We start from the raw sequence: 50,187 nt of genomic DNA on the forward strand, positions 1-50,187 counted from the left end.
GACCACGTCGTCGTCGGCCGCACCCGGCTGACCCGGCTGCTCGGCCTCACCGCCGCCGACCGCGGGCCCGCCACCACCCTCGTGGTCACCGACGGCGCGGACGGCTGGGAGCTGTCGGGGCCGTCGGGCCACGCCGTCGGGCCCGCGCTGGCCGTCGACGTCGTCGACGACACCGGCGCCGGGGACTGCTTCGTCGGCACCCACCTCGCCGGTCTCGCCGCGGGCCTGCCGCCCGTCCACGCCGCCACCCGGGCCGGCGTCGCGGCCAGCCTGTCCTGCACCCGGGAGGGCGCTCGCGCTGCGCCGTCCCCCGACCAGGTCACCGCAGCCCTGGACCAGCTGGCGCCCACCCCCTGACGCACCACCCGTCCTGCCCCGCCCCGCCCACCCATCCCGAGGAGAACCCGTGAAGCGTCGCCCACTCGCCCTCGCGGCAGGCGCCTGCCTGCTCGCCCTCACCGCGTGCGACAGCGGCTCGGCCGCCGACTCCGCGGCGCCCAGCAGCCAGTCGGCGTCCTCGTTGCCGGCGTCCAGCGTGCAGCCCACCGGCTGCGAGCAGGCGGCCGCCGACCCGTTCAAGATCGGGCTGGTCACCATCAACCTGCAGGCGCTCTTCTTCAACCAGATCAACTCCGCTGCCCAGGCGATGGCCGACCAGTACGGCGTCGACCTGCAGATCATCAGTGGCAACGACGACTCGGTCACCCAGGCCAACGCGATCGACACCCTGGTCGCCGGCGGGGTCGACGCGATCATCGTCGACGCCATCGACACCGAGGGCATCAAGCCCTCCGTGCAGGCGGCCGACGCGGCAGGCATCCCGGTGGTCGCCGTCGACGCCGTCGTCGACGACCCGAGCGTCGACGCCCAGGTCGGCACCGCCAACTCCGAGGGCGGGGCGCAGATCGGCCAGGCGCTGCTGGAGCAGTCCGGCGGCGAGGGCGAGGTCGGCATCGTCGGCGCGCTGAACTCCACCATCCAGCTCGAGCGCCAGCAGGGCTTCACCGACGCGGTCACCGCCGGCGGGATGACCGTGGGCACCGTCGTCGACGGGAAGAACGTGCAGGAGACGGCGCAGTCGGCCGCGGAGAACCTGCTGACCGGCAACCCGGACCTGCGCTACGTCTACGCCACGGGTGAGCCCGCCCTCATCGGTGTCGCCGCAGCCGTCCGCGGCCAGGGTGCTCAGGACCGCGTCGACGTGGTCGGCTGGGACCTCTCCGACCCCGCCGTGCAGGGTCTGCGGGACGGCTGGATCACCGGTGTCGTGCAGCAGCAGACCTTCGAGTTCGGCTACCACGCGATGGCGTCGGCCATCGACCTGGCCTGCGGCAACCCGGTCGAGCGCGACCAGCCCGTGCCCACCGAGATCGTCACCCCCGACAACGTCGACGACTACACCTTCTACTTGGAGGGCTGACCCATGACCCCCACGGGACCGACCGCCGCCGGCGAACTGCTCGTCGAGCTGTCCGGGATCACGAAGTCCTACGGGCCGGTGAAGTCGCTGCGCGGCGTCGACCTGACCCTGCGCCGCGGCGAGGTCCTCGGTCTCGTGGGGGACAACGGGGCCGGCAAGTCCACGCTCATGAAGGTGCTCGCCGGCGCCGTGCAGCACGACGGCGGCGAGATCCGGGTGAGCGGTGAGCCGGTCCGGTTCGCCACGCCGGCCGACGCGCAGGCCAAGAAGATCGGCATCGTCTACCAGGACCTCGCGCTGTGCGACACCCTCGACGTCGCCAGCAACCTGTTCCTGGGCCGCGAGCCCAAGCGCGGGCCGTTCATCGACCGGAAGGCCATGCACGAGCAGGCCGCCCGGATCCTGGCCGACCTGCACGTGAAGGTCACCAGCACCCACCAGGAGATCGGCACGCTGTCCGGTGGTCAGCGGCAGACGGTCGCCATTGCCCGCGCGGTCTCCTTCGCCCCCGACGTGCTCATCCTCGACGAGCCCACCGCCGCGCTGGCGGTCGCCGAGGTGGAGTCGGTGCTGAAGCTGATCGGCGACGTCGCCGCCCAGGGCGTCGGCGTCATCCTCATCACCCACCGCCTGCAGGACCTGTTCCGGGTCTGCGACCGGATCACCGTGATGTACGAGGGCCAGAGCGTCGACGACGCCGCCATCGCCGACCTGGACATCGAGACGCTGGTGGGCCTCATCACCCGTACCCCGACCCCGACCCCGACCCGCACCGAAGGGAGCCGGGCATGAGCACGACCCAGACCCCGCCGGAGGCCCCGGCCGGACCGAGCGCCCAGCGACTGGCCCGGCAGCGCTCGATCTGGGAGCGCACCAACAAGGCCACCCTGGTGATGGCCGGGGTGACCCTGGCGGTGTTCGTCTTCTTCGCCGCGGCCGACAGCGCGTTCCTGACCTTCGCCAACCTGTCCAACCTGGCCACCCAGGTCGGGCCGGTGCTCATCGTCGGCGTGGCGATGACCTTCGTGATCACCGCCGGGCAGATCGACCTGTCCGTGGGCTCCATCGTCGCCTTCGTGGCGGCGATCTCCGCCCAGCTGCTGGTCGCCGGTTGGGACTCCTCACTGGTCATGGTCGCCGCCCTGCTCATGGGCCTGGGCTGGGGTCTGGTCAACGGCTGGTTCACCGCCTACCAGGGCATCCCGGCCTTCATCGTCACGCTGGCCACGCTGTCGGTCGTCCGTGGCCTGGCGCTGTTCCAGACCGGGGGCTTCTCGGTACCGATCGCCTCCACCACCTTCGTCGCGAAGCTGGGGACGGCGCGCTGGCTGGGCTTCTCGGCCACTGCATGGATCGCACTGGCGGTCGTCGTCCTGGGCCTGGTGCTGCTGCACGCCACCCGGTTCGGCCAGTACGTGATCGGCATCGGCGCGGCGGCGGAGTCCGTCCGCCGGGCCGGGGTGAACGTCAAGCTCGTCACGATGGCCGCCCTCGGGTTCTCCGGCCTGGCCGCAGGCCTGGCCGGGCTCCTCATCGCGGCCCGGTTGGGGTCTGGCTCGGCCAACAGCGCGCAGGGCTTCGAGCTCACCGTCATCGCGGCCGTCGTGCTGGGCGGCACCAGCCTGCTCGGCGGCCGCGGCACCATCGTCGGGACCCTGATCGGAGCGCTGCTGACCCAGATCATCGCCAACGGACTCACCCTGCTGTCCGTCAGCCCGTACCTGACGCCGATCATCACGGGCGCCGTGCTGGTCCTGGTGGTGTGGGTCAACCTGCGCGGTCGCGACCTGGCCTGGTTCGTGCAGCGGCTGACGCGGCGCCCATGACCGCCGTCCGCACCGTCACCGGTGACGTCGACTCCGCCGACCTGGGCCTGGTGCTGCCGCACGAGCACCTGGCCAACGACATCTCGGTCGCCTTCCGGCCGTCCCCGGACCCGCGGCTGCGGGACCTGCTGGACGCCCCGGTCTCCGCGGACCTGGCGTGGCTGCTGTCCGACCACCCGTACGAGAACGCCGACAACTGCCGGCTCGACGACGACGTGGCGATGGCCGTGGAACTGCGGCGGTTCGCCGCCGTGGGCGGCGCGACCGTGGTGGACCTGACGCCGCCGGGCATCGGCCGCGCCCCTGGCCGGTTGCGGGCGCTGTCGGAGGCCACCGGGGCGCAGGTGGTGATGGGCTCGGGCTGGTACCTGCAGGCCACCCACCCGCCGCACGTCGCCGTCTCCACCGCCGACCAGCTGGCCGCCGAGCTGGCGGCCGAGTTCACCTCGGGCCACGACGTCCGGCCGGGCGTCATCGGCGAGATCGGGGTCTCCCCCGCCTTCACCCCGGACGAGCGGACGGCGCTGCGCGCGGCCTGCCGGGCGCAGCGGGAGGTCGGCGTCCCGCTCTTCGTGCACCTGCCCGGCTGGCAGCGGCGCGCCCACGAGGTGCTCGACGTCGTCCTGGACTCCGAGGGCGTCGATCCCGGGGCCGTCGTGCTGTGCCACATGGACCCCTCCGGGGCCGACCGCGACTACCAGCTCGCCGTCGCCGACCGAGGCGCGGTGCTGGAGTTCGACATGGTCGGGATGCCCTACGACTACCCCGGCGAGGGCCAGTCGCCCTCACCCACCGAGAGTGCCGACGCCGTCACCGCCCTGGTCGCGGCCGGGCACGGCGACCGGCTGCTGCTCTCGCACGACCTGTTCCTCAAGGCCATGCTCAGCCGCCACGGCGGCAACGGGCTGGCCTACGTCCCCGTCGTCTTCGCCGACCGGCTGCGCCGCAGCGGGCTGGACGACGACGTGGTGACCGCCCTGATGACCGCCAACCCCCGCGCGCTGTTCGAGCGCGCACCGAGAGGACGCTGACGTGGCCCGGATCCTGATCGCCGGCGAGAGCTGGATGACCACCTCGACGCACGTGAAGGGGGTGGACGAGTTCTCCGTGCACTCCTACGTCGAGGGCGTCGGTCCGCTGCGCGACGCGCTGACCTCCCGCGGGCACGAGGTCGTGCACCTGCCCGGCCACCTGGTGCCCACCGGCTTCCCCGACGACGCGGCGGCGCTGTCGGCCTACGACCTGGTGGTGCTGTCGGACATCGGCGCCAACTCCATCCAGCTCTCCCCCGGGGTGTTCGACCGGTTCGTCCCCGGCGCCGACCGGCTGGGCGCGCTGCGCGACTGGGTCGGCGCCGGCGGTGCGCTGCTGATGGTCGGCGGCTACCTGTCCTTCTCCGGCTTCCAGGCCCGGGCGGCGTTCCGCCAGACCGCGATCGCCGAGGTGCTCCCGGTGCAGATGCTGGCCGAGGACGACCGGGTCGAGGCCCCCGCGGGCATCTCGCCGGTGGTCACCGACGCAGGGCACCCCGCCCTCGGCGGTGCCGGCGAGGACTGGCCGCTGCTGCTGGGCTACAACCGGGTGGTCGCCCGCGCGGGTGCCGCCGTCCCCGCGCTGGTGGGCGAGGACCCGCTGGTGGCCCTGGACGAGTACGGCTCGGGCCGGGCCGGGGTGTTCACCTCCGACTGCTCCCCGCACTGGGCGCCGCCGGAGTTCTGCGAGCAGTGGCCGGGCTACGCCGACCTCTGGGACGGACTGGTCCGCTGGCTGACCCGCTCGTGAGCCGGGCGGCGGCGCTGCTCGAGCGGCAGGCGGAGGCGCTGGACGCCGCCTGCGACATCCCGTTCGTGCGGCAGGTGACCGAGGGGACCCTCGCCGACGAGGCGTTGGCCCGCTACCTGCTCGTCGAGGAGGCCTTCGTGCTCACCGCCTCGCGGGTGCTGGGTCGGGTGGTGTGGGAGTCCCCGACGTGGGACGAGCTGCTGCCGCACGCCCGGTCGCTGACCAATCTGGTCACCGACCAGCGGGACTACTTCGCCGGGCTGCGCGGCCGGCACCCGGTCGACCCGGCCGACGTCGACGGCGTGCTGTCCCGCGGTGCGGTGCTGGCCGACGTCGTGCTCGCGCAGGTCGCCGACGGTGGCCGGGCCGCCGCGGTGGTCGGGATGTACGCCGCCGAGACGATGTACGCCCGCTGGTGCACCGCCGCCGCCGCCGTCGACGTCCCCCGGGACCCCGACCTGCAGGCCTGGGTGCAGCTGCACGCCGAGCCGGCCTTCCTGGGTCAGGTCGACGCGCTGCGCGACGACGTCGACCGGATCGGCCCCGAGGTGCCCGACGCGGACCTGGACCGCTGGTACTCCGCGGTGCTCGACGCCGAGGCGCAGTTCCACGCAGTGGCGGTCGGCTAGGCCGTTCCACGTGGAACGGCACGGACCACGGACTCGGCCACGCTGCCGGTCACCGGCAGCCGGGGCAGCAGCAGGGCCTGGACGACGTGGTAGGCGTCGGGCTGGCCGGTCCAGGTGGTGTGCCCCAGCTGGCCCTCGGGGGTCAGCTCGTGGTGCCAGTTGCCGGTGCGCGGGTCGCGGAGCAGCAGCTCCACCTGCGCCGACCAGCGCTCGTGGTCCGCGCCGTACCGCGGGTCGCCGGTCAGCGCCCCCAGGACGGCGGCGGCGCCCAGCGCCTCGGCCATCACCCAGTGCATCCGGGCCGGGACGACGGGGTGGTCGTCCCAGTCCAGGGTGTAGACGAAGCCGGGGTGCCCGTCCGGGGACTCACCGCGCTCGACGGCCACCCGGTACAGCTCCCCCGGGGCGGCGGCGAGGTCGGCCGGCAGGTCGAGGACGGTGCCCAGCTGCGCGACGAGCCGTGCCCACTCGAACTGGTGCCCGACGGTCACGCCGTAGGGCCGGAACGGGTCGGCCGGGGTGTCGCGGTTGTAGTGCGGCTGCGGTGCCCAGCCGGCGTCGAAGTGCTCGGGCAGCCGCCAGTCCCGCGCCCGGGCCTCCCCCACGAACCGCTGCGCGGTGCGCACGCACCGCTGCCGCAGCTGTGCTGCCCGGCCGTCGTCCCCCCGCGCGTCCAGGGCGTCCGCGGCGGCCAGCTGGGCCTCGACGCCGTGCATGTTGGCGTTGGCGCCCCGGTAGTCCGCGCACGTGGTCCAGGCGGCGTCCCACTCCTCCACCGCGGCGCCGGCGTCCTCGTCCCAGAGGTGCTCGTCCCACACCGCCAGGGCCTCGTCCAGCAGCGCGGCGCCCCCGGGCAGCCCGACCCGGGCCAGGGTCGCGCCGGCCAGGACGACGAACGCGTGCACGTAGGCCTGCTTCGGGCCGGCCCGGTGCGCGTCGGGCCACCAGCCGCCGTGCACGTCGTCGCGCAGGAGCCCGGTGAGCGCCACCCGGCCGTGCTCGGCGAGCTCGGCGGCCCCGGGCCTGCCCCACGCCGCGGCGAGGGCGAACACGTGGGTCATGCGTGCGTTGATCCACGTCTCCGGGACCTTCCCCGGGGTGCGCCGACCGTCCTCGTCGAGGTAGCCGAACCCACCGCCCGGGTCCGCCGCGCCGGCCGCGGTGGTGAGCAGCTGGTCCAGCTCCGGGCTCGTCATCCCGCGACCGTAGCCACGCGGAGCCGGAGCCGACATCATGGCCGCGGCAGACCCCCGGAGGAGCAGGAGAGCACCATGCGCAGCGAGCTGTTCGCCCCCGAGTACGCCGAGCAGCAGGCGACCGGGATCCAGAAGCAGGGCGGCAAGATGTGCCGCGTCGGGCTGAACGGCGAGGTGTTCGCCCGGGCCGGGTCGATGGTGGCCTACCAGGGCAACCTGCAGTTCGACGCGATGGGCTCCGGGGGCATCAGCGGGTTCCTCAAGCAGAAGCTCACCGGCGAGGGCGTGCCGCTGATGAAGGTGCGCGGCCAGGGCGACCTGTTCCTCGCCGACGCCGCGCAGGACGTGCACGTCATCGACCTCGACGGCTCCGACGGGCTGACCATCAACGGCGCCAACGTGCTGGCCTTCGACCCCACGCTCTCCTACGACATCCGGCGGGTCTCCGGCGCCGGCATGGGCGGCAACGCCGGCCTGTTCAACTGCGTGTTCACCGGCGTGGGGCGGATCGCGATCACCACCAAGGGCCAGCCGGTCGTGCTGGCGGTCGACCAGCCCACCTACGCCGACCCGCAGGCCGCCGTCGCCTGGTCCTCCTCGCTGCAGACCGGCCTGCAGTCCAACGACTCCTTCGGCCTGGGCACGCTCATCGGCCGCACCACCGGCGAGCGGTTCACCCTGTCCTTCCACGGCCAGGGCTTCGTCGTCGTCCAGGCGTCGGAGGAGCCGCCGGTCAGCGCCGTCGGCGGCCAGGGCTCGGGTCAGCAGTCCGGCGAGGGCGGCTTCGGCGGCGCACTCGGTGCCTTCCTCCGATGAGTTCCCCCGACGCCGGCCGTCCTGCTGGCATGACCGCGAACCTCTGCCCCTACCTGTCCTTCGACGGCACCGCCCGGGAGGCGATGGAGACCTACCAGCGCATCCTCGGCGGCACCCTGACCATCAACACGTTCGGCGAGTTCGGCATGGACGGCCCGGACGCCGAGCGGGTGATGCACGGCCAGCTCGAGACCCCCGACGGCATCCTGCTCATGGGCTCGGACACCGGCCCCGGCATGGGCTTCGAGAAGGCCGCCGGGACGACGGTGTGCATCAGCGGCACCGACACCGAGAAGCTGCGCGGCTGGTGGGCGCAGCTCTCCGAGGGCGCCGAGGTGCAGACGCCGCTGGCCGTGCAGATGTGGGGTGACGAGTACGGCGCGTGCACCGACCGCTTCGGCACCCCCTGGATGTTCAACATCGGCGGCCAGGGGTGAGGCGGGGCAAGATCGCTGCATGACCGAGCCGCAGGAGATCGTCGACCCCCGCACGATGCGGGACGTGCTGGGCCACTTCGCCTCCGGGATCACCGTGGTGACCGCGGTGGAGGAGTCCGGCCCGATCGGGTTCACCTGCCAGTCGTTCAGCTCGCTGTCCCTGGACCCCCCGCTGGTCAGCTTCGCCCCGGCCCGCAGCTCCACCACCTGGCCGCGGCTGCGGGCCATCGGCCGGTTCTGCGTCAACGTGCTGGCCGACGACCAGCACGCGCTGTCCACCCAGTTCTCCCGGTCGGGCACCGACAAGTTCGCCGGGGTGGGCTGGTCGCCCAGCGCCCACGGCTCCCCGGTGCTCGACGGCGTGGTGGCCTGGATCGACTGCGCGCTGCACGCCGAGCACGACGGCGGCGACCACACCATCGTCGTCGGCCGGGTGCTCGACCTCGGCGCCACGGCGGAGCGCACCCCGCTGGTCTTCCACCGCGGCGCCTACGGGCTGCAGGCCGCCGTCGTCCCGCCGCCGGGCACATAGCACCGACCCTCGGGGCCGTCGATCGACGCTGGTCGACCACTCCGCGCCCGGAATGATCGATGACCGTCGATCGACGGCTGGGTCGGAGGTGGGTTGGAGGTGGGGTGGGGTGAGTCAGCCGAGGCGGACGGCGATGAGGGCGACGTCGTCCCGCCGGTCGAGGTCGGTCTCCACCGCGTGCGCGATGAGCTCCTCCGGCCCCGCGCCCACCGGGGCACCGGCCAGCCGCCGCACCAGCGCGGTGATGCCCTCGTCGAGGTCGGCGCCGGGGTGCTCGACCAGCCCGTCGGTGTACCCCACCAGCACCGTGCCGGCCGGCACCTGCACCGCCACGGTCGAGCGCCGGGTGCCGGCGTCCACCCCGACCAGCAGGCCGGCGGCCTCGTCGAGCACGCGGACCCCGCCCTCGGGCAGGCGCAGGAGCAGCGGCGGGTGCCCCGCGCTGGCGACCAGCACCCGCCACGGCCGGCCCTCCCCCGCCGCCGGCTCGGCCCGGACGTAGGTCATCGTCGCCATCGACGCCACGTGCAGCCCCTGCACCAGCCGGTCGACCCGGCTCAGCACGGCGGCGGGGTCGGGGTCGACGGCGTCCCACACGCAGGCGCGCAGCAGCCCGCGCAGGTGGCCCATCGCGGCCGCCGCGGCGACGTCGTGCCCCACCACGTCGCCGATGGCCACGCCCACGGCGCCGTCGGGCAGCAGCAGCAGGTCGTAGAAGTCGCCGCCCACGTCGGCGGCGGTCGAGGCGCTGACGTAGTGCGCCGCCGACGTGACGCCCGGGATGACGGGCAGCTGCGGGAGCAGGGACCGCTGCAGGGTCTCCGCGACCTGGTGCTCGGCCTGGTAGAGCCGCACGTTGTCCAGGGCCAGCGCGGCCCGGCGGGTGAGGTCCTGGACCAGCTCGACGTCGTGGTCGTCGAAGGGGCGGTCCTCGGACTGCCGGATCAGCGCCACGGCGCCGAGCACCCGCCGACGGGCGACCATCGGCACCGCCAGCACCGCGCGCCCGCCCAGGCGGCGGAACGCCTCGCGGGTCGACTCCTGCGCGAACACCTCGTCCAGGCGCTCGTCGGTGACTGCGGCCAGCAGCACCGGCTGCCGGGTCTCCATCGCCCGGCGGCTGGGCGACCCCGGCGTGAGGTGCAGCGCGTGCTCGGAGCTGATCGCGCGCAGCTCGTCGGGCAGGCCGCGGCGGTGCCGGGCGGCGGTCTCCTGCACGGCGCCGTGGTCGTCGACGACGGTGACGAAGACCCAGTCGGCCAGCAGCGGCACGCACAGGTCGGCCAGCCGGTCCAGCAGCTCGGTCATGTCCAGGGTGGCGCTCAGCGAGCTGGTCGTCTCGGCCATCAGGCCCAGCCGCTCCTGGGCGAGCTCGGCGTCCGCCCGGGCCTGCTCGGCGTCGGCGCGGGCCTGCTCGGCGACGGCCTGGGCCCGCTCGGCGTCCCGGCGGGCGGCCCGCTCTGCGGCGAAGGCTGCCTCGCGCTCGTGCTCGACCCGCACCCGCTCGGTGACGTCGGTCTGCACGCCGACGTAGCTGACCAGCTCCCCGGCGCCGTCGAAGACCGGGCTGACCGCCAGCTGGTTCCAGAACGCGGTGCCGTCCTTGCGGTGGTTGAGCAGCGTCACGGTGAACGGTTGCCGCTCGGCCAGCCCCCGGCGGATCGCCTCCACCGCCGCGGGGTCGGTGGTCGGGCCCTGCAGGAACCGGCAGTTGCGCCCCACCGACTCCTCGTAGGAGTAGCCGGTGACCCGGCTGAAGGACGGGTTGACCCAGACCAGCGGGTGGTCCTCCCGCCGCGGGTCGCTGATCGTGAAGGAGATGTCGGTGGCCAGCACCGCGCGCTCCCGCAGCGCCTGCAGCTGGGCCTCGTCGCCGTCCGGATCGACGTCGACCTGCAGGAACACCACGAGCGCCAGCCGGTCGTCGGTCGGCTCGGCGGACAGCGGGAACCCGGTGACCCACAGGGTGCGCCCGCCGGGGGTCAGCCGGACGGCCTCCCCCGCCACCGGGGTGCCCTCGGCGACCAGCGACAGCGGGCTGCTCGAGCTGGCCAGCGGCTGCCCGCCCAGGTCGGTCAGGCCGGCCGCGGTCCCCCACTCGTCGATCGGCACCGGCAGCCGGACGTCGCCGGCGAGCTCCACGGCGGCGGTGTTGGCGTAGACCACGGTGCCGGTGGTCTGGTCGATGACCAGGACGGCGACCGGGACGTCGGCGAGCACCCCGGGCAGCGCCGACCGGGCGCGGTCGCCGGACTGCGACACCACGGCGGTGGCCGCACCCACGGCGCCGGCCTGGTGCTCCCGGCCGCGGCCGGTCTCGGCGCCGGCGGCGGCGTCCGCGACGACGGCTGCGGCCTCGGGGGGGACGCCGGGGCCGGCGGACTCGGGGGCCGGAGGCACGCGGGGATCCTACCGGCGGCGCTCCGGGTCCCCGGGTCCGTCGATCGGGTGAGGGGGCGGCGGACCCTCGTCGGCGTCGGCGTCGGCGTCGGCGTCGGCGTCGGCGTCGGCCTCGGCCTCGACGTCGGCCTCGACGTCGGCCAGGTGCCGGAGCCAGAGGAGCCCGAGGACGGGCAGGGCGAGCGGGATGAACCCGTAGCCCTGCCCGTACACCGACCACACGGTGGAGTCGGGGAAGGCGGCCCGGTCCACCAGCGACAGCGTGCCGACCACCAGCACGCCGACCAGCTCGACGACGCACGCGACGACCGCGGTGCGCCTGCCCCCCCGACCGCCGCGGGCCAGGCCCACCGTGGCCACCAGGTAGACCACCGCGGAGAAGGCCGACAGCAGGTAGGCCAGGGGCGCCTCGTCGAACTGCACGGCCAGCTGGACGGCGGCCCGGGCGCCGGCGGCGAGGGCGAAGGTGCCGTAGACCGCGACCAGCACCCGGCCGGGGCCGCGGGCGGCGCCGCCGGCGCCGGACGGCTCGGCGGCCGGCGCCCCGAGACGGTCAGCCACCGGTGGCCTCCCACAGCTGAAGCAGCCGCCAGACCATGACCGACACGACCAGCCCGGCCACGGCGAGCACGGTCCCCGCCCAGCGGGTGGGCTCGCTGCGCGCCCACAGCACACCGGCGACCGGGACCAGCACCACGCTGATCAGGTAGGCCAGGAACGTGGCGGTCTCCGGCGGCCGCTGCCCCCCGGCCATCGCCACCGCGACCAGCGCCAGCTGCAGCAGCAGCACGACCTCCAGTGCCCCGGCGGCGGCCAGGTGCGCGAGGCCGGTGCGCCGGCGCAGAGCGGTGGACAGACCGCCGAGGGCGGCCAGCACCAGCGCGAGCGCGCTGGCCAGCGCCACGAGCGGGGTGTTCACGCGGCCATCCTCCCAGCGTGTCCGCCACCGGTCGGGTGCGGGGAACCTGTTCCACGTGAACCATGGGGGACGTCCAGCACGAAGGAGGGTCATGAAGACCGGTGACGTCGCGCCCGATTTCGAGCTGCCCGACCAGGACGGCCGCCCCCGCCGGCTGTCGACGATGCTGCAGGACGGCCCCGTGGTGCTGTTCTTCTACCCGCTCGCGTCCTCCGGTGGTTGCACCACCGAGATGTGCACCGTCCGCGACGAGGCCGCCCGGTTCGCCGAGGTGGGCGCCCAGCGCGTGGGCATCAGCCAGGACAGCGTCGAGAAGCAGAAGGCCTTCGCCGAGGGCAACGGCTTCGACTACCCGCTGCTCTCGGACGCCGACGGTGCGGTGTGCTCCGCCTACGGCACGAACCGCGGCTGGAAGGCCGCCCCGGTCAAGCGGCACACGGTCGTCATCGGCACCGACGGCCGGGTCCGCGACGTGATCAAGAGCGAGTTCCGGTTCAGCGCGCACGCCGACAAGGCGCTCTCCGCGCTCAGCCCCTCCTGATGCTCCGGCCGGGCGGTGGCCACTCCCCCGCCCGGCCGGGTCCTACGACAGCCCGAGCTCGGCCCGGATCTCCTCGCCGTGCTCGCCGACGGCGGGCACCCGGCCGACCTCGCCCGGGGTGGCGGAGAACCGCGGGGCGACGGCGGGCTGCACCACGCCGTCCACCTCCACGAAGACCCCGCGCTCGCGGACGTGCTGGTCGGCCGTGGCCTCCCGCAGCGACCAGACCGGCGCGACGCAGGCGTCGGTGCCGGCGAAGACCTGCCACCACTCCGCGCGGGTGCGACGGGCGAAGACCTCGGTGAACCGCGCCCGCAGCGCCGGCCACGCCGCCGGGTCGGTGCGGTCGGGGAGCGTGGGGTCCCCGGTCAGCCCCAGACCGTCCAGCAGTGCGGCGTAGAACTGCTCCTCCAGCGCGCCCACGGCCAGGAACACGCCGTCCGCGCAGGCGTAGACGTCGTAGAACGGGGCGCCGGTGTCGAGCAGGTTGCTCCCGCGCTCGTCGGTCCAGGCACCGGCGTCGAGCATCCCGTGGATCATCGTGGTGAGGACGGCGGTGCCGTCGACGATCGCCGCGTCCACCACCTGGCCCTCCCCGGTGGCGCGGGCGTGCAGCAGGCCGGCCACCACGCCGAGGGCCAGGAACACCCCGCCGCCGCCGAAGTCGCCGAGCAGGTTCAGCGGCGGCGCCGGCCGCTCGCCCGGCCGGCCGGTGGCCCCCAGCGCCCCGGTGAGCGCGATGTAGCCGATGTCGTGCCCGGCGGTGTGGGCCAGCGGACCGGTCTGGCCCCAGCCGGTCATCCGGCCGTACACCAGCGCCGGGTTGGCCGCGTGCGCCTGCTCCGGCCCGAGGCCCAGGCGCTCCATGACGCCGGGGCGGAAGCCCTCCAGCAGCACGTCGGCCCGGCCGACCAGCGCGCGGACGACGGCCAGGTCGCCGTCGTCCTTCAGGTCCAGGGCGATCGAGCGCTTGCCGCGGTCCAGCAGCGACGTCGCGCCCAGCGAGCCGACCAGCCCGCCGGCGCGGGACCGGCGGTCGACCCGGACGACGTCGGCCCCCAGGTCGGCCAGGAGCATCCCGCAGAACGGCCCCGGGCCCAGCCCAGCGAACTCCACGACCCGCACACCCTGCAACGGTCCGGCCACGCTGCCGCCCCTCGTCGTCCGCTCCGTCCCCCGAGCCGCCCTCCGACGACGGGTATCGGAAGCTTTGCACCCCTGTTCCGGGCCGATGCGTGGGGTGGAGCTTCCGATACCCCACGGGTGGCAGGCTCCCGGGGGTGACCTACCTGGTGGTGGCCCTCGGGGGTGCCCTCGGCGCGCTGGCCCGCTGGGGCGTCTCGCTCGGGCTGCCGCACACCCCCGGCAGCTGGCCCTGGGCCACGGTCACCGTCAACCTGACCGGCTGCCTGGCCATCGGGGTGCTGCTCGCCGTCCTGCTGGCCCGGTTCCCCGACCACCCGTGGCTGCGGCCGTTCCTGGCCACCGGGGTGCTGGGTGGCTACACCACGTTCTCCGCCTTCGCCGTCGATGCCGTGCACCTGGTCGACGCCGGTCGTTGGCTGGTGGCGGTGGCGTACGTGCTGGTCAGCACGGTGGGTGGGCTGGCCGCGGTGGTCGCGGGCCTGCTGGTGGGCCGGCGGGCCGCGGGGGCCGCCGAACCCGTGGCCGCCGACCTCGAGGCCGGGGAGGACCGGTCGTGACCGCGCTGTGGGTCGCCCTGGGCGCGCTGGTGGGGGCGCCGCTGCGGCTGGCCGCCGACCGGGCCGCGGTGCGGTGGCGCGGGGCGGGCAGCGTCGTCGGGGTCCTCGTCGTCAACGTCGTCGGCAGCCTGGTGCTGGGGGTGGTGGCCGGGGCCCGCGGCCTGGGCCCGGTGGTCGTCGCGCTGGTCGGCACCGGGTTCTGCGGCGCGCTGACCACCTTCTCCACCTTCGGCTTCGACGTCGTCCGGTTGGTGGAGGAGCGCCGGGTGGCCCGCGCACTGGCCTACCTGGGCGGTTCGCTGCTGCTGGGGCTCGCGACGGCCGCGATCGGGTACGGCGCCGTCCGCTGACCTGCGGGGCGCCCCGGTGCTCAGTAGGGTCGGCCACGGTATGGGTGACAAGCAGAGGTCCGAGAGCCCCGTCGTCGTGGTCGCCAACCGGCTGCCGGTGGACCAGGTCGTCGCCGCCGACGGCTCGGTCAGCTGGACCCGCAGCCCCGGTGGCCTGGTCACCGCGCTCGAGCCCTTCGTGGCCGGTCGCGGCGGCGCCTGGGTGGGGTGGTCGGGCAAGGCCGGCGACGCGCCCGAGCCGTTCGAGTCCGGTGGCATGCACCTGGTCCCGGTCGGGTTGAGCGAGGACGACGTCGACCTCTACTACGAGGGCTTCTCCAACGCCTCGCTCTGGCCGCTCTACCACGACGTCGTCGAGAAGCCGGAGTACCACCGCACCTGGTGGAACGCCTACGTGCAGGTCAACCGGCGGTTCGCCGAGAAGGCCGCCGAGGTCGCCGCCGAGGGCGCGATCGTCTGGGTGCACGACTACCAGCTGCAGCTGGTGCCGGCGATGCTGCGGCAGCTGCGCCCCGACCTGACCATCGGGTTCTTCCTGCACATCCCGTTCCCGCCCTACGAGCTGTTCACCCAGCTGCCCTGGCGCTACGCGATCGTCGAGGGCCTGCTCGGCGCCGACCTGATCGGGTTCCAGATGCCGGCAGGCGCGTCGAACTTCGTCCAGCTGGCCCGCCGGCTGCACGACCTGCCGGCCAAGGGCAGCACCATCTCCTACGACGGGCGCACGATCACCGCCAAGGCGTTCCCGATCTCGATCGACGTCGCCGACTTCGAGTCCCTGGCCCGTCGGCCGGAGGTGGTGGCCCGGGCGCAGGAGATCCGCCAGGAGCTGGGCAACCCCGAGAAGGTCATCCTCGGCGTCGACCGGCTGGACTACACCAAGGGCATCGCCGTCCGGCTGGAGGTGTTCCTGGAGCTGCTGGAGGACGAGCTGGTCGAGGCGCCGTCCACGGTGTTCGTGCAGGTGGCCACGCCCTCCCGCGAGCGGGTCGAGCACTACGTGACCATGCGCGAGACCATCGAGCAGCAGGTCGGGCACATCAACGGCGTGTTCGGCTCCACCAGCGGTCCCGCGGTGCACTACTTCAACCAGTCGATGCCCCGCGAGGAGCTCGCCGCCCTCTACCGGGCCGCCGACGTCATGCTCGTGACGCCGTACCGCGACGGGATGAACCTGGTCGCCAAGGAGTACGTCGCCGCGCGCAGCGACAACGGCGGCACCCTGGTGCTCAGCGAGTTCGCCGGCGCCGCCGCCGAGCTCAAGCAGGCCTACCTGGTCAACCCGCACGACAAGGACGGCGTGAAGAAGCAGCTCCTGCGGGCGCTGCGGGCCGAGCCGGCCGAGTCGGCCAAGGCCATGAAGGCGATGCGCCGCCACCTGGCCAAGCACGACCTGGAGCACTGGGCGGGGTCGTTCTTCGCCGCGCTGCAGGCGGAGGCGCAGTGACCGGCCCGGTCACCACCGCCGTCCGCGAGCTCGCCGGGCGCCGTCCGCTGCTGGTGGCCAGCGACTACGACGGCGTGCTGGCCCGGCTGCGCGACGCCCCCGGCGAGGCGGTGCCCGAGCCGTGGGCCCTGGACCTGCTGCGCCGGCTGGCCGCCGCCGACGGGGTCACCGTCGCCCTGGTCAGCGGCCGCGGCGTCGAGGACCTGCGGACGACGTCCGGGTTCGGCGAGCCGTTCCGCTTCGTCGGCAGCCACGGCGCCGAGACCGACGCCGGCCTGGACCCGGCGGTCGCCGCCGAGCGGGACCTGCTGGTCGAGGCCCTGGGCCCCCTGGTGGAGGCGGTCGAGGGCGCCCGGTTGGAGGTCAAGCCCGCCGCGGTCGCCGTGCACGTGCGCACGGTCGTCGACCGGGCCGCCGCCACCGCGCTGCTGGAGCGCGCCGCCGCGGCCGCCGGTCCGCACCACACCGCCAAGCCCGGCAAGGACGTGCTCGAGCTGGCCGTCACCGACGCGGACAAGGGGACGGCGGTGCGCCGGCTGGCCGAGGAGCTCGGTGCCGACGGCGTGCTCTACCTCGGCGACGACGTGACCGACGAGGACGCCTTCCGGGCCCTGGCCGCCGACGGCACCACGGTCAAGGTGGGCGACGGCGAGACCGCCGCGCAGCTGCGGGTGGCCGACCTGGACGGGGTCCGCGACCTGCTGACGGACCTCGCCGCGGCCCTCGAGGGCTGAGGTCCGGCGGTGGCCGTCGTCGTCGTGGGCTACGTGCCCCACGCGCGCGGCCGGGCCGCCCTGGAGCACGCGCTGCTGGAGGCGCACCGCCGCGACGCGCTGCTGGTGGTGGTCAACACCTCCCGCGGGGACGCCCTGGTCGACGAGGAGTTCCTCCGGGGTGACCAGCTGCGCGCGCTCCACGACGAGCTGGCCACCAGCGGGCTGCGCACCGAGGTCCGCCAGCCCGTCCGGGGGCGCGACGTCGCCGAGGAGCTGGCCGCGGTCTGCGCGGAGACGGAGGCAGAACTGCTGGTCATCGGCCTGAAGAAGCGCTCGGCGGTGGGCAAGCTGCTGATGGGCTCGGCGGCGCAGCGCATCCTGCTCGACGTCGAGTGCCCGGTGCTGGGGGTCAAGGGCCCGCCCCGGGAGGGCTGAGCGGACCGTCGACGTGTCGACCGCCGTCGGGCGGTGACCCACAGGTCGGGACGCGGTTCGGTGACATCGCCCCGGAGCGGCTCAAGGTGTGACGGGCGTGACCGTTGTGACGCCTGTGACCGGCACCCGGCCGGCGTCGTCAGGAGTCCACCGTGCGCTGGTTCACCGACCGATCCGTCTCCGTCAAGATCGGCGCCATCGTCGCCGTCGTCTGCGTGATGGCGGCCGCCCTCAGCGGCGTGGCGCTGTCCCGGCTGTCCTACCTGCGGGCGGAGGCCAACGACCTCTACCACGGGCACATCGTCCAGCTGGTGGCCCTCGGCGAGCTGCAGCGCGCCTACCAGGGTGACCGCGCCCGCTACGCCGGCTACGCGCTGCTCGACGAGGACCAGCGGGCCACGATGACGGCCGAGCTGGCCGAGCGCCGCACCGACCTCGACGCCAAGGTCGAGGACTACGGCCAGTACGCCATCGACCCGTCGGCCTGGGCGCAGTTCCGCTCGGACCTGCAGACCTACTACACGATCGCCGACCAGCAGCTGGTCCCGGCCGCCGACGCGGGCAACGACGCCGGGGTGGCGATCGTGCTGACCGGGTCGCTGCAGGCGGCCGTGGACGCCGTCATGGACGACTTCTCCGCCGAGTCCGACCGCTCCAGCACCGAGGCCGCCACCCAGATCGTCGAGACCGACGCGCAGGCCGGCCGGGCCGTGTGGACGCTGGTGGTCGGGCTGGTGCTCATGGTCGCCCTCGGGTCGGCGCTGGCCTGGGCCGTGGTCCGCGGGATCCGGCGGTCGGTCCGCTCGGTGCAGGCCTCGCTGGAGGCGCTCGAGCGCGGTGACCTCACCGTCGCCCCCACCGTGCACTCCGGGGACGAGCTGGGCCGCATGGCCGGGGCGCTGGCCACCGCGCAGACCAACCTGCGGTCGCTGATGGCCTCGGTGGTGGGGTCCGCCGACGCCGTCGCCGCCTCCAGCGAGGAGCTGTCGGCCTCGGCGGCGCAGATCTCGGCCTCGGCCGAGCAGACCAGCGCCCAGTCCGGGGTCGTGTCCGGCTCCGCCGACGAGGTCTCCCGTTCCGTGGCCACGGTGGCCGCCGGCGCCGAGGAGATGAGCGCGTCGATCCGGGAGATCGCGCAGAACGCCAACGCCGCCGCGCGGGTGGCGGCCGAGGCGGTGACCGAGGCGGAGGAGACCAACCAGACGATCCAGAAGCTGGGGCTGTCGTCGAAGGAGATCGGTGACGTGGTGAAGGTGATCACCTCCATCGCGGAGCAGACGAACCTGCTGGCGCTCAACGCCACGATCGAGGCGGCCCGGGCCGGTGAGGCGGGCAAGGGCTTCGCGGTGGTGGCCAACGAGGTGAAGGAGCTGGCGCAGGAGACCGCCCGGGCGACGGAGGACATCGCGCGGCGGGTGGAGGCGATCCAGGCCGACACCGGGGGTGCGGTGGCCGCGATCGGGCGGATCGGTGAGGTGATCGGCCAGATCAACGACTACCAGCTGACCATCGCCAGCGCGGTCGAGGAGCAGACCGCGACCACCAACGAGATGTCGCGCAGCGTGGCCGAGGCCGCCGGCGGCACCACCGAGATCGCCGCCACCATCACCGGCGTGTCCACCGCCGCGGACTCCACCACCCAGGCGCTGGGGCAGACGCGGGTGGCCGTGGACGAGCTGGCCCGGATGGCGGGGGAGCTGCGCACGACGGTGGGCACCTTCACGTGGTGACCGAGACGGTGGTCGAGGGCGGCCGGCAGGTCCGGCGCAAGCGGGGGCTCGCCTACCGGTCCCTGCGGTTCAAGGCCCTGTTCCTGGGCGGGGTGGTGCTCGCCGCGGTCGGCGGGCTGCTCGCCGCCCTGGTGGTCGGCAACGCAGCCATCGCGGCGTCCTCGACCCGGTTGGAGGCGCTGACGGCGGCCCGGACCGCCGTCCTGGAGCTGGGCAACCGGACCAGCGACCTGCAGGTGGAGGCCTACGAGGCCCTCGTCCGCGCCGACCCGCAGAGCCAGCGCGACCAGGTGGCCGCGCTGTCCGGCCAGGTCGACGACCTGGTGGCGCAGCTGGACGCCCTCCCCGCCGACTCCGCCGCCCGGCCGCTGGTCGAGGGGTTGGCCGGCACCGTCACCGACTACGCGCGCACCGTGGTCGGCTTCGTGGACGACGCCGTCGCCGACCAGGACGCCGCCCGGCCGCGGTGGACCGAGGTGCAGGCCGCCGAGGACACCGCCGGCAAGGCGGTGGCGCAGGTGGCCGACGCGCTCGGCGCCGACCGCGCGACCGCGCAGGCCGCCCTGGACCGCACCCTGCTGGTGACCACCTGGGTCGGCCCGCTCGTCGCGCTGGTCGCCCTCGCCGTCGTCGCCCGCGTCGGCAAGGCCACCTACCTGTCGGTGGTCCGGCCGGTGGGCCGGCTCAAGCGGGGCCTGGAGGCCCTCGCCGACGGCGACCTGACCGCGGACTTCGGTGTCCGCGGCACCGACGAGATCGGCCAGATGGGCCGCACCCTGCTGCGGGCGCAGACCTCGCTGCGGGAGGTCATCGGCTCGGTGGTCACCTCGGCCGCGGCGGTCGCGGCCGCCAGCACCGAGCTGGCGGCGTCGGCCGCACAGATCTCGGCGTCGGCGGAGCAGACGTCGGGGCAGTCCGGCGCGGCGAGCACCGCCGCGCAGGAGGTGTCCCGGTCGGTGGCCACCGTGGCCGCCGGCGCCGAGCAGATGGGCGCCTCGATCCGGGAGATCGCGCAGAACGCCAACGAGGCCGCGCGGGTCGCCGCGGGGGCGGTCAGCGAGGCCGCCGCCACGAACGAGACCATCGCCCGGCTGGGCGCCTCGTCCCAGGAGATCGGCGACGTGGTCAAGCTGATCTCGGCGATCGCCGGCCAGACCAACCTGCTGGCGCTCAACGCCACCATCGAGGCCGCACGGGCCGGCGAGGCGGGCAAGGGGTTCGCCGTCGTCGCCGACGAGGTCAAGCAGCTGGCGCAGGAGACCGCCCGGGCCACCGAGGAGATCACCCGGCGGGTCGAGGCCATCCAGTCCGACACCGGCGGCGCGGTCGAGGCGATCGGCCGGATCGGCACGGTCATCGAGCAGATCAACGACTACCAGCTGACCATCGCCTCGGCCGTGGAGGAGCAGACCGCGACGACCAACGAGATGTCCCGGTCGGTGGCCGGTGCCGCGGCCGGGACCGCGCAGATCACCGGCAACATCGACGGCGTCTCCGGGGCGGCGCGCTCGACGACGCAGGCCCTGGGCCAGAGCCAGGTCGCCGTGGACGAGCTGGCCCGGATGGCCGGCGAGCTGCGGGCGACCGTGGCGACCTTCCGGACCTGACCCCTAGAGCTGGAACGAGCGGCGGGACAGGCCCATCATCCAGCCCTCTACCGTCGTGGTGACCGGGGTCTCGGGGTCGTCGGCGGCGCCGAGGGTGACGAACAGCGGGCTCAGGTGCTCCACCGTCGGGTGGGCCCAGGGCAGCCCCGGGGCGTCGGCGGCGTAGCGGGCCAGGCCCTCGACGTCGCCGGCGGCCAGCAGCTCCGCGGCCCAGGCGTCGAAGTCGCGGGACCAGCCGGGCACGGTGCCCGAGGCGATCGACTCGCGGGTGAGGAAGGGCAGGCCGTGGGTCATGAAGCCCGACCCGATCACCAGCGTGCCCTCGGCGCGCAGCTCCCGGAGGCGCCGGCCGAGGTCCAGCAGCCGGTGCGGGTCGTGGGTGGGCAGGCTCAGCTGGAGCACCGGGACGTCGCCGAGGGGGTACATGACCTTCAGCGGCACCCAGGCGCCGTGGTCCAGGCCGCGGCTGCGGTGCTCGTGCACCGGCTCGCGGTCGGGCATGGTCGCGGCCACCCGGCGGGCCAGGTCGGAGGCGTCGGGGGTCTCGTAGGTCATCTCGTAGTACCGGCGGGCGAAGCCGCCGAAGTCGTAGACCAGCGGCGTGTGCGCGGCCGAGGAGGTGATCGACAGCGGGGCGGACTCCCAGTGCGCGCTGACGATCAGCACGTCCTTGGGCTTGGGCATCGACAGCGCCCAGGTGTGCAGCTCGCGCATCCACGGGCCGTCGTCGAACAGCGGGGGCGCACCGTGGCTGAGGTACAGGCTGGGCAGGGCCCCGTCGCCGTCGCTCCAGGTGCGCTGCTCGCGGGCCGCGGGCAGCGCGTCGACGAGGAAGTCGTCGAAGGCGCCGGCCGGCACCCGGGGGTCGAAGATCGAGGCCATGGCCTGACCGTACGCCTCTATGCTTGAGACTTCAAACAACTGTGCACGTCACGATTTGGGATGACATCCGCACCCGGGACCAAAGTCCCGGGCCGTCGGTGCCGAAGACCCGTCCGGACCCACCGCGGGTCCGGACGGGGGATGTTCCACGTGGAGCGAGCGCGAGTCGTGTCCCGGTGGGTGCGTGCCGTCCTGATGCTCGGCGTCGCCGCCGGGACGGTCGCCGTCCTGGCGCCCGGCACGTCCGCGCCGCTGGGCCGGCCGGCGCTCGTGGAGGCCAGCGACAGCAACCCGCTGCCGCCGACGAACGTGGTCATCACGCCCGGCGACGGCCGGTTCACCCAGGTGCGGTGGACGGCCTCCTCGGAACCGAACGCCAGCGGCTACGTGGTCAAGCTGGGCACCTACCAGACCACCGTCACCGGCACCTCGACGACCGCGCCCATCACCGGGCTGACCAACGGCACCGACTACACCGTCGAGGTCTACACCCGGACCAGCTACAACCTGCTCGGCCTGCAGACCGCCACCGGCACCGTGCCGGCCACGGCCACCAGCTACCCCCGGGACGGCGTCGCCCCGGCCGCGCCGACCGGGGTGGCCGCCGTCCGCGGGGAGCAGCAGGTCACCGTCTCCTGGGCGGCCAACACCGAGCCCGACCTGGCCGGCTACCGGGTGCTCCGCGACGGCACGCCGGTCAGCGGCACGCTCACCGGCCGCACCTTCACCGACACCGGCCTGGTCAACGACACCACCTACCGCTACACCGTCCAGGCGATCGACGTCTCGCGGCAGTGGTCGGCGGCCTCGTCCCCGGCCGTGGCCGCCACGCCCACCGACCTGACCCCGCCCGGGCCCCCGAGGATGCTGCTCGCCGAGCGCGGCGACGGGCAGGTGACGCTGTCGTGGGCCGCGAACCCCGAGCCGGACGTGGCCTCCTACCGGCTGCTGCGCGACGGCGTCGAGGTGGCGACGATCCCCGCCGGCTCCCACGGCTGGACCGACACCGGCCTGGTCAACGACCGGACCTACCGGTACGCCCTCGTCGCCGTCGACACGCACGGCAACCGGTCGACACCGACCGCGCAGATCAACGCGACCCCGACCGACCTGACGCCCCCCGCGGTGCCGACCGGTCTGGCCGCGGCCCGCGGCGAGACGGTGGTGACCCTGAGCTGGTCGGCCAACGCCGAGGCCGACCTGGACTTCTACCGCGTCCTGCGGGACGACGTCCAGGTCGCCGTGGTTCCCCGCGGGACGACGACCTACCTCGACACCGGCCTCACCAACGACCGGACCTACGGCTACCGGCTGGCCGCCGTCGACACGCACGGCAACGCCTCGGCCGTCTCCGACCCGGCGGTCACCGCGACCCCGACCGACCTGACGCCCCCGTCGGTCCCGGCAGGGTTCGCCGCGGCCCGCGGCGACGGCCGGGTCGACCTGTCCTGGACGGCGAACACCGAGGCCGACCTCGCCGGCTACCAGGTCTACCGCGACGGGCTGCTGCTGGCGACCGTCACCGGCACCGGCTACGCCGACACCGCGGTGACCAACGACGTGACCTACCGGTACCGGCTGGCCGCCGTCGACACCCACGGCAACGCCTCCCTCCGCACCGACCCGGTGGACGCCACCCCCACCGACCTGACGCCGCCCACCGCGCCGACCGGGCTGACCGCCGTCCGCGGCGACGGCCAGGTCGCGCTGAGCTGGCCGGCGAACCCCGAGACCGACGTCGCCTCCTACCGGGTGCTGCGCGACGGCACCGAGGTGGCCGTGGTCGGCACCGGGACGTCCTACACCGACACCGGGCTGGTCAACGACCGGACCTACGCCTACCGGCTCGTCGCGGTGGACGCCCATGGCAACCGCTCGGCGGTCTCCGACCCGGCGGTACCCGCCACCCCGACCGACCTCAGCCCCCCGGCCGTGCCCACCGGGCTGGCCGCCACCCGCGGCGACGGCCAGGTGGTGCTGACCTGGACGGCCAACGCCGAGCCCGACCTGGCGACCTACCGCGTGCTGCGCGACGGCGTCGAGGTGGCCACGGTCACCGGCACCACCTACACCGCCACCGGGCTGACCAACGACCAGCAGACGTCGTTCTCCCTGGTCGCGGTGGACACGCACGGGAACCGGTCGGCTGCCTCCGCGCCGGTCGACGCCACCCCGACCGACCTCACCGCCCCCGCTGCGCCCACCGGCGTCGCCGCCGACCGCGGCGACGGCCAGGTGACCATCAGCTGGGCGCCGAGCACCGACCCCGACGTCGTCGGCTACCGGGTGCTGCGCGACGGCGTCGAGGTCGCCACCGTGACCGGGACGTCCTGGACCGACACCGGGCTCATCAACGACACCGCCTACCGGTACACCGTGGTGGCCGTCGACGGGCACGGCAACGCCTCCGGCCCCTCGACCGCCGTGGACGCCACGCCCACCGACCTGACCCCGCCCGCCGCGCCGGTCTCGCCCGCGGCGACCGCCGGCGAGCGCCAGGTGACCGTCACCTGGTCCGCGCCCGCCGACCCCGACGTCGTCGGCTACCGGGTGCTGCGCGACGGCGTCGTCGTCGCCACCACCACCGGGACCTCCGCCACCGTCCCCGGCCTGGCCCCGGGGGCCGCCGTCGACCTGCAGGTCGTCGCCGTCGACGCCCACGGCAACGTCTCGGCCGTCTCGGCGACGGTGCGCGCGACCCCGTACGACACCACCGCGCCGGCCGCGCCCACCGGGCTCACCGGTCGGCCGGGCACCGGGTCGGCCACGCTGACCTGGACCGCCCCCGCCGACGTGGACCCGCTGACCTACCGGGTGTTCCAGGACGGCGTGCAGGTGGCCACCACCGGTGCCACGACCGCCACGGTCACCGGGCTGGTCACCGGCACCTCCTACACGTTCACCGTGCGGGCGGTGGACCCCAGCGGCAACGTCTCGCCCGTCTCGGCGGCGGTCGTCGTCGTCCCGGTGGCCGGCACCGTGCCGGCCCAGGGCTCGGGCGAGACCGGGGCGCTGGCGGTGAGCTCGGACGGCCGGTACGTGGTCACCGGCACCCGCGCCCGGCTGGAGGCCTCGGACACCAACACCGCCTACGAGCTGTACCGGGTCGACCGGGTGGCCGGCACCGCCAGCCGGATCGCGCCGCTGCCGGCCACGGCGACCAGCGCCGACGCGACGAACTCCGCCGCCCCCGCGATCAGCGACGACGGACGCTACGTGGCACTGGCCACCAGCGCCGCGCTCGTGCCCGCCGACACCAACGGCCGCCCCGACGTCTACCGGCTGGACACCTCCACCGGCACCTGGGCGCTGGTCAGCGTCCCGGCGACCGGCCGGGTCAGCGCCTCGGTGCCCGGCACGCAGCTGCAGACGGCGTCCTCGGTGTACGCGACGAGCCCGGCCGTGGTGATCAGCGGTGACGGCGACCTGGTGCTCTTCTACTCCGCGCGCAACGACCTCGGCCCCACCGACGGCAACGGCGTGGTGGACCTCTACGCCAAGCGGCTGTCCACCGGTGCGGTCACCCGGGTGTCGGCCACCGCCACCGGCGGCGAGCTGCCCCGCCAGGTCGCCGGCCCGGCGCTGGCCATCACCCCCGACGGCCGGTACGCCCTCTTCCCGGCCACCGGGTCCAGCGGCCCCGTGGTGCTCTACCGGGCCACCCTCGCCGGCGGTGCCGACCCGGTCGTGGTGAGCACCTTCGGCTCCACCCCCGTCGGGGTCGCCCGCGACACCGGCGACGTCGACCTCTCCGACGACGGGCGGTACGTGGTGTTCTCCACCTCGGCCAAGCCGTCGGCGCCGACCAGCTCGGGGACGACCCAGCTGGCCTACCGCAGGGACACCCTCACCGGCGCCGTGGTGGCCCTCGGCGACGGCCAGACCTCGGCCTGGGAGCACCAGCTCGCCCTGGACCCGACCGGTCGGTACGCCTTCTTCACCACCGCGGCGGCGCTGACCCCGGGGGACACCAACGGGCACACCGACACGTTCCGCCGGGACCTGGTCACCGGGGTGCTCACCCTGGTCACGGCCGACGCCGACGGCCGGCCGGTCACCGGGCCCACCGGCCCGGTCGCGCCGACCGAGTACGGCCGGCCGGTCGCGGTCAGCGGGGACCTGGTCGTGCTCACCACGTCCCAGGCGCTGCTGCCCGCCGACACCAACCGGCTGCGCGACCTCTACGTCAAGGACCTGGCCAGCGGGGTCGTGCAGTCCCCGGTGCCCGGCTGACCGGTCATCGGAGCCAGACCGCTCAGCGCAGCCAGACGGCCTGGTAGGGCGCCAGCTGCACCGCGCCGTCGGCGATCCGTGGGCCGGCGCCGGTGAGGTGGTCGACCACGGTCGCGGGGTCCAGGCCCAGCTCCCGCAGCAGGTCCAGCGGCACGTGCCGGGGCCCGGGGGCGACGTTGTAGGCGCCCAGCACGGTGCCCAGCGGGTGGTGCCGGGCCACCAGCAGGACGGCGGGGTCACGCGGGTCGAGCACCGTGGCCGGCACCGAGGCGTGCAGCTGCGGCAGCGACGTGCGGGCGCGGACCAGCGCGGCGATGCCCTCGGCGATGGCCGGGGAGTCCGGCACCGGCCGGTCGTCGGGCCCCCAGGTCAGCCGGGGGCGGTGGACCCACCGGTTGTCGTCGGCGTGCCCGGGCTCGTCGGCCCACCGCGGGTCGTTCTGCAGGCCCAGCTCGTCGCCGGACCACAGCACCGGGATGCCGCCGAACCCCATGACCACGGCGTGCGCGAGCAGCACCCGGGCGACCGCCTGCGGGTCCCAGGAGCCCAGGCCGGCCAGCGACGCCGCCGTCCCCGAGATCCGCCGGTCGCCGGTGGCCTCGTTCTCCCCGAACACCAGGCCCTGCGCCCAGGACTGCCAGAAGTCCCCCGAGTACCAGTCGGACAGGAACCGCCGGTGCTCGTACCCGCTGATCCCGACCGCGGCGGCGTCGCCGTCGTCGATCGCCCAGCCGATGTCGTCGTGGCAGCGCACGTAGGTGATCCAGGCCGTCGTCGGGGGCGGCACCGCCAGCTGCTGCAGGGCATGGGAGGCCAGCACGGCGTCGCGGCTGGCGAGCATCGACCAGACCTGCACCATGAGGCCGTTGTGGTAGGCGAGGTCGCTGACCTTGCCCCAGTGCTCCCCGGTGCCCAGGTAGGGCATCAGGTCCCGCGGGCCGACGATGGCCTCGGCCTTGAACAGCAGCGCCGGGCACGCGATCCGGGCCACGGTGCGCAGCGCCTGGGTCAGCGCGTGCACCTCGGGCTGGTTCTGGCAGTTCGTGCCCAGCCGCTTCCAGGTGAAGGCGATGGCGTCCAGCCGGAGCACCTCGACACCGCGGTTGGCCAGGTCCAGCACCACCTGGGCGTACTCGCACAGCACGTCGGGGTTCGCGAAGTCGACGTCCCACTGGTAGCTGTTGAACGTCGTCCAGACCCAGCCGGCCAGGTCGTCGTCCCAGGTGAAGTTGCCCGGCGCCAGGTCGGGGAAGACCTCGGGCAGGGTGGCCTCGTAGGCGTCGGGCTGCGTGCGGTCGGGGAAGACGTGGAAGTAGGCGCGCTTGTCCGGGTCGCCGGCCTTGGCCGCCAGCGCCCAGGCGTGGGTGTCGGCGACGTGGTTGAGCACCAGGTCCAGGCACAGGCTCATGCCCCGGCCGCGCAGCTCGCGGGTGAGCGCCTCGAGGTCGTCCATGGTCCCCAGGTCGGCCCGGACGGAGCCGTGGTCGGCCACCGCGTAGCCGCCGTCGTTGGGCGGCGGGCCGGGGGTGAGCAGCGGCATCAGGTGCAGGTACCGGACGCCGAGGGACTCCAGGTAGGGCACCTTCGCCGCGACCGCGGCGAGGTCGCCGGCGAACCGGTCGGCGTAGGCGGCGTAACCGACCACGTCGGGCCGCTGGAACCAGTCCGGTGCCAGCGATCGGCGCAGGTCGAGGGCGTGCAGCTCGTCGGGGCGGGCGGCGAAGGCGCGGGCGGCGGCCAGCAGCAGCCGGTCGGCGACGGCGGCCGGGTCGGGGTGGAGCAGGGTCAGACCGGCCAGCAGGTCGGGCAGCCACCGCTCGACGCGGGCGGCGAAGAGCTCGCGTCGGTGCGCGGGGAGGTCGGCGAGGACGGCGTCGACGGCAGGCACCGGTGCAGCATCCCAGCCCGGCTCAGGACGGGGCGGACCAGCGGCGGGCCGACAGCTCCCCGACCATCGTGGCCAGCTCCGCGCGCAGCCGGGGCAGGTCCTGGACCGCCTCGCCCAGCACCCGCTCGGCGGCGTCGTCGGCCCCGGCCTCGGCCAGCGCCGCGCGCCCGGAGTCGGTCGGCTTGACCTCGACCCGACGCCGGTCGGTGGCCGACCGCTCGCGGACGACGTGGCCCTGCCGCTCCAGGCGCTCCAGCATCCGGCTCATCGTCTGGTCCTCGACCTGCATCGCCTGCGCGAGCTCCCGCTGCGAGCGCGGCTGCGCGGCGAGCAGGTGCAGGACGGCGAAGCTGGCGTGGTTGAGCTCCCACCGGGCCAGGTGGGTGTCCCAGGCGTGCTCGGCCAGCCGTGCCGCGGTGGACAGCAGGCGGCCCGTGGCCCAGCCGGACAGGTCGGACGGCTGCGACACGCAGACACCTCCCCCGTCGAATGGTCAGCAGGCTGAGCATCCCCTACGATTCGCTCAGCAGGCTGACCATTGTGCCCCCCAGGAGAGCGTCGTGCCCGAGAACACCCCCACCCGCCGCCGGCTGCGGTGGCTGCTGCCCGCACTCCTCGTGGTCGGCTGGCTGGCCCTGTCCGGCGTGGCCGGCCCGTACAGCGGCAAGCTGTCGGAGGTCCAGAGCAACGACCAGAGCGAGTTCCTGCCCGGGTCCGCGGAGTCCCAGCGGGTGGCCGAGCTGTCGGCCGGGTTCAGCGACTCCGACTCCTTCCCCGCCTTCCTGCTGGTGGAGTCCGGCAGCCCGCTCACCCAGGACCAGCTCGCCGCCTTCAGCACGTTCGCGCAGTCCGTGCCGGGCATCGAGGTCGCCGACGGCCGCACGGTCGCCGACTTCCTGGTGCCCGGGCCGATCCCGGTGATCCCGAGCGAGGACGGCGAGGCCGCGCTCGCCCTGGTCTCCTTCGACGCCGGCGAGCTGTCCGCGCAGCTGCCCGACGGCGAGAGCCCGATCACCGTGGCCGTGCAGCAGATCCGCGACGCCGAGCCCGACCTGTCCGGCGCCACCGTCTACGTCGCCGGGCCGGCCGCCACGACCGCCGACCTGGTCAGCGCCTTCGGCGGCATCGACGGCACCCTGCTGCTGGTGGCCGGGATCGCCGTGCTGGTCATCCTGCTGGTGGTCTACCGGTCCCCCGTGCTGCCGTTCTTCGTGCTCATCACCGCCGGGTTCGCCCTCACCACCGCGAGCCTGGTGGTCTACCTGCTGGCCGACGCCGGCGTCGTCACCCTCGACGGCCAGGGCCAGGGCATCCTGTCGATCCTGGTGGTGGGTGCGGCCACCGACTACTCGCTGCTGCTGGTCGCCCGCTACCGCGAGGAGCTGCGCCGGCACGACGACCGGTTCGACGCCATGCGCCGGGCCTGGCGGCAGACGCTGGAGCCGGTGCTGGCCAGCGCGTCCACCGTCGTCCTCGGCCTGCTCTGCCTGCTGCTCGCCGACATCGGCCCCACCCGCGGGCTGGGACCGGTGACCGCGGTCGGGATCGTCGCCGCGGTGCTCGCGGCGCTGACCTTCCTCCCCGCGCTGCTGGTCCTCCCCGGCCGGACGTCGCGGGGCGAGCACGGCCGCTGGATCTTCTGGCCCGCGGTGCCGCACGTGGGGTCGCAGGGTCCGGAGTCCACCGGTGTCTGGGCCAAGGTGTCCGGTCTGGTCGGCCGCCGTCCGGTCGCCGTGGGCGTGCTCAGCGCGCTGTTCCTGCTGGTGCTGGCCGCCTTCTCCCCCACGCTGCCGAGCGACGGCGTCTCGCAGAGCGACACGTTCCTGGACCGCGTGGAGTCCGTGGTCGGCGGCGAGGCGCTGGCCCGGCACTTCCCCGCCGGGGCGGGCTCACCCACCCTGGTCGTGGCGCCGCAGGCCGACCTGGCCGCCGTCACCAGCACGGTGGAGGGCGCCGACGGGGTCTCCGCCGTGCAGCCCGCCCTCGACCAGGCCACCGGCCAGCCGAAGGTCGTCGACGGCCTGGTGCAGCTGCAGGTCACCCTCGACGACCCGGCCGACTCCCCCGCCGCCGAGGACGCCGTCGCCGCCCTGCGCACCGACCTGGACGCGGTGTCGCCGGACGTGCTGGTCGGCGGGACGACGGCCCAGGCGCTGGACGTCAAGGACATCTCGACCGCCGACCGCGACCGGATCATCCCGGTGATCCTGCTGGTGGTGTTCGTCGTGCTGGCCGTGCTGCTGCGCTCGCTGGTCGCCCCGCTGCTGCTGCTGGTCTGCAACGTGCTGTCCTTCGCGGCCACGTTGGGTGCCGCGGCGCTGGTCTTCGACCACGTGCTCGACCTGCCCGGCGGCGACCCCACCGTGCCGCTGTACGCCTTCGTGTTCCTGGTCGCGCTGGGGATCGACTACTCGATCTTCCTGATGACGCGGGTGCGGGAGGAGTCGCTGCACCACGGCACCCGGGCGGGCGTGCTGACCGGGCTGTCGGTCACCGGCGGCGTCATCACCAGCGCGGGGATCGTGCTGGCCGCGACCTTCGCGGCGCTGGGCGTGCTGCCTATCCTCTTCCTGCTGCAGATCGCCTTCCTGGTCGCGTTCGGCGTCCTGCTGGACACCTTCGTCGTCCGCTCGCTGCTCGTCCCGGCCGCGGTGCTGCTGATCGGCCGGAAGGTCTGGTGGCCCAGCAAGCTGGCGAAGCCGGAGCCCACCCCCTCCGAGGCCCCCGCCCTCGCGTCCGCGGGTTGATCATGGGGTTGTGCCCGCCGGCGCGCGGACCTGCAGCGCGCCGGCCGGCAACAACCCCATGATCACGACCGGTGGGGCGGGTCAGGCCTGCCAGCGGTACTCGAGCTCGGGGCGGCCCGCGCCGCCGTACCTCGGCTGGCGGCTGACCAGGCCTGCGTCGGCCAGGTGCTCCAGGTAGCGGCGCGCGGTGATCCGGGACGCGCCGATGACCTCGGCGGCCTCCCCGGCGCTGACCCCGTCGCCCGCCCGGACGGCGGCGACCACGGCGTCGAGGGTCTCCCGGCCCATGCCCTTGGGCAGCGGTGCGGGACGGGCCGGGCGGACGTGCTCCAGCGCCCGGTCCACGGCGTCCTGGCCGGTCACGTCGCCCTCGGCGCGCAGCACCGCGCGGTGCTGCGCGTAGACGGTCAGCCGCTCGCGCAGTGCCGCCCCGGTGAAGGGCTTGAGCAGGTAGCCGACCACCCCGTGCGCAGCGGCGGCGCGGACCGTGGCCAGCTCCCGCGCCGACGTCACCGCCAGCACGTCGACGTCCCGGCCGGCCGCCCGCAGCCGGCGCAGCAGCTCCGTGCCGTGCGTGTCGGGCAGGTTCATGTCCAGCAGCACCAGGTCGACCCCGGTCCGCCCCAGTGCCTCCCACGCCGCCCGGCCGGTGCCGGCGACGCCCACGCAGCGGAAACCGGGGGTGCGGTCCACGTGCAGCCGGTGCGCCTCGCCGGCCACCGGCTCGTCCTCGACCACCAGCACGGCCAGCTCGCTCACGGCGCCACCGTCGCGCGCACCGGCAGGGAGACGGCGAACTCCGCGCCCGGCCCGGGCCGCACCGTCACCGTGCCGCCGTTGCGCTTCACCGCCTGCGCGACCAGCGCCAGGCCGAGGCCCTGGCCGGTGCTCTTCGTCGTCCACCCGCGACGGAAGACCTGCTCGGGGTCGTCGACACCGGGGCCGGTGTCCTCCACCCGCAGCTCGAGCCGGCCGTCGGTCTGCCAGAGCGCCAGGTGCACCTCGCGGGGCGGGTCACCGGCCAGCGCCGCGTCGATCGCGTTGTCCAGCAGGTTGCCCACGATCGTCACGAGGTCACCGCCGGGGATGCCCGTCGCGCCGACCGTGGTGGCCGGGTCGATCTCCAGGGTGACCCCGCGTTCGTGCGCCGTGGCCGCCTTGCCCAGCAGCAGCGCGGCCAGCACCGGCTCCTCCACCGCCGCCACCACCCGGTCGGTGAGCCGCTGGGCCACGGCGAGCTCCGCGGTGGCGAACTCGACGGCCTCCTCGGTGCGGCCGAGCTCCACCAGGGACACCGTGGTGTGCAGCCGGTTGGCCGCCTCGTGGGCCTGCGAGCGCAGCGACTCGGCGAAGGCGCGCACGCTGTCCAGCTCGCCGGTGAGGGCCTGCAGGTCGGTGTGGTCGCGCAGGGTGACCACGGCGCCGACCGACCGGCCCTTCGGGGTGGCCGGCATCTGGCTGACCACCAGCACCCGGTCGCCGCTGACGTGCACCTCGTCGACGGCCAGCCGTTGCTGGGAGAGGGTGCCGGCCAGCTCGGGGGACAGCCCCAGCTCGGTGACGTGCCTGCCGGTGACGTCGCCGTCCAGGCCCAGCAGCCGGCGGGCCTCGTCGTTGACCAGCTGCACGCACCGGTCGCCGTCCAGCAGCAGCAGGCCCTCCCGGACGGCGTGCAGCACCGCGTCGTAGTACTCCAGCATGCGGGCCAGCGGCTGCGCGCCCAGGCCGTGGGTCTGCCGGCGCAGCCGGCGGCTGATCAGCCAGCTGCCCAGCGCCCCCACGGCGAGGACGGCGGCCGCGACCCCCAGCACGCCGGGCAGCGCGGCGGCGACGTCGTCCCCGATCGCCGAGACGGTGATGCCCACGCTGACCAGCGCGACCACGTCGGTGCCGCTGCCGGTGGCGAAGATCGGGGCGACCGCGCGCACCGAGGGGCCCAGCGTGCCGGTGTAGGTCTCGGTGAACGTCCCGCCCCGCAGCGCCTGGTCGATGTTGCCCACGAAGGGCTTGCCGATCTGCGCGGGGTCGGGGTGGGTGAAGCGCGTGCGGTCGGGTGCCATCACCGTGATGAAGGACGTCGCGGTGTCGGCGCGGACCTGCTCGACGTAGGGCTGCAGGACGGCGGTCGGGTCGGGCTCCACCACGGCCTGCCGCACCAGCGGGGAGTCCGCGATCGTCTCGGCGATGCTGCGCGCCTGGTTGGCCGCCCGGTCCTCCACCGCCCCGCGGGCGTCGACGACGGCGAACCACCCGAGCGCCACGACGACGACCACCAGCACCAGTGCCTGCAGGCCCAGCAGCTGGCGGGCCAGGCTGCCGCGCTCGCGACGGCTGCGGGCCAGCACGGCGGGGATGCGCACGGGGGAAGTGTGCACGCAATGAACGCAACGGTGACCCGGGTCACGCGCACCGGCACGGTGACGACGTCGCCGCTCCCGGCGGCCCCGCCGACTCCACAGGAGCAGTCATGGCCAGCACCACCGACGCCGCCACCGCGCCGCGGCAGAAGCGCGACAAGACCCACTGGCTCTACATCGCGGTCATCGTCGCCGTCCTCGCCGGCATCGTCGTCGGCCTGGTCTTCCCCGACTTCGGCAAGGAGCTGAAGTGGCTGGGGACGCTGTTCGTCAACCTGATCAAGATGATCATCGCGCCGGTCATCTTCTGCACGATCGTGCTGGGCATCGGGGCGATCCGGAAGGCCGCGCAGGTGGGCCGGATCGGCGGGCTGGCGCTGGGCTACTTCATCGCGATGTCGACCGTGGCGCTGTTCATCGGCCTGCTGGTCGGCAACGTGCTGCACCCGGGTGACGGCCTGCAGCTGACCGACGAGGTGCGCGGCGCCGGCGCCGACCTGGTCAGCCAGTCGGCCGAGGGTGCGCCCGAGGGCACCACCGGCTTCCTGCTCAGCCTCATCCCGACCACCCTGCTGTCCTCGCTGACCAGCGGTTCGGTGCTGCAGGCCCTGCTCGTCGCACTGCTGGTGGGCTTCGCGCTGCAGGCCATGGGCAAGGCGGGCCAGCCGATCCTGACCGGCATCGGCCACCTGCAGAAGCTCGTCTTCCGCATCCTCGCGATGATCATGTGGGTCGCCCCGATCGGTGCCTTCGGCGCCATCGCCGCGGTCGTCGGCGCCACCGGCGTCCAGGCGCTGAAGAGCCTGGGCATCCTGATGCTCGGCTTCTACCTGACCTGCGCCCTCTTCGTCTTCCTCTTCCTCGGCACGATCCTGCGGGTCGTCGTCGGCATCAACGTCTTCTCGTTCCTGAAGTACCTGGGCCGGGAGTACCTGCTGATCGTCTCCTCGTCCTCCTCGGAGACCGCGCTGCCCCGCCTGATCGCCAAGATGGAGCACATCGGCGTCAGCAAGCCGGTCGCCGGGATCGTCGTGCCGACCGGGTACTCCTTCAACCTCGACGGCACCGCGATCTACCTGACGATGGCCTCGCTGTTCATCGCCGAGGCCCTCGGCGACCCGCTGAGCGTCGCCGAGCAGATCGGCCTGCTGGTCTTCATGGTCGTCGCCTCGAAGGGTGCGGCCGGTGTCTCCGGTGCCGGTCTGGCCACCCTGGCCGGCGGCCTGCAGAGCCACCGCCCCGAGCTGCTCGACGGCGTGGGCCTGATCGTCGGCATCGACCGGTTCATGAGCGAGGCCCGCGCGGTCACCAACTTCTCGGGCAACGCGATCGCCACCATGCTCGTCGCGACCTGGACCAAGGAGCTGGACCGGGAGCAGATGCAGGCCGTGCTCGCCGGGCAGCGGCCCTTCGACGAGACCACGATGCTCGACGACGGTCACGCGGCCCCCGCGGTCGAGGACGCCGGCGACCAGCGCCGCGAGCTCGCCGGGGCAGCCACCACCCGCTGACCCCGTCCCCCGGGACGCCGACGCCCGCACCTCCTCGACGAGGTGCGGGCGTCGTGCTGTCCGCGCCCGCCCCCCGCCGCCCCCGCCCCCGCCCGGCGTGGATCAGGTGGGACGACGACCGTGCATCCTCCGCCGTCGACGTCGGTGGCGGAGGATGCACGCTGCTCGTCGGAGCTGATCCACGCCGGTGCGGGGACGTGGAACGGGGCGGTGTCGTCAGAGGACGGTGACGAGGTGACGGTCGGCCTCGGCGAGGGCGCCCGGGATGCGGCGGTCGAGGGTGACCAGGACGCAGTCGTGCCGGGCCGCCAGGCCGACGAGGTGAAGGTCGATCACCTGCCGGTGCCCAGCCAGGCCGATGAGGTCGACCCCGGTGGTGGACAGGCTCGTGTCGTCGGGGAGGAACGTGGCCCGGTCGTCGGCGCGCACACCGCGCAGGATGTCGAGCGCCTGACCGGCTGACACGTCCTGGCCGGTCACGGTCCGGTTCATCAGCAGGCGGACGAGAGCGGTCTCGGCCAGCGGCGTGGTCGCGAACCAGCGGGTACCGGCGAACCAGCTGTGGGCGCGGTCGTGGTGCTGGTGCGCCGGGTTGGTCAGGGCGAGCAGGACGTCCACGTCGGGCAGCGCAGCGCCCTCAGGCATCGTCGGCCAGGGCGGCTTCGACCATCTCATCGGTGATCACGTGACCGGCGACCGGGGGGAGCACCGGGAAACCTGCGGCGGCCTGGATCCTGCGCCCGGACTCCGCGGCCTCGTGGCCCTGCAGTGCCAGGTCGGAGACCGCGCGGCCGATGCTGATGCCCTGCGTCCGGGCGCGGCTGCGCGCCAGCGCCAGGACGCGGTCGTCGATGTCGAGCGTGGTGCGCACGCCACCAGCATCACGCATCACGCCTCACACATCACGACCCGCCGAGCAGGCCCAGCCGCTTGGTGAGGGCGGCGACGCGGTTGCGGGGGCCGACGATGCTGACCGCCCGGCAGGCCAGGTCCTCACCGGCGGTGCCGGCCAGCTCGGCGAGGTACTCGTCGTAGACCCGGTGCGTCTGGGCGGCCCGGGGCATGTCCACGACCAGGACGCCGGGCGACCCCACCGCCTTCGCGCGGACCGCGGCCAGCTCGTGCGCCGACGCGGTCAGCACGCTGCACCCCGCCCAGGGCAGCCCCGGGTGGTGGGCACCGTCGGCGTCCGGCCCGCCGTGGGCGAGCAGGTGGTCGACGGCGGCGCCGGTGGCCGCGGCGGTGCAGGCGACGGCGTTGACCATCTCCCCGGCCGGCACCCCGGCGTCCACGACCACCACCCACTTCAGCCGTGCGCTGCGGGTGGGCTCGGCCGTCACGACCTCGTCGGCGGTGAAGGCGGGTACGTCGTACGTCGTCATGGCCCCACGCTAGGCACATCCACGACGTCAGCGGTCCGATGTCGAACTTCGTTCGGGGACGCCCGGGATGATGGCGCGGTGGACGAACTCGATGCGGCGATCCTGCGCTCCCTCCAGTCCGATGCGCGGCGCAGCAACCGCGACGTCGCGGCCGACGTGGGCGTCGCACCCTCGACCGCGCTGGAGCGGACGCGGGCCCTGCGCGACCGGGGCGTCATCCGCGGCGCCACGCTCGACGTCGACCTGGCCGCGATCGGCCGGCCGGTGCAGGCACTCATCGCGATCCGGGTGAGGCCGCCCTCCCGGCGGGCGATCGAGGCGTTCCGCGACTGGGTGCAGGGCCTGCCCGAGACCATCGGCCTGTTCGTCACCACCGGCACCGAGGACTTCCTGGTGCACGTGGCCGTCGCCGACAACGAGGCGCTCTACGCCTTCGTGATCGACCGGCTGACCCAGCGGCCCGAGGTCGCCGACGTCCGCACCAGCGTGGTCTACGAGCACCTGCGCCGCCCGCCCCGCATCGAGGCGGGCCGCCGGTAGGTCAGCCGCCGAAGGCCTGGTCGAACAGCGCGCGCAGCTCGGGTGAGTCCGGACCGCTGCCGCTGCAGGAGCCGATCGTGCCGTCGTCGGCGGTCAGCAGGTAGGTCCGGCCCTGCTCGAAGGTGATCGGGGCGCCGTCGACCACGCTGCCGTCGCCCTGGGCGACCTCCACGGTGCCGCCCACGTCGCCGGCGAACCGCTGCACCGTCTCCAGCGTGACGACGCCGCCCGAGATGGCGGTGACCCGGCCGGCGAACGCGACGTCGCTGCCGGCCAGCAGCTCGGGGGTCAGCGCGGCACAGCTGGCCGAGACGTCGGGCGGGGCCAGCGCGAGGGTCGTCGTCCCTCCGTCCTGGTCCGTCAGGGCCAGCGCTGCTCCGCCGACCACGACGGCCGCCGCCGCGGCCAGCAGCAGGGCACGAGGACGGCGGGTCGGTGCGGCGGTGCTGGTCACGGTGTCCTCCAGGAGCTGGTCCAGCCGCTCGGGCGCGAGCGGGGGCAGGTCGGGGAGGGGGTCGGCGGCCCGCAGCCGGGCCATCAGGTCGTCGTCGGTCATGCCCTCCCCTTCCCTCGTCCGGTCCTGTCCGGCTCGGGGTCCTGCCTTTCCAGTGCCTCCCGCAGCCGCCCGCGGGCCCGGTGCAGCCGGATGGCCACCGCGTTGGGCGTGATGCCCAGCAACTGGGCGAGCTGGTCGCTGGACAGACCGTCCCAGGCCTGCAGCCGCAGCAGCTCGGCGTCGGCGTCTTTCAGCGTGCGCAGTGCGGCGCGGACACGGGCGGCGTCGTCCAGGGCTCCGGCGACGTCCTCGGTGGGGTCGGGTTCAGGCGCCCCGGGCCCGATCCGGGTGAGGAGCCGGTGCTGCCGCCGGCGGCTGCGCTCGGCGTTGGCCAGGCACAGCCGGGCCACCCCGATCGCCCACGGCAGCGGGTCGGCGGGGACGTCGGCCGCCCGCCGCCACAGCACCAGCAGCACCTCGCCGAGCGCGTCGTCGGCGGTCGCGGCGTCGGTGCGGCGGTGCAGGTACCGGCGCACCGGCTCCACGACGGCCCGCGCCACCGCCTCGAACTCCTCCACGCCCCCCTCTGTCCGGGACACGCGAGGACCTTTCAGTCCGGCTGGCGCAGCAGGTAGCGGCCGAAGTGCGGCACGGTGAAGGCGATCTGCCCGCGCTCGGCGCTGTAGACCAGGCCCTTCTTGATCAGCGAGTCCCGCGCCGGGGACAGCGAGGCCGGTTTGCGGCCCAGCGACACCGCGACGTCCGAGGTGCTCACCGCCGAGCCGGTCGGGCCGCCGAGGTCGGCCATGGCGTGCATGTACTCCCGCTCGGCCGGCGTGGCCCGGTCGTAGCGGGACCCGAAGAACCCGACGGCCAGCTCGGCCTCGGCGGCCGGGGCGGCGACGGCGACGTCGTCGGCGGTGATCGGGCTCGTGGCGGCGAGGTCCCAGGTGACCTTGCCGTAGGCCTGCACGAAGTAGGGGTAGCCGTCGGCGGCGGCGTAGAGCGCGTCCAGCGCCTCGGTCGTGTACTCGACGTCCTCCCGCTCGGCCGGGCCGACCAGTGCCCGGTCGGCGGCGGCCCGGTCCAACCGGTCGATGCGCAGGTACCGGAACAGCCGCTCCGAGTAGGACTTCGACGCCGACAGGACGGCGGGCAGGTGCGGCAGACCCGCGCCGACGACGATCAGCGGGGCGCCCTGCTGGGACAGCTCGTGGCAGGCGGCGCAGATGGCGCTGACGTCGTCGGGCTGCACGTCCTGCATCTCGTCGATGAACAGCGCGATGCCCTTGCCGGTGTCCGCGGCGACCCCCGCGGCGTCGGAGAGCAGCTCGACCAGGTCGATCTCCATGTCGCCGGTGTCGGCCCGACCGGTGGCGGCCGGCGCGTCGATGCCGGGCTGCCACCGGTCGCGCAGCTTGGCGTCGGCCGGCTGGTACTGCGCGAACGCCTTGACCACGCCGAGGACGTCGGCCACCGCCTCGGCGTTGCCGTGCCGTGGCCCCAGCTCGCGCAGCGCCATGTGCAGTGCGCTGGCCACCGGGCGGCGCAGCGACTGGTCGGGGCGGGCCTCGATCTTGCCGGTGCCCCACCCGCGGGCGATCGCCGCCGAGCGCAGGTGGTTGAGCAGCACCGTCTTGCCCACCCCGCGCAGCCCGGTGAGCACCAGCGACCGCTCCGGCCGGCCGTGCGCGATCCGCTCCAGCACCACGTCGAAGGCGCCCAGCTCGGTGTCCCGGCCGGCGAGCTCCGGCGGGCGCTGGCCCGCGCCGGGGGCGTAGGGGTTCCGCACGGGATCCATGTCGGGCACCGTATTCCGCTCTCTAGCCCGGGACGTAGAAGCGCGTAGAACGGGGTAGCGCGTGTCGCGTGCGGGTGCGCTACGACGGCTGGATCCTCGGGACCGGGACGACCTCGGGCACCCGGCTGGTGGTGGGCCACTGGCCCCGCTCCCCGCTCGGCCCGGTCTCCGACGTGATGGTCGAGCGGCCCGACGGTCACCGGCTGCTGCTGGCGCAGACCGCCGAGCTGGCGGACTTCGTCGCCGCCACCTACACCTTCGACGAGGTCCGGGTCGTGCCGGTGGCGGTGGGCCGGGCCGCGGAGCACTGGGTGGTGCACGCCGGGCCGCTCGCACTGCGGGTGACCGCCGGTCGCCGTCCGGCCCTGGGCCGGGTGCTGCGGACCGTTCCGTCACCACTGGCCCGCACCCCGGCCTGGGTCGGGCTGCTCGACCCGATCGCCCGGCTGGCCGGGATGCGCACCCGCGGGAGCGCGGGGAACGGGCGCACCGAGTGGTACGGCGTGCAGGACCTGCACCTGCTGCGAGCGGCCGCGGCCAGCTGGGATGGCGCCGACCTCGGCGGCCTGGCCCCGGTACGGCCACCGGTGCGCTTCGGGTTCGGGTCGGTCCCGCCGACGCCGTCCGTCGTCCGGGTGACGACGACGATCGCCTCGTCTACGGCTGTCTAGCGCTCGACCGAGACCGGCGTAGACCGTCGTCGACGCCACCAGCGCAGGCCGAGGACCGCCAGCACGACCACCGCCGGGCCGATCGTGATGGCCAGGCCCCACTCCCCCAGCCCGCCGGCGACCGAGCCGACCGCCACGTTGAACACCGCCCCCGGCAGCAGGCCGACGAAGGTCGCGGCCAGGTACACCGGCAGCCGGACGCCGGACAGCCCGCCCGCGTAGTTGACCAGGAAGAACGGCAGCACCGGGGTCAGCCGGGCCAGCAGGACGGCGGTGAAACCGCGATCCATCGCCAGCTGGTCGGCCCGCTGCAGCCGCGGCCCGGCCAGCCGGAGCACGGTGTCCCGGCCCAGCGCCCGGCCCAGGCCGAAGCCCATCAGCGCACCGAGCAGCGCGCCGACCACCGTGGCCAGCAGGCCGGGCCAGAAGCCGAGCAGGATGCCGGTGAGCAGCGCCAGCGCGGTCCGCGGGATCGGCGCGAGGACGGCGACGGCGGTGCCGCCGGCGATCGCGGCCCACCCCAGCGCCCCGGCGCCGGCCACCCGGTCGCGCAGCTGGTCGACGGTGGGCAGGTCGGTGGTCATCGCGACGACGGCGCCGGTCACCAGGATCGCCAGCAGCAGGACCGCGCGCACCGCCTCGCCCCTGCTCACCCGCGCCACGCCACGAGTGTCCCGAACGGCCGCGGCGCACCGTCCATCGACGGTGATCGATCACTCCGGGCGCGGAATGGTCGATGAGCGTCGATCGATGGTGAGCCGGAGCTGCCGTGACCTGATCGTGACCCCGCTGGTGTCGGGTGCAGGGACCGGTCGCGGCGTCTACCGGGTGTGCGGACCACGACGGGGAGCAGCGGGTGAGGGACGACGGGTTCACCGACTTCGTCGTCGAGGTCGAGGGGCCGCTGCTGCGGACGGCGTACCTGCTCACCGGCGACCACGGCCACGCCGAGGACCTGGTGCAGACCACGCTGGTCAAGGCGCACCGGCACTGGGCGAGGGTGCAGCGCGCGGACTCCCCATTGGCCTACGTCCGCCGCATCCTCGTCACCTCGCACGTCAGCTGGCGGCGCCGGATGTCGACGTCGGAGCAGGTCATCGAGACCGTCCCCGACCGGGCCGGTGACGACCTGCAGGACCGGTTGGCCACCACCGACCTGGTCCGCGCCGCGCTGCGGGAGCTGTCGCCGAAGGTGCGCGCGGTCGTCGTCCTGCGCTGGTTCGAGGACCTGACCGAGGCCGAGACCGCGCGGGTGCTCGGCTGCTCGACCAGCACGGTCAGCACGCACGCCGCCCGCGGGCTGGCCACCCTGCGGCGGCACCTGGACGCCACGGCCGCCGCCGACCCCGACACCTCGATCTACGTCCGGAGGCCCTCGTGAGCACCGATGTCCGCACCCTGCTGCACGACCTCGCCACCGAGGCCCCCCGCGGCCGCGGCGAGGAGACCGCCGACCTGGTCGTCGACCTGCACCGCGCCCAGGACCGCCGCCGGCTGCGGTGGGCCGGGGTGGCCGCCGCGATCGCGGTCGTCGTGGCCGTCGTCCCCGCGCTGGTGGACCGCTCGGGGTCCGGCGACGCCACGGCGGTCGCGTCCGGCGGGACGGCGGAGGTGGCCAGCCTGTTCGACGCCCCCACCCGCGGATCCCTCGCCGACGACCCCGAGGCCGTGGCCACGGCGCTGGGCGCGAGCTGGGAGACCGGCATCGCGGGCATCGGAGCGGGCCAGATCCTCGACCCGCTGACCGAGAACCGGCACGTGGCCTTCGTGGGCGAGGTCCGCGGCGGCCAGGTGTGGGCGCTGGTCATGGGCCGCACCAGCGGTCAGCTCGCCTACGCCTGGTTCGTGGACACCGAGCCGACCGACGGTCTCGCGCTGCAGCTGGCCGGGGTGCCCACCCGGACCACCGCCGCGGCACCGGTCGGACTGCTCGACGTCGCCGGCGGGTCGGGGTACCTGGTGGTGGTCGCCCGGCCCGGTGACCAGGTCCGCTACAGCCCGGCCGTGACCAGCCTGTTCACCCCGGACACCTCGGGCTTCGAGGACCTGCCGTCCACCGACGGGGTGGTGCAGACCGGGGTCGAGCTCCCGCCGAGCGGCGTCCAGGCGGCCCCCGGCATCAGTGCCGTCGGGGAGGAGGGCGAGGTCCCGGCGCGCTGGGTCGACAGCTTCGACTCCTCGGGTCCCTTCGGGCCGTCGGGCTGGACCCGGGTGGAGAGCTCGGACCTGCCCAGCGACCCCTCCTACGGCCCGCTCATCCAGCGGTGCATGGTCGAGGCCGGCTGGGGTGTGAGCGTGTCGGTCAACGGGTCGCTCAGCTTCGACGGGCTGCTGACCGCGGACTCGGCGGAGTCGTTCCGGGCCGACCTCGACCGCTGCGAGACGTCCACGGGGTACCGGTGAGCGAGCTCGCCTCGGTCGTCGCGGCCCGGCAGCTGGTCGCCGAGGCCCGCGACCGTCCGGTCCCGCTCCCCCGCCGGCGGCGTGCCCGCCGCATCCGGACGGCACTGCTGGCCGCCGGCGCGCTCGGCTCGGCGGGGTGCAGTGCCGGGGACACCGTGTGCCCGGCCGTCGGCCACGGCAGCGTCCTCGTCGTCGAGCTGTCCGCCGACTGGCCGCCCGTCCCCGGCCGCACGGTCGAGCTGGACTGCGACCCGGCCTGCCCGCCTCCGGTCCTGCTGCTCGACGCACCCACCAGCGGCCCGTTCCCCGGCATGCCCGGTACGCCGGCCGTCCCGCCGCCGACGACCCCCCCACCCGCGCCGGCCGACCCGGTGCTCGACCTCGACGACGACGGTCGCGCGCAGCTGGGCCTGCACGGCGAGCGACCGGAGGTGGTCACGGCGCGGGTGCGGCAGGACGGTGCGGTGGTCGCCGAGGTGACCGTGCGACCGGAGTTCGTGCGGGTGGACGGCACCGCGGAGTGCGGCGGCAACACCAAGGCGCGGATCGTCGTGCCCGCGCCCTGAGCCCGCAGCCGGCGCCCGATCCCCGGCAGCCGCCCGTCGATCGACGCTGGTCGATCAGTCGTGCCGCGGACTGGTCGATGAGCGTCGATCGACGATGGCCCGCGACGTCTCCACGGGGACGCGGGGGCCGCCCCGCAGAATGCAGCCGTGGCGGGGGTGCTGACCGGGTTCGTGGTCATCGGCGTGGTGATCGCCGTCGGCTACCTCGCCGCCCGCCGCGGCATCCTGCCCGAGGGCGCCCAGCTGGTGCTGGCCCAGACCTCCTTCCGGGTCGCCACCCCGGCGCTGCTGTTCACCACGCTGACCGCCGCCGACCTCGGCCAGGTCTTCTCCGGCACGCTCTGGATCACCTCGGCCGCCGCCCTCGCCGTCGCCGCGGTGGTCGTGGTCACCGGGGTGGTGCGCCGCTGGGGCACGGGCCCGACGACGATCGCCGCCATCTCCGCCGGCATGGTCAACTCGGCCAACCTGGGCATCCCGATCGCCGTCCACGTGCTCGGCGACGCCACCCTCGTCGCCCCGCTGCTGCTGTTCCAGCTGGTCGTCCTGGTTCCGGCCGCCGTCGTCGCGCTGGACCTGTCCGGGCCCGCCGACGGCACCGCGCGCTGGGTCCGGCTCACCGCACCGTTCCGCAACCCGGTGCTGCTGGCCTCGGTGGCCGGGCTGGTGGTCGGCGCCGCGGGCTGGCGGGTGCCCGACCTGGTGCTCGACCCGCTGGACCTGCTGGCCTCCCTCGCCGTCCCGGCCGTGCTGCTGGCCTACGGCATCTCGCTGCGCGGTGCCCCGGTCCCCGGACGCGGACCCGAGCGCCGGGCGGTGCTGGTGCTGAGCGCGCTCAAGCTGCTCGTCATGCCGGGCCTCGCGTGGGCGCTGGCCGCGGCGGTGGGCATCGGCGGCACCGGGCTGTTCGTCGTCGTCGTCCTCTCGGCGCTGCCGACGGCGCAGAACGTCTACACCTACGCGGTCGCCTACGGCACCGGCCAGCGGCTGGCGCAGCAGACGGTCACCGTCACCACCGCCGGGTCGATCCCGGTGCTGCTGGTGGTCGCAGCGCTGCTCGGGCCCTAGCGGTGCGCGTCCAGCCAGCCGACGACGTCGTCGAGGACCTGCTCCTGCTCGGGCTCGTTGTGCGCCTCGTGGCACAGCCCCGGGTAGACGGTGTGCGTGACGTCGGAGCTCGCCGTCCCGGTGGCGACCAGCTCGCTGGCCGCCGGGGGCACCAGCCGGTCGGCGCCGCCGTGGAGGACCAGCAGCGGCAGGGTGAGCCGGCGCAGCCGGTCGGGCATCGCGGCCACCGCGGTGACCATCTCGGCGCCGGTGCGGGCCCGGACCTTGCCCATCCGGTTCAGCGGGTCGGCGCGGTAGGCGGCCACCACGGCGGGGTCGCGGCTGACCGCCTCGGCGTCCAGCTGGAGGGTGCCCAGGTCGGGCAGCAGCCGGCCCAGCACCGGCGCGACGAGCTGCACCACCCTGTTCGCCGAGGACAGGTCGAGCGCGGCGGCCGACAGCACCCCGCCCCGCACCGGCACCGACGGCGCGCCGGTCAGGTACTGCGCGGCCACCAGCCCACCCATCGAGTGGCCGTAGACGAACAGCGGGATGCCGGGGTGCGCCGCGGCGGCCAGCTGCGCGGTCTCGTCGACCCCCGCGACGGTGCCGGCCAGCGAGCCGATGTTGCCCCGGCTGCCCGGGGAACGGCCGTGGCCCGGGTGGTCCGGGGCCCAGGTGGCGTAGCCGGACCGGGCCAGCCGCTGCGCGACGTGGGCGTACCGGCCGGCGTGCTCGTGCAGCCCGTGCACCAGGACGACCACCCCGACGACGTCGCCCTCCGGCGTCCAGGTCTGCCGGTACTGCCCGGTCGAGAGGTGCCCGTCGGTGTGCGTCGTCACAGCGCGGAGGCTAGCCCGCTGGGTGATCGAACACAGGAGGACCTGGACAACTCACTCCAGGTTGGGCCAGTCGCTGGTGAGATAAGCCTCGATGGCCCGATGTCGGAAGCGATAGGGCTTGCCGCGCTGCACTATTCCGCGAACCGTGTCGAGTCGCTGCGATGTCGGGCCGGCGTCCGTCGTCTTCTCGAATCCGGCCTTCTTGGCAATCCTGGTCAGTGTTCGCTCCTGCGGAGCCAGTTCCGCCATGGCCTGGATGAGCTGCCTCTCCCGCTTGGGGAGACGCCCCAAAATTCTCTCGACGTGCGCGGCTGCCTCGCGATGCGCTGCTCGCCACCCTGCTCGTACCTGCGTTTCGGTGATGAGGTTCTCGGACCCGGCGTTCCACGCCTGTTGCCCGGCGAGTTGAAAGAGGAACGGCTCGCCTCGGCAGAGGTCGACGAGCTCCGCCACTGCCGCCTGGGTCATGTGCACGGAGGCCATGGCTCCTTGCGTGCCAGCGATCTCCCAACCGGGCGCGACGAATTCCTGCAAGGCGAGCACCAGGTCGTCCTGATCAATAGCTTCCAGGATGGTGGTCTTGAACCGGCGAGCGAACGTAGCGCCCTTCCGCGCTCCTGCTCGGTCCTCGAACTCGGGCAAGCCAGTGAGGTAGACGGCGATCGGCAATGACCGCTCCATCGGCACACCCCCGGGGGTGCTCACGATGAACTGGTGTGAGAGCGCGTCTCCGAGTGCGATGAGTAGTTGGGACAGTGCTTTCTCGTCAGTGATGTTCTGGATCTCGTCGATGTGGACCAGGCACACCACACGCTGGTCGACGGCGGCGCGGCCGATCTCGATCAGTAGTTCCGTGAGGACCGTGTGGGGCTCGGGCCCGCTTGTGTCGCGCAGAGTTACTGAGATGCCCGTCGCGGCTATCGCCTGCACCCGACCGAAGAGCTCGGCGATCCGCTTCTCCCGGCGAGATGCCAACCCGGCTGCATGGGCAAGGTCCAGCAGGGCGGTGGCGACGAGCTTGAAGGGGTCCGACCCGGCTGGCACGCGGACCTGCGGCGTGACCCAGTCGCCCTCGCCCTCGGCCTCGGCTGCAATGCGTCGCACCAGAGATGACTTGCCAAGGCCCGGCTCGCCGAGAATGGTCCGTCCGCGGTCGGGCAGACCCGCCATCAACCGTGGCCGCAGGGCGCCTCGCCAGTCCTGGAGTTCAAGTGTGCGACCAGCCCACACCCGTGGCACGACGTCGGAGCCGGGGTGAAAAGGATTGTTCACCGGGGTGCGCACGTTGATAAGTTTATCAGCGGTACGTCAAGCGGGAGCGGCTGACCAACTATGCATTGATCTTGCATCACTGCTAGAGACCGGTAGAGGCGCCGATGCAGCCGGGCGGACCTAGGGTGCTGCCGTGTCCACCGTCGTGAGGTTCGCGCTCCGCGTCGTCGTCCTGGCCGTGATCATCTACGTGGTCACCCGGCTGGTCAGCGGCATCACCGTCGTCGGCAACCCCGAGGGCGCGTTCGGCGTCACCGGGACCTTCCTCTGGGTCGCCCTGCTGTTCGCGGTCGTCAACACGATCATCGGGCCGGTGGTGCGGCTGCTGTCGCTGCCCTTCGTCGTCCTCACGCTCGGGTTGTTCCTCCTGGTGGTCAACGCCGCGCTGCTCGGCATCACCGCGGCGATCAGCGACCGGCTGCAGGTCGACGGCTTCTGGACGGCGGTCGTCGGCGGCTTCCTCATCGCCGTCTTCAGCTGGATCGCCGAGCTGCTGCTGCCGCTGAAGGTCAAGGCCTGACACACCGGCGCCCTCGGATGACGTCTGGGACGTCTGCCCACTAGCGTCGGGGGCATGGCACGGCCCGGGACCGCACACCCACCCACCGCGACCCCGGAGCCGGACACCAGCCGCCCGGCCGACCTGGCCGCGCTGGAGGCCGCCCGCACCGAGAAGGCCCAGCTGCTGGACCTCGCCGGGGAGTCCCTGTCGAACGACGAGGTGCCCGACTTGCCGGCCGGCCTGACCGACGACGACGTCCCCGCCGTCGTGCACTCCTACTTCCGCGGCGAGCCCGCCGCGGAAGTCGTCGGCCACGACCCGAGCTCGCTGGCCCGCCTCGCCCTGGACCACCTGGCGCTGGCCGCCACCCGGCCGCAGGGTGCCGCGCTGGTCGCCGTCGACCGCACGCAGGGCGGCGCCTCCGTGCTGCGCGTCGTCACCGACGACATGCCGTTCCTGGTCGACTCGGTCACCGCCGAGGTGGTGCGGCAGAAGGTGGTCCTGGACCACGTGGTGCACCCGGTGGTCAGCGTCCGCCGCGACGTCACCGGCACGCTGCTGCAGTTCTGCGACGGCAAGGACGCCCCCGACGCCATCGCCGAGTCCTGGATCGCCGTGGTGCTCGCCGGCACCATCGACGACGAGGCCGCCGACGACCTGGTCCGGGGCCTGCGCACCGTGCTCGCCGACGTCCGCGGCGTGCACGAGGACGCCGGCAAGCTGCGTGACCGCGCGCTGGACCTCGCGCACTTCCTGGACGAGGAGCCCTGGGACCCGACCGACCCGGCCGACGCCGCGCTCGGGGACCCGCACGAGGCCGCGGCGCTGCTGCGCTGGATGGCCGAGGGGAACTTCGTGTTCCTGGGCGCCCGCGACGTCGACCTGGTCGACGAGCACGGGGCCCCGGCGATCACCGCCGTCCCCGGCACCGGGCTGGGGGTGCTGCGCAGCGACGCCGACATGAGCACCCCCGTCGTCCCGGTCGGCGCTGCGGCCCGCGACGTGGTGGGCCGGCGGGTGGTGGTCACCAAGGCCGACGTCCGCTCCACCGTGCACCGGCCGGCCTGGCTGGACGTCGTCGCGGTCACCCTGCCCGGTCCGCAGGGCACCCGCGGCCGCCAGCACCGCATCGTCGGCCTCTTCCCCACCGGCGCCTACACCGCCAGCGTCACCGACGTTCCCCTGGTGCGCCGCACCGCCGCGCAGGTGCTGGAGCGCTCGGGCGTCGAGCCGGACAGCCACACCGGCAAGGAGCTGCTCGACGTCCTGGAGACCTACCCCCGCGACGAGCTGCTGCAGGTCGACGTCGACGAGCTGCTCCCGGTCGCGCTGGCCGTGCTGCACCTGCGCGAGCGCCGACAGACCCGGCTGTTCCTGCGCCGCGACCCCTTCGGCCGGTTCTTCTCCGCGCTGGTCTACCTGCCCCGCGACCGGTACACCACCGAGGTCCGGCTGGCGATGCAGCAGATTCTGCTGACCAGCCTGGGCGGGTCCTCCATCGAGTACACCGCCCGCTCCACCGAGTCGGTGCTGGCCCGGCTGCACTTCGTCGTCCGGGTGCAGACCGGCCGCGGCGTCGCCGCGCTGCCCGACGTCGACGTCCCCGAGCTGGAGCGCCAGCTGGCCGCCGCGGCCCGCAGCTGGACCGACGACCTCACCGACGTCCTCGCCGACGAGTACGGGGCGGACGCCGAGCGCCGGCTCGCCCAGGTCGCCGACGCCTTCCCCCCGGCCTACCAGGCCGACTTCCCGGCCTCCACCGCCGTCGCCGACCTCGACCGGCTGGACTCCCTCGAGCCCGGGGAGCTGTCGCTGCGGCTGTGGACCCCCCGCGACGCCGCCCCGGGCGAGCGCCGGCTGACCGTGTTCCGGGTCGGGGAGCGGCTGCTGCTGTCGCAGGTGCTCCCCGTGCTGCAGCACCTGGGGGTCGACGTCGTCGACGAGCGGCCCTACGAGATCGACCGGATCGGCTCCCCGCTGGCGTGGGTCTACGACTTCGGCCTGGCCACGCCGACCAGCGACCTCCCGGCCCTGGACACCCTCCCCCGCCGGTTCACCGACGCGATCTCCGCGGTCTGGCGCGGGGACGCCGAGGACGACGGGCTGGGCGCGCTGGTGCTGGTCGCCGGGCTGACCTGGCAGCAGGTCGCCGTCGTCCGGGCCTACGTGCAGTGGCTGCGGCAGGGCGGGCTGCCCTTCTCCGCGGGCTACGTGGAGTCGGTGCTGGCCGGGCACCCCGACGTCGTCTCCGGCGTCGTGGACCTCTTCGCCGTCCGGTTCGACCCCCGGCAGACCGGTGACCGCGACGCCCAGCAGCAGGAGCTGGTGCAGCGGCTCACCGACCGGATCGGCGCCGTGGACTCCCTGGACGCCGACCGGGTGCTCACCGCGCTGCTGGCCGCGGTCCGCGCCACCCAGCGGACCACCGCCTACACCGCCGGCGCGTTCACCGACGGCACCCCGCTGGCCATCAAGCTCGACCCGCACGCCGTCCCCGACCTGCCCGAGCCGCGCCCGGCCCGGGAGGTGTGGGTGTCCTCGCCGCGGGTGACCGGCGTGCACCTGCGCTTCGGCGCGGTCGCCCGCGGCGGGCTGCGGTGGAGCGACCGGCGCGAGGACCTGCGCACCGAGATCCTCGGCCTGGTCAAGGCGCAGACGGTGAAGAACACCGTCATCGTCCCGACCGGCGCCAAGGGCGGGTTCGTGCTGCTGCGCCCGCCGGCCGACCGCGATGCGTGGCTGGCCGAGGGCAAGGCGTGCTACCGGCTGTTCATCGGCGCCCTGCTGTCGCTGACCGACAACCTGGTCGACGGCCGGGTCGTGCCCGCCGAGGGCGTGGTGCGGCACGACGGCGACGACACCTACCTCGTCGTCGCCGCCGACAAGGGGACGGCGACCTTCTCCGACCTGGCCAACTCCGTCGCGGTCGAGCGCGGTTTCTGGCTGGGCGACGCGTTCGCCTCGGGCGGGTCGGTCGGCTACGACCACAAGGCCATGGGCATCACCGCCCGCGGCGCCTGGGAGTCGGTCACCCGGCACTTCCGCGAGCTCGGCGTCGACACGCAGAGCCAGGAGATCACCGTCGTCGGCGTCGGCGACATGAGCGGCGACGTGTTCGGCAACGGCATGCTGCTGTCCGAGCACCTGCGGCTGGTGGCCGCCTTCGACCACCGGCACGTCTTCGTCGACCCCACCCCCGACGCCGCCACCGGGTTCGCCGAGCGGACGCGGCTGTTCCAGCTGCCCCGCTCCAGCTGGGCCGACTACGACCCGATGCTGATCAGCGCCGGCGGCGGGGTGTGGCCGCGGACGGCCAAGTCGGTGCCGGTCAGCGAGCCGATGCGCGCGGCCCTCGGGCTGGACGAGGGCGTGGACCACCTCACCCCGGCCGAGCTGGTCCGCGCGGTGCTGCTGGCCCCGGTCGACCTGTTGTTCAACGGAGGCATCGGCACCTACGTCAAGGCCACCACCGAGAGCCACCTGGACGTCGGGGACAAGGCCAACGACGCGGTCCGCGTCAACGGCGAGCAGCTGCGCGTGCGGGTGGTCGGCGAGGGCGGCAACCTCGGACTCACCCAGCGCGGCCGGGTCGAGTACGCGCTGGCCGGCGGGCGGGTGAACACCGACGCCATCGACAACTCCGCCGGCGTCGACACCTCCGACCACGAGGTCAACATCAAGATCGCGCTGAACGCGGTGCAGCTGTCGCCCGACGAGCGGGCGGCGCTGCTCGCCTCGATGACCGACGAGGTCGCCGAGCAGGTGCTCACCGACAACTACGCGCAGAACGCCACGCTGGCCGCCGAGGTCACCAGTGCCCGCAGCCTGCTCGACGCGCACACCCGGTTCATGCGGTCCCTGGAGCGCTCGGGCCGGCTGGACCGGGTGGTCGAGGCGCTGCCCGACGGCCGGGCGCTGTCGGAGCGGCGCCGCGACGGGCAGGCGCTGACCTCACCGGAGCTGTCGGTGCTGCTGGCCTACGCCAAGCTCGAGGCCGACGACGCGGTGCTGCACTCCACGCTGCCCGACGACCCGGCGCTGGGCCGGCTGCTCACCGACTACGTGCCCACCGCGCTGCGCGAGTCGTTCCCCGACGCGGTCGAGCGGCACCCCCTGCGCCGGGAGATCATCGCCACCGCGCTGGTCAACCGGGCGGTCAACGTGGCCGGGGTGACCGGGCTGTTCCGCCTCGGCGAGGAGACCGGCGCGCCGCTGGTCGCCGTCGTCCGGGCGCACGCGGTGGCCCGCGCGGTGTTCGACGTCGACCGGCTGTGGGACGCCGCCCGCCCGCTGGACAACCGGGTGCCGGCGGCCGTGCAGGTGCAACTGCGCACCGAGGCCACCCGGCTGGCCGAGCGGGCGACCCGGTGGCTGCTGCGGCAGCCGGAGCTCGCCGCGGAGCCGGCGCCGTCGATCGCGACGCTGACCGCCCGGTTCGCCGGTCCGGTGGCCGCGGTGGTCGCCGGCCAGACCGAGTGGCTGCTCGGAGCCGACGCCGATGCCTACGCCGAGCGGGCCGCCGGGTTCCGGTCGGCCGGGGTGCCGGCCGAGCTCGCCGCGG

The 50,187-nt window shown here is 74.4% G+C and carries 48 protein-coding genes; 29 read left to right on the forward strand and 19 right to left on the reverse strand.

The genetic code is table 11. The features are described from left to right. The 7 genes from NH342_RS04700 to NH342_RS04730 all read left to right on the forward strand — a co-directional run. A partial coding sequence (locus tag NH342_RS04700; protein ID WP_253011918.1) for a carbohydrate kinase family protein occupies positions 1–357 on the forward strand: 357 nt, incomplete at its 5' end. Positions 358–406: 49 nt separating this feature from the next. Next, complete coding sequence (locus tag NH342_RS04705) at positions 407–1,420, forward strand: substrate-binding domain-containing protein (RefSeq protein WP_253011922.1); 1,014 nt, start codon at positions 407–409, stop codon at positions 1,418–1,420. 3 nt (positions 1,421–1,423) lie between these two features. Continuing rightward, entirely contained in the window at positions 1,424–2,212 is a 789-nt protein-coding gene (locus NH342_RS04710) for an ATP-binding cassette domain-containing protein (RefSeq protein ID WP_253011924.1), read from the forward strand. Beyond that, positions 2,209–3,246, forward strand: a complete 1,038-nt coding sequence (locus tag NH342_RS04715) for an ABC transporter permease (RefSeq protein WP_253011927.1) — start codon at positions 2,209–2,211, stop codon at positions 3,244–3,246. The genes NH342_RS04710 and NH342_RS04715 overlap by 4 nt, the downstream gene beginning before the upstream one ends. Continuing rightward, a complete protein-coding gene (locus NH342_RS04720; protein WP_253011929.1) occupies positions 3,243–4,277 on the forward strand; it encodes a phosphotriesterase in 1,035 nt (344 codons plus the stop codon). The genes NH342_RS04715 and NH342_RS04720 overlap by 4 nt, the downstream gene beginning before the upstream one ends. Position 4,278: 1 nt before the next feature. Continuing rightward, on the forward strand, positions 4,279–5,028 hold the full coding sequence (locus tag NH342_RS04725) for a glutamine amidotransferase (protein WP_253011932.1): 750 nt from the start codon (positions 4,279–4,281) through the stop codon (positions 5,026–5,028). Continuing rightward, a complete protein-coding gene (locus tag NH342_RS04730) occupies positions 5,025–5,657 on the forward strand; it encodes a TenA family protein (RefSeq protein WP_253011936.1) in 633 nt (210 codons plus the stop codon). Before NH342_RS04725 ends, NH342_RS04730 begins: the two co-directional genes overlap by 4 nt. On the opposite strand, the gene NH342_RS04735 is transcribed toward NH342_RS04730, so the two are convergent. Next, the gene (locus tag NH342_RS04735) at positions 5,654–6,853 is read right to left on the reverse strand and encodes an AGE family epimerase/isomerase (RefSeq protein WP_253011939.1); all 1,200 of its coding nucleotides are present in this window, start codon (positions 6,851–6,853) and stop codon (positions 5,654–5,656) included. The genes NH342_RS04730 and NH342_RS04735 overlap by 4 nt on opposite strands. A 75-nt stretch (positions 6,854–6,928) precedes the next feature. Here NH342_RS04735 and NH342_RS04740 point away from each other — a divergent pair, with 75 nt between their 5' ends. From NH342_RS04740 to NH342_RS04750, 3 genes are read left to right on the forward strand one after another with little or no spacing between them, the layout of a single operon-like run. Next, positions 6,929–7,669, forward strand: coding sequence for an AIM24 family protein (locus tag NH342_RS04740; protein ID WP_253011942.1), 741 nt, complete (start codon positions 6,929–6,931; stop codon positions 7,667–7,669). Positions 7,670–7,698: 29 nt separating this feature from the next. Next, on the forward strand, positions 7,699–8,106 hold the full coding sequence (locus NH342_RS04745) for a VOC family protein (protein ID WP_253011944.1): 408 nt from the start codon (positions 7,699–7,701) through the stop codon (positions 8,104–8,106). A 19-nt stretch (positions 8,107–8,125) separates the two neighbouring features. Then, positions 8,126–8,638, forward strand: a complete 513-nt coding sequence (locus NH342_RS04750; RefSeq protein WP_253011947.1) for a flavin reductase family protein — start codon at positions 8,126–8,128, stop codon at positions 8,636–8,638. 114 nt (positions 8,639–8,752) lie between these two features. Here the strand turns inward: NH342_RS04750 and NH342_RS04755 are convergent, their stop codons facing one another. The 3 genes from NH342_RS04755 to NH342_RS04765 are packed head-to-tail and all read right to left on the reverse strand — an operon-like array spanning position 8,753 to position 11,957. Further along, positions 8,753–11,038 (reverse strand): SpoIIE family protein phosphatase, encoded by a 2,286-nt coding sequence (locus tag NH342_RS04755; RefSeq protein WP_253011950.1) that lies wholly within the window; start codon positions 11,036–11,038, stop codon positions 8,753–8,755. Positions 11,039–11,047: 9 nt separating this feature from the next. Beyond that, positions 11,048–11,599 carry a hypothetical protein gene (locus NH342_RS04760; RefSeq protein ID WP_253011953.1) on the reverse strand — a complete coding sequence of 184 codons (552 nt, stop codon included), beginning with the start codon at positions 11,597–11,599 and terminating at the stop codon, positions 11,048–11,050. Further along, entirely contained in the window at positions 11,592–11,957 is a 366-nt protein-coding gene (locus tag NH342_RS04765) for a hypothetical protein (RefSeq protein WP_253011956.1), read from the reverse strand. The genes NH342_RS04760 and NH342_RS04765 overlap by 8 nt, the downstream gene beginning before the upstream one ends. A 91-nt stretch (positions 11,958–12,048) precedes the next feature. Between NH342_RS04765 and NH342_RS04770 the strand changes: the two genes are divergently transcribed. Next, positions 12,049–12,498, forward strand: a complete 450-nt coding sequence (locus NH342_RS04770) for a peroxiredoxin (protein WP_253011960.1) — start codon at positions 12,049–12,051, stop codon at positions 12,496–12,498. A gap of 42 nt (positions 12,499–12,540) precedes the next feature. Here NH342_RS04770 and NH342_RS04775 read toward each other — a convergent pair whose 3' ends face one another. Next, a complete protein-coding gene (locus NH342_RS04775; RefSeq protein WP_308200609.1) occupies positions 12,541–13,644 on the reverse strand; it encodes a CaiB/BaiF CoA-transferase family protein in 1,104 nt (367 codons plus the stop codon). A 134-nt stretch (positions 13,645–13,778) separates the two neighbouring features. Here NH342_RS04775 and crcB point away from each other — a divergent pair, with 134 nt between their 5' ends. From crcB to NH342_RS04810, 7 genes are all read left to right on the forward strand, one after another. Then, positions 13,779–14,201: a fluoride efflux transporter CrcB gene (crcB, locus tag NH342_RS04780; protein ID WP_253011966.1), complete on the forward strand. Its 423-nt coding sequence runs from the start codon at positions 13,779–13,781 to the stop codon at positions 14,199–14,201. After that, positions 14,198–14,551, forward strand: a complete 354-nt coding sequence (locus NH342_RS04785; protein ID WP_253011969.1) for a CrcB family protein — start codon at positions 14,198–14,200, stop codon at positions 14,549–14,551. The genes crcB and NH342_RS04785 overlap by 4 nt, the downstream gene beginning before the upstream one ends. A 40-nt stretch (positions 14,552–14,591) precedes the next feature. Next, positions 14,592–15,998, forward strand: coding sequence for a trehalose-6-phosphate synthase (locus NH342_RS04790; protein WP_253011972.1), 1,407 nt, complete (start codon positions 14,592–14,594; stop codon positions 15,996–15,998). Then, a complete protein-coding gene (otsB, locus tag NH342_RS04795) occupies positions 15,995–16,732 on the forward strand; it encodes a trehalose-phosphatase (protein ID WP_253011976.1) in 738 nt (245 codons plus the stop codon). Before NH342_RS04790 ends, otsB begins: the two co-directional genes overlap by 4 nt. 9 nt (positions 16,733–16,741) lie before the next feature. Then, on the forward strand, positions 16,742–17,149 hold the full coding sequence (locus tag NH342_RS04800; RefSeq protein ID WP_253011980.1) for a universal stress protein: 408 nt from the start codon (positions 16,742–16,744) through the stop codon (positions 17,147–17,149). 152 nt (positions 17,150–17,301) lie between these two features. After that, positions 17,302–18,879, forward strand: coding sequence for a methyl-accepting chemotaxis protein (locus tag NH342_RS04805; RefSeq protein ID WP_253011983.1), 1,578 nt, complete (start codon positions 17,302–17,304; stop codon positions 18,877–18,879). Then, positions 18,876–20,486: a methyl-accepting chemotaxis protein gene (locus NH342_RS04810; protein WP_253011986.1), complete on the forward strand. Its 1,611-nt coding sequence runs from the start codon at positions 18,876–18,878 to the stop codon at positions 20,484–20,486. The genes NH342_RS04805 and NH342_RS04810 overlap by 4 nt, the downstream gene beginning before the upstream one ends. A gap of 3 nt (positions 20,487–20,489) precedes the next feature. Here NH342_RS04810 and NH342_RS04815 read toward each other — a convergent pair whose 3' ends face one another. Next, entirely contained in the window at positions 20,490–21,368 is an 879-nt protein-coding gene (locus NH342_RS04815; protein ID WP_253011989.1) for a dioxygenase, read from the reverse strand. 150 nt (positions 21,369–21,518) lie between these two features. Between NH342_RS04815 and NH342_RS04820 the strand changes: the two genes are divergently transcribed. Further along, a complete protein-coding gene (locus NH342_RS04820; protein ID WP_253011992.1) occupies positions 21,519–25,601 on the forward strand; it encodes a fibronectin type III domain-containing protein in 4,083 nt (1,360 codons plus the stop codon). Between the two features lie 22 nt (positions 25,602–25,623). Here the strand turns inward: NH342_RS04820 and NH342_RS04825 are convergent, their stop codons facing one another. Next, positions 25,624–27,489: an alpha-amylase family protein gene (locus tag NH342_RS04825; RefSeq protein ID WP_253011995.1), complete on the reverse strand. Its 1,866-nt coding sequence runs from the start codon at positions 27,487–27,489 to the stop codon at positions 25,624–25,626. A 22-nt stretch (positions 27,490–27,511) separates the two neighbouring features. Next, positions 27,512–27,958, reverse strand: coding sequence for a MarR family winged helix-turn-helix transcriptional regulator (locus tag NH342_RS04830; RefSeq protein WP_253011998.1), 447 nt, complete (start codon positions 27,956–27,958; stop codon positions 27,512–27,514). Positions 27,959–28,049: 91 nt separating this feature from the next. Between NH342_RS04830 and NH342_RS04835 the strand changes: the two genes are divergently transcribed. After that, positions 28,050–30,236 carry an MMPL family transporter gene (locus tag NH342_RS04835; protein WP_253012003.1) on the forward strand — a complete coding sequence of 729 codons (2,187 nt, stop codon included), beginning with the start codon at positions 28,050–28,052 and terminating at the stop codon, positions 30,234–30,236. Positions 30,237–30,317: 81 nt separating this feature from the next. On the opposite strand, the gene NH342_RS04840 is transcribed toward NH342_RS04835, so the two are convergent. Both NH342_RS04840 and NH342_RS04845 read right to left on the reverse strand, forming a co-directional pair. Then, a complete protein-coding gene (locus NH342_RS04840; RefSeq protein ID WP_253012006.1) occupies positions 30,318–30,995 on the reverse strand; it encodes a response regulator in 678 nt (225 codons plus the stop codon). Then, a complete protein-coding gene (locus NH342_RS04845; RefSeq protein ID WP_253012009.1) occupies positions 30,992–32,596 on the reverse strand; it encodes a sensor histidine kinase in 1,605 nt (534 codons plus the stop codon). Before NH342_RS04845 ends, NH342_RS04840 begins: the two co-directional genes overlap by 4 nt. Before the next feature lie 107 nt (positions 32,597–32,703). Here NH342_RS04845 and NH342_RS04850 point away from each other — a divergent pair, with 107 nt between their 5' ends. Continuing rightward, positions 32,704–34,104, forward strand: a complete 1,401-nt coding sequence (locus NH342_RS04850; RefSeq protein WP_253012013.1) for a cation:dicarboxylate symporter family transporter — start codon at positions 32,704–32,706, stop codon at positions 34,102–34,104. Positions 34,105–34,320: 216 nt separating this feature from the next. Here the strand turns inward: NH342_RS04850 and NH342_RS04855 are convergent, their stop codons facing one another. From NH342_RS04855 to NH342_RS04865, 3 genes are read right to left on the reverse strand one after another with little or no spacing between them, the layout of a single operon-like run. Next, on the reverse strand, positions 34,321–34,749 hold the full coding sequence (locus tag NH342_RS04855) for a TA system VapC family ribonuclease toxin (protein ID WP_253012015.1): 429 nt from the start codon (positions 34,747–34,749) through the stop codon (positions 34,321–34,323). Then, positions 34,742–34,975 (reverse strand): hypothetical protein, encoded by a 234-nt coding sequence (locus tag NH342_RS04860; protein WP_253012018.1) that lies wholly within the window; start codon positions 34,973–34,975, stop codon positions 34,742–34,744. Before NH342_RS04860 ends, NH342_RS04855 begins: the two co-directional genes overlap by 8 nt. Before the next feature lie 31 nt (positions 34,976–35,006). Further along, positions 35,007–35,486, reverse strand: coding sequence for a DUF2000 domain-containing protein (locus NH342_RS04865; RefSeq protein ID WP_253012022.1), 480 nt, complete (start codon positions 35,484–35,486; stop codon positions 35,007–35,009). 78 nt (positions 35,487–35,564) lie between these two features. On the opposite strand from NH342_RS04865, the gene NH342_RS24080 reads away from it, so the two are divergent. Then, on the forward strand, positions 35,565–36,026 hold the full coding sequence (locus NH342_RS24080) for an Lrp/AsnC family transcriptional regulator (RefSeq protein WP_253012025.1): 462 nt from the start codon (positions 35,565–35,567) through the stop codon (positions 36,024–36,026). Between the two features lies 1 nt (position 36,027). Here NH342_RS24080 and NH342_RS04875 read toward each other — a convergent pair whose 3' ends face one another. From NH342_RS04875 to NH342_RS04885, 3 genes are read right to left on the reverse strand one after another with little or no spacing between them, the layout of a single operon-like run. Next, positions 36,028–36,582 carry a hypothetical protein gene (locus NH342_RS04875; RefSeq protein WP_253012028.1) on the reverse strand — a complete coding sequence of 185 codons (555 nt, stop codon included), beginning with the start codon at positions 36,580–36,582 and terminating at the stop codon, positions 36,028–36,030. Beyond that, positions 36,579–37,121 carry an RNA polymerase sigma factor gene (locus NH342_RS04880; protein ID WP_253012031.1) on the reverse strand — a complete coding sequence of 181 codons (543 nt, stop codon included), beginning with the start codon at positions 37,119–37,121 and terminating at the stop codon, positions 36,579–36,581. The genes NH342_RS04875 and NH342_RS04880 overlap by 4 nt, the downstream gene beginning before the upstream one ends. Positions 37,122–37,132: 11 nt before the next feature. Then, positions 37,133–38,323 (reverse strand): ATP-binding protein, encoded by a 1,191-nt coding sequence (locus NH342_RS04885; RefSeq protein ID WP_253012034.1) that lies wholly within the window; start codon positions 38,321–38,323, stop codon positions 37,133–37,135. A 68-nt stretch (positions 38,324–38,391) separates the two neighbouring features. Between NH342_RS04885 and NH342_RS04890 the strand changes: the two genes are divergently transcribed. Further along, complete coding sequence (locus NH342_RS04890; RefSeq protein WP_253012037.1) at positions 38,392–38,994, forward strand: hypothetical protein; 603 nt, start codon at positions 38,392–38,394, stop codon at positions 38,992–38,994. On the opposite strand, the gene NH342_RS04895 is transcribed toward NH342_RS04890, so the two are convergent. After that, the gene (locus tag NH342_RS04895) at positions 38,991–39,647 is read right to left on the reverse strand and encodes a TVP38/TMEM64 family protein (protein ID WP_253012040.1); all 657 of its coding nucleotides are present in this window, start codon (positions 39,645–39,647) and stop codon (positions 38,991–38,993) included. The genes NH342_RS04890 and NH342_RS04895 overlap by 4 nt on opposite strands. A 203-nt stretch (positions 39,648–39,850) precedes the next feature. Between NH342_RS04895 and NH342_RS04900 the strand changes: the two genes are divergently transcribed. The 4 genes from NH342_RS04900 (at position 39,851) to NH342_RS04915 (ending at position 43,031) form a co-directional block, all read left to right on the forward strand. Beyond that, positions 39,851–40,375, forward strand: coding sequence for a SigE family RNA polymerase sigma factor (locus tag NH342_RS04900; protein ID WP_253012043.1), 525 nt, complete (start codon positions 39,851–39,853; stop codon positions 40,373–40,375). Beyond that, on the forward strand, positions 40,372–41,397 hold the full coding sequence (locus NH342_RS04905; RefSeq protein ID WP_253012047.1) for a hypothetical protein: 1,026 nt from the start codon (positions 40,372–40,374) through the stop codon (positions 41,395–41,397). Before NH342_RS04900 ends, NH342_RS04905 begins: the two co-directional genes overlap by 4 nt. Continuing rightward, positions 41,394–41,963 (forward strand): hypothetical protein, encoded by a 570-nt coding sequence (locus NH342_RS04910; RefSeq protein WP_253012050.1) that lies wholly within the window; start codon positions 41,394–41,396, stop codon positions 41,961–41,963. Before NH342_RS04905 ends, NH342_RS04910 begins: the two co-directional genes overlap by 4 nt. Positions 41,964–42,110: 147 nt before the next feature. Continuing rightward, positions 42,111–43,031, forward strand: coding sequence for an AEC family transporter (locus NH342_RS04915; protein WP_253012053.1), 921 nt, complete (start codon positions 42,111–42,113; stop codon positions 43,029–43,031). Here NH342_RS04915 and NH342_RS04920 read toward each other — a convergent pair. After that, positions 43,028–43,852, reverse strand: coding sequence for an alpha/beta hydrolase (locus tag NH342_RS04920; protein WP_253012056.1), 825 nt, complete (start codon positions 43,850–43,852; stop codon positions 43,028–43,030). The two genes, NH342_RS04915 and NH342_RS04920, sit on opposite strands and share 4 nt — an antisense overlap. Positions 43,853–43,903: 51 nt before the next feature. Next, positions 43,904–45,136, reverse strand: coding sequence for an ATP-binding protein (locus NH342_RS04925; RefSeq protein ID WP_253012059.1), 1,233 nt, complete (start codon positions 45,134–45,136; stop codon positions 43,904–43,906). Positions 45,137–45,257: 121 nt separating this feature from the next. Between NH342_RS04925 and NH342_RS04930 the strand changes: the two genes are divergently transcribed. Together NH342_RS04930 and NH342_RS04935 are read left to right on the forward strand one after the other, a co-directional pair. Then, entirely contained in the window at positions 45,258–45,644 is a 387-nt protein-coding gene (locus NH342_RS04930; protein ID WP_253012062.1) for a phage holin family protein, read from the forward strand. A 54-nt stretch (positions 45,645–45,698) separates the two neighbouring features. Further along, positions 45,699–50,187 (forward strand): NAD-glutamate dehydrogenase (locus NH342_RS04935; RefSeq protein ID WP_253012065.1); only part of this gene is annotated, 4,489 nt, incomplete at its 3' end.

It is taken from the genome of Klenkia sp. PcliD-1-E, from assembly GCF_024124375.1.
GTDB lineage: Bacteria > Actinomycetota > Actinomycetes > Mycobacteriales > Geodermatophilaceae > Klenkia.

What these genes read in the sequence shown, in the direction of transcription:
- NH342_RS04710 (WP_253011924.1), top strand. Translation starts at nt 1,424, where the DNA reads ATGACCCCCACGGGACCGACCGCCGCCGGCGAACTGCTCGTCGAGCTG.
- NH342_RS04715 (WP_253011927.1), top strand. Translation starts at nt 2,209, where the DNA reads ATGAGCACGACCCAGACCCCGCCGGAGGCCCCGGCCGGACCGAGCGCC.
- NH342_RS04720 (WP_253011929.1), top strand. Translation starts at nt 3,243, where the DNA reads ATGACCGCCGTCCGCACCGTCACCGGTGACGTCGACTCCGCCGACCTG.
- NH342_RS04735 (WP_253011939.1), bottom strand. Translation starts at nt 6,853, where the DNA reads ATGACGAGCCCGGAGCTGGACCAGCTGCTCACCACCGCGGCCGGCGCG.
- NH342_RS04740 (WP_253011942.1), top strand. Translation starts at nt 6,929, where the DNA reads ATGCGCAGCGAGCTGTTCGCCCCCGAGTACGCCGAGCAGCAGGCGACC.
- NH342_RS04745 (WP_253011944.1), top strand. Translation starts at nt 7,699, where the DNA reads ATGACCGCGAACCTCTGCCCCTACCTGTCCTTCGACGGCACCGCCCGG.
- NH342_RS04750 (WP_253011947.1), top strand. Translation starts at nt 8,126, where the DNA reads ATGACCGAGCCGCAGGAGATCGTCGACCCCCGCACGATGCGGGACGTG.
- NH342_RS04770 (WP_253011960.1), top strand. Translation starts at nt 12,049, where the DNA reads ATGAAGACCGGTGACGTCGCGCCCGATTTCGAGCTGCCCGACCAGGAC.
- NH342_RS04790 (WP_253011972.1), top strand. Translation starts at nt 14,592, where the DNA reads ATGGGTGACAAGCAGAGGTCCGAGAGCCCCGTCGTCGTGGTCGCCAAC.
- NH342_RS04815 (WP_253011989.1), bottom strand. Translation starts at nt 21,368, where the DNA reads ATGGCCTCGATCTTCGACCCCCGGGTGCCGGCCGGCGCCTTCGACGAC.
- NH342_RS04850 (WP_253012013.1), top strand. Translation starts at nt 32,704, where the DNA reads ATGGCCAGCACCACCGACGCCGCCACCGCGCCGCGGCAGAAGCGCGAC.
- NH342_RS04855 (WP_253012015.1), bottom strand. Translation starts at nt 34,749, where the DNA reads ATGCCTGAGGGCGCTGCGCTGCCCGACGTGGACGTCCTGCTCGCCCTG.
- NH342_RS04865 (WP_253012022.1), bottom strand. Translation starts at nt 35,486, where the DNA reads ATGACGACGTACGACGTACCCGCCTTCACCGCCGACGAGGTCGTGACG.
- NH342_RS04875 (WP_253012028.1), bottom strand. Translation starts at nt 36,582, where the DNA reads ATGACCGACGACGACCTGATGGCCCGGCTGCGGGCCGCCGACCCCCTC.
- NH342_RS04885 (WP_253012034.1), bottom strand. Translation starts at nt 38,323, where the DNA reads ATGGATCCCGTGCGGAACCCCTACGCCCCCGGCGCGGGCCAGCGCCCG.